General features: G+C 23.5%; 72 protein-coding genes, 6 tRNA genes, 2 rRNA genes and 1 other RNA gene (2 of these 81 only partly in view). 21 read left to right on the plus strand and 60 right to left on the minus strand.

Annotated elements, in window-relative coordinates:
- On the plus strand, positions 1-1277 hold the 3' portion of the coding sequence (locus tag RJT25_RS01575; protein ID WP_343126468.1) for an ABC transporter transmembrane domain-containing protein. Its footprint begins 475 nt before the window's first position; only the last 1277 of its 1752 coding nucleotides appear in the window; its start codon lies beyond the left edge, outside the window; it ends in the stop codon at positions 1275-1277.
- Positions 1278-1310: 33 nt separating this feature from the next.
- On the opposite strand, the gene ffs is transcribed toward RJT25_RS01575, so the two are convergent.
- Positions 1311-1407, minus strand: an RNA gene (gene ffs / locus RJT25_RS01580) — signal recognition particle sRNA small type.
- Positions 1408-1541: 134 nt separating this feature from the next.
- Here ffs and dnaX point away from each other — a divergent pair.
- The 3 genes from dnaX to htpG all read left to right on the plus strand — a co-directional run bounded on the left by dnaX (position 1542) and on the right by htpG (position 5004).
- Positions 1542-2636, plus strand: a complete 1095-nt coding sequence (gene dnaX, locus RJT25_RS01585) for a DNA polymerase III subunit gamma/tau (RefSeq protein ID WP_343126469.1) — start codon at positions 1542-1544, stop codon at positions 2634-2636.
- A gap of 61 nt (positions 2637-2697) precedes the next feature.
- On the plus strand, positions 2698-2991 hold the full coding sequence (locus tag RJT25_RS01590; protein ID WP_343126470.1) for a YbaB/EbfC family nucleoid-associated protein: 294 nt from the start codon (positions 2698-2700) through the stop codon (positions 2989-2991).
- A 132-nt stretch (positions 2992-3123) separates the two neighbouring features.
- Positions 3124-5004: a molecular chaperone HtpG gene (gene htpG / locus RJT25_RS01595; protein WP_343126471.1), complete on the plus strand. Its 1881-nt coding sequence runs from the start codon at positions 3124-3126 to the stop codon at positions 5002-5004.
- A gap of 213 nt (positions 5005-5217) precedes the next feature.
- Here the strand turns inward: htpG and RJT25_RS01600 are convergent.
- Positions 5218-5291: transfer RNA gene (locus tag RJT25_RS01600), tRNA-Arg, on the minus strand.
- Positions 5292-5422: 131 nt separating this feature from the next.
- On the opposite strand from RJT25_RS01600, the gene folD reads away from it, so the two are divergent.
- Positions 5423-6280: a bifunctional methylenetetrahydrofolate dehydrogenase/methenyltetrahydrofolate cyclohydrolase FolD gene (folD, locus tag RJT25_RS01605; protein WP_343126472.1), complete on the plus strand. Its 858-nt coding sequence runs from the start codon at positions 5423-5425 to the stop codon at positions 6278-6280.
- On the opposite strand, the gene cysS is transcribed toward folD, so the two are convergent.
- Positions 6277-7689, minus strand: coding sequence for a cysteine--tRNA ligase (gene cysS, locus RJT25_RS01610; RefSeq protein ID WP_343128835.1), 1413 nt, complete (start codon positions 7687-7689; stop codon positions 6277-6279). The two genes, folD and cysS, sit on opposite strands and share 4 nt — an antisense overlap.
- 179 nt (positions 7690-7868) lie before the next feature.
- Here cysS and ybeD point away from each other — a divergent pair, with 179 nt between their 5' ends.
- Positions 7869-8132 carry a DUF493 family protein YbeD gene (gene ybeD, locus RJT25_RS01615; protein ID WP_343126474.1) on the plus strand — a complete coding sequence of 88 codons (264 nt, stop codon included), beginning with the start codon at positions 7869-7871 and terminating at the stop codon, positions 8130-8132.
- 95 nt (positions 8133-8227) lie between these two features.
- Here ybeD and cspE read toward each other — a convergent pair whose 3' ends face one another.
- The 5 genes from cspE to aroE form a co-directional block, all read right to left on the minus strand.
- Positions 8228-8437: a transcription antiterminator/RNA stability regulator CspE gene (gene cspE / locus RJT25_RS01620; RefSeq protein ID WP_009874442.1), complete on the minus strand. Its 210-nt coding sequence runs from the start codon at positions 8435-8437 to the stop codon at positions 8228-8230.
- A gap of 190 nt (positions 8438-8627) precedes the next feature.
- Positions 8628-8743 (minus strand): 5S ribosomal RNA (gene rrf, locus RJT25_RS01625).
- 82 nt (positions 8744-8825) lie between these two features.
- A 23S ribosomal RNA gene (locus tag RJT25_RS01630) occupies positions 8826-11749 on the minus strand.
- A gap of 137 nt (positions 11750-11886) precedes the next feature.
- Positions 11887-11958 (minus strand) — tRNA-Glu (locus RJT25_RS01635).
- A gap of 94 nt (positions 11959-12052) precedes the next feature.
- Positions 12053-12889, minus strand: a complete 837-nt coding sequence (gene aroE / locus RJT25_RS01640) for a shikimate dehydrogenase (protein WP_343126475.1) — start codon at positions 12887-12889, stop codon at positions 12053-12055.
- A gap of 224 nt (positions 12890-13113) precedes the next feature.
- On the opposite strand from aroE, the gene def reads away from it, so the two are divergent.
- Complete coding sequence (def, locus tag RJT25_RS01645) at positions 13114-13563, plus strand: peptide deformylase (RefSeq protein ID WP_343126476.1); 450 nt, start codon at positions 13114-13116, stop codon at positions 13561-13563.
- Between the two features lie 47 nt (positions 13564-13610).
- Positions 13611-14552 carry a methionyl-tRNA formyltransferase gene (gene fmt, locus RJT25_RS01650; RefSeq protein ID WP_343126477.1) on the plus strand — a complete coding sequence of 314 codons (942 nt, stop codon included), beginning with the start codon at positions 13611-13613 and terminating at the stop codon, positions 14550-14552.
- Positions 14553-14656: 104 nt separating this feature from the next.
- Here the strand turns inward: fmt and rplQ are convergent, their stop codons facing one another.
- From rplQ to aroK, 40 genes are all read right to left on the minus strand, one after another.
- Complete coding sequence (gene rplQ / locus RJT25_RS01655) at positions 14657-15034, minus strand: 50S ribosomal protein L17 (RefSeq protein WP_343126478.1); 378 nt, start codon at positions 15032-15034, stop codon at positions 14657-14659.
- A 56-nt stretch (positions 15035-15090) separates the two neighbouring features.
- On the minus strand, positions 15091-16080 hold the full coding sequence (locus tag RJT25_RS01660; RefSeq protein WP_343126479.1) for a DNA-directed RNA polymerase subunit alpha: 990 nt from the start codon (positions 16078-16080) through the stop codon (positions 15091-15093).
- A gap of 28 nt (positions 16081-16108) precedes the next feature.
- Positions 16109-16729, minus strand: coding sequence for a 30S ribosomal protein S4 (gene rpsD / locus RJT25_RS01665; protein WP_343126480.1), 621 nt, complete (start codon positions 16727-16729; stop codon positions 16109-16111).
- Between the two features lie 31 nt (positions 16730-16760).
- Positions 16761-17153: a 30S ribosomal protein S11 gene (gene rpsK / locus RJT25_RS01670; RefSeq protein WP_343126481.1), complete on the minus strand. Its 393-nt coding sequence runs from the start codon at positions 17151-17153 to the stop codon at positions 16761-16763.
- 26 nt (positions 17154-17179) lie between these two features.
- On the minus strand, positions 17180-17536 hold the full coding sequence (gene rpsM / locus RJT25_RS01675) for a 30S ribosomal protein S13 (protein ID WP_343126482.1): 357 nt from the start codon (positions 17534-17536) through the stop codon (positions 17180-17182).
- A gap of 84 nt (positions 17537-17620) precedes the next feature.
- Positions 17621-17737 (minus strand): 50S ribosomal protein L36, encoded by a 117-nt coding sequence (rpmJ, locus tag RJT25_RS01680; RefSeq protein WP_343126483.1) that lies wholly within the window; start codon positions 17735-17737, stop codon positions 17621-17623.
- Positions 17738-17777: 40 nt separating this feature from the next.
- On the minus strand, positions 17778-19094 hold the full coding sequence (gene secY, locus RJT25_RS01685) for a preprotein translocase subunit SecY (protein ID WP_343126484.1): 1317 nt from the start codon (positions 19092-19094) through the stop codon (positions 17778-17780).
- Between the two features lie 8 nt (positions 19095-19102).
- A complete protein-coding gene (rplO, locus tag RJT25_RS01690; protein WP_343126485.1) occupies positions 19103-19549 on the minus strand; it encodes a 50S ribosomal protein L15 in 447 nt (148 codons plus the stop codon).
- A 2-nt stretch (positions 19550-19551) separates the two neighbouring features.
- Complete coding sequence (rpmD, locus tag RJT25_RS01695) at positions 19552-19734, minus strand: 50S ribosomal protein L30 (protein ID WP_343126486.1); 183 nt, start codon at positions 19732-19734, stop codon at positions 19552-19554.
- A gap of 9 nt (positions 19735-19743) precedes the next feature.
- Positions 19744-20238 carry a 30S ribosomal protein S5 gene (rpsE, locus tag RJT25_RS01700; RefSeq protein ID WP_343126487.1) on the minus strand — a complete coding sequence of 165 codons (495 nt, stop codon included), beginning with the start codon at positions 20236-20238 and terminating at the stop codon, positions 19744-19746.
- A gap of 15 nt (positions 20239-20253) precedes the next feature.
- Positions 20254-20607, minus strand: a complete 354-nt coding sequence (gene rplR, locus RJT25_RS01705; RefSeq protein ID WP_343126722.1) for a 50S ribosomal protein L18 — start codon at positions 20605-20607, stop codon at positions 20254-20256.
- Positions 20608-20620: 13 nt separating this feature from the next.
- Positions 20621-21160 carry a 50S ribosomal protein L6 gene (gene rplF / locus RJT25_RS01710; protein ID WP_343126488.1) on the minus strand — a complete coding sequence of 180 codons (540 nt, stop codon included), beginning with the start codon at positions 21158-21160 and terminating at the stop codon, positions 20621-20623.
- Between the two features lie 24 nt (positions 21161-21184).
- Positions 21185-21577 carry a 30S ribosomal protein S8 gene (gene rpsH / locus RJT25_RS01715; protein WP_343126489.1) on the minus strand — a complete coding sequence of 131 codons (393 nt, stop codon included), beginning with the start codon at positions 21575-21577 and terminating at the stop codon, positions 21185-21187.
- A 60-nt stretch (positions 21578-21637) separates the two neighbouring features.
- Positions 21638-21943: a 30S ribosomal protein S14 gene (rpsN, locus tag RJT25_RS01720; RefSeq protein ID WP_343126490.1), complete on the minus strand. Its 306-nt coding sequence runs from the start codon at positions 21941-21943 to the stop codon at positions 21638-21640.
- 20 nt (positions 21944-21963) lie between these two features.
- Positions 21964-22503, minus strand: coding sequence for a 50S ribosomal protein L5 (gene rplE, locus RJT25_RS01725; RefSeq protein ID WP_343126491.1), 540 nt, complete (start codon positions 22501-22503; stop codon positions 21964-21966).
- Positions 22504-22516: 13 nt separating this feature from the next.
- Complete coding sequence (rplX, locus tag RJT25_RS01730; protein WP_343126492.1) at positions 22517-22834, minus strand: 50S ribosomal protein L24; 318 nt, start codon at positions 22832-22834, stop codon at positions 22517-22519.
- 14 nt (positions 22835-22848) lie between these two features.
- Positions 22849-23220, minus strand: a complete 372-nt coding sequence (gene rplN, locus RJT25_RS01735) for a 50S ribosomal protein L14 (RefSeq protein ID WP_343126493.1) — start codon at positions 23218-23220, stop codon at positions 22849-22851.
- 128 nt (positions 23221-23348) lie between these two features.
- A complete protein-coding gene (rpsQ, locus tag RJT25_RS01740) occupies positions 23349-23612 on the minus strand; it encodes a 30S ribosomal protein S17 (protein ID WP_343126494.1) in 264 nt (87 codons plus the stop codon).
- Complete coding sequence (rpmC, locus tag RJT25_RS01745; protein ID WP_343126495.1) at positions 23609-23806, minus strand: 50S ribosomal protein L29; 198 nt, start codon at positions 23804-23806, stop codon at positions 23609-23611. The genes rpsQ and rpmC overlap by 4 nt, the downstream gene beginning before the upstream one ends.
- A gap of 2 nt (positions 23807-23808) precedes the next feature.
- Entirely contained in the window at positions 23809-24219 is a 411-nt protein-coding gene (rplP, locus tag RJT25_RS01750; protein WP_343126496.1) for a 50S ribosomal protein L16, read from the minus strand.
- Positions 24220-24237: 18 nt separating this feature from the next.
- A complete protein-coding gene (gene rpsC, locus RJT25_RS01755) occupies positions 24238-24939 on the minus strand; it encodes a 30S ribosomal protein S3 (protein WP_343126497.1) in 702 nt (233 codons plus the stop codon).
- 15 nt (positions 24940-24954) lie between these two features.
- Positions 24955-25290, minus strand: coding sequence for a 50S ribosomal protein L22 (gene rplV / locus RJT25_RS01760; protein WP_343126498.1), 336 nt, complete (start codon positions 25288-25290; stop codon positions 24955-24957).
- A 16-nt stretch (positions 25291-25306) separates the two neighbouring features.
- Positions 25307-25591, minus strand: a complete 285-nt coding sequence (gene rpsS, locus RJT25_RS01765; RefSeq protein WP_343126499.1) for a 30S ribosomal protein S19 — start codon at positions 25589-25591, stop codon at positions 25307-25309.
- 11 nt (positions 25592-25602) lie between these two features.
- The gene (gene rplB, locus RJT25_RS01770) at positions 25603-26427 is read right to left on the minus strand and encodes a 50S ribosomal protein L2 (protein WP_343126500.1); all 825 of its coding nucleotides are present in this window, start codon (positions 26425-26427) and stop codon (positions 25603-25605) included.
- A gap of 24 nt (positions 26428-26451) precedes the next feature.
- Positions 26452-26751, minus strand: a complete 300-nt coding sequence (rplW, locus tag RJT25_RS01775; protein WP_343126501.1) for a 50S ribosomal protein L23 — start codon at positions 26749-26751, stop codon at positions 26452-26454.
- Positions 26748-27353 carry a 50S ribosomal protein L4 gene (gene rplD, locus RJT25_RS01780; RefSeq protein WP_343126502.1) on the minus strand — a complete coding sequence of 202 codons (606 nt, stop codon included), beginning with the start codon at positions 27351-27353 and terminating at the stop codon, positions 26748-26750. The genes rplW and rplD overlap by 4 nt, the downstream gene beginning before the upstream one ends.
- Before the next feature lie 22 nt (positions 27354-27375).
- The gene (gene rplC, locus RJT25_RS01785; RefSeq protein WP_343126723.1) at positions 27376-28005 is read right to left on the minus strand and encodes a 50S ribosomal protein L3; all 630 of its coding nucleotides are present in this window, start codon (positions 28003-28005) and stop codon (positions 27376-27378) included.
- Between the two features lie 32 nt (positions 28006-28037).
- Positions 28038-28349 (minus strand): 30S ribosomal protein S10, encoded by a 312-nt coding sequence (gene rpsJ, locus RJT25_RS01790; RefSeq protein ID WP_343126503.1) that lies wholly within the window; start codon positions 28347-28349, stop codon positions 28038-28040.
- Between the two features lie 170 nt (positions 28350-28519).
- Entirely contained in the window at positions 28520-29704 is a 1185-nt protein-coding gene (gene tuf, locus RJT25_RS01795; protein ID WP_343126504.1) for an elongation factor Tu, read from the minus strand.
- Between the two features lie 66 nt (positions 29705-29770).
- On the minus strand, positions 29771-31882 hold the full coding sequence (gene fusA, locus RJT25_RS01800; protein ID WP_343126505.1) for an elongation factor G: 2112 nt from the start codon (positions 31880-31882) through the stop codon (positions 29771-29773).
- 86 nt (positions 31883-31968) lie between these two features.
- On the minus strand, positions 31969-32439 hold the full coding sequence (rpsG, locus tag RJT25_RS01805; protein ID WP_343126506.1) for a 30S ribosomal protein S7: 471 nt from the start codon (positions 32437-32439) through the stop codon (positions 31969-31971).
- 17 nt (positions 32440-32456) lie between these two features.
- Entirely contained in the window at positions 32457-32831 is a 375-nt protein-coding gene (gene rpsL / locus RJT25_RS01810) for a 30S ribosomal protein S12 (protein ID WP_343126507.1), read from the minus strand.
- Between the two features lie 94 nt (positions 32832-32925).
- Positions 32926-33213 (minus strand): sulfurtransferase complex subunit TusB, encoded by a 288-nt coding sequence (tusB, locus tag RJT25_RS01815; protein ID WP_343126508.1) that lies wholly within the window; start codon positions 33211-33213, stop codon positions 32926-32928.
- Positions 33214-33218: 5 nt separating this feature from the next.
- Positions 33219-33581: a sulfurtransferase complex subunit TusC gene (gene tusC, locus RJT25_RS01820; protein WP_343126509.1), complete on the minus strand. Its 363-nt coding sequence runs from the start codon at positions 33579-33581 to the stop codon at positions 33219-33221.
- A gap of 24 nt (positions 33582-33605) precedes the next feature.
- Positions 33606-33992 (minus strand): sulfurtransferase complex subunit TusD, encoded by a 387-nt coding sequence (tusD, locus tag RJT25_RS01825; RefSeq protein ID WP_343126510.1) that lies wholly within the window; start codon positions 33990-33992, stop codon positions 33606-33608.
- Positions 33993-34045: 53 nt separating this feature from the next.
- The gene (locus RJT25_RS01830) at positions 34046-34804 is read right to left on the minus strand and encodes an FKBP-type peptidyl-prolyl cis-trans isomerase (RefSeq protein ID WP_343126511.1); all 759 of its coding nucleotides are present in this window, start codon (positions 34802-34804) and stop codon (positions 34046-34048) included.
- A 166-nt stretch (positions 34805-34970) separates the two neighbouring features.
- Positions 34971-35978, minus strand: a complete 1008-nt coding sequence (gene trpS, locus RJT25_RS01835) for a tryptophan--tRNA ligase (RefSeq protein WP_343126512.1) — start codon at positions 35976-35978, stop codon at positions 34971-34973.
- Positions 35979-36014: 36 nt separating this feature from the next.
- The gene (gene rpe, locus RJT25_RS01840) at positions 36015-36683 is read right to left on the minus strand and encodes a ribulose-phosphate 3-epimerase (RefSeq protein WP_343126513.1); all 669 of its coding nucleotides are present in this window, start codon (positions 36681-36683) and stop codon (positions 36015-36017) included.
- Positions 36684-36712: 29 nt separating this feature from the next.
- Positions 36713-37831 (minus strand): 3-dehydroquinate synthase, encoded by a 1119-nt coding sequence (aroB, locus tag RJT25_RS01845; protein WP_343126514.1) that lies wholly within the window; start codon positions 37829-37831, stop codon positions 36713-36715.
- Between the two features lie 34 nt (positions 37832-37865).
- A complete protein-coding gene (aroK, locus tag RJT25_RS01850) occupies positions 37866-38402 on the minus strand; it encodes a shikimate kinase AroK (protein WP_343126515.1) in 537 nt (178 codons plus the stop codon).
- A 302-nt stretch (positions 38403-38704) separates the two neighbouring features.
- On the opposite strand from aroK, the gene RJT25_RS01855 reads away from it, so the two are divergent.
- Positions 38705-38791 (plus strand) — tRNA-Ser (locus RJT25_RS01855).
- A gap of 40 nt (positions 38792-38831) precedes the next feature.
- Here RJT25_RS01855 and RJT25_RS01860 read toward each other — a convergent pair.
- Entirely contained in the window at positions 38832-39413 is a 582-nt protein-coding gene (locus RJT25_RS01860; protein WP_343126516.1) for a NifU family protein, read from the minus strand.
- 121 nt (positions 39414-39534) lie between these two features.
- Here RJT25_RS01860 and RJT25_RS01865 point away from each other — a divergent pair, with 121 nt between their 5' ends.
- Positions 39535-40317, plus strand: coding sequence for an alpha/beta fold hydrolase (locus RJT25_RS01865; protein ID WP_343126517.1), 783 nt, complete (start codon positions 39535-39537; stop codon positions 40315-40317).
- Between the two features lie 21 nt (positions 40318-40338).
- Here RJT25_RS01865 and ssb read toward each other — a convergent pair whose 3' ends face one another.
- Positions 40339-40875: a single-stranded DNA-binding protein gene (gene ssb, locus RJT25_RS01870; RefSeq protein ID WP_343126518.1), complete on the minus strand. Its 537-nt coding sequence runs from the start codon at positions 40873-40875 to the stop codon at positions 40339-40341.
- Between the two features lie 182 nt (positions 40876-41057).
- On the opposite strand from ssb, the gene dusA reads away from it, so the two are divergent.
- The 4 genes from dusA to RJT25_RS01890 all read left to right on the plus strand — a co-directional run bounded on the left by dusA (position 41058) and on the right by RJT25_RS01890 (position 45322).
- Positions 41058-42056, plus strand: a complete 999-nt coding sequence (gene dusA / locus RJT25_RS01875) for a tRNA dihydrouridine(20/20a) synthase DusA (RefSeq protein ID WP_343128836.1) — start codon at positions 41058-41060, stop codon at positions 42054-42056.
- 158 nt (positions 42057-42214) lie between these two features.
- Entirely contained in the window at positions 42215-43597 is a 1383-nt protein-coding gene (gene dnaB, locus RJT25_RS01880; protein ID WP_343126520.1) for a replicative DNA helicase, read from the plus strand.
- An 81-nt stretch (positions 43598-43678) separates the two neighbouring features.
- Entirely contained in the window at positions 43679-44110 is a 432-nt protein-coding gene (gene ruvX / locus RJT25_RS01885) for a Holliday junction resolvase RuvX (RefSeq protein ID WP_343126521.1), read from the plus strand.
- A gap of 90 nt (positions 44111-44200) precedes the next feature.
- The gene (locus tag RJT25_RS01890; RefSeq protein WP_343126522.1) at positions 44201-45322 is read left to right on the plus strand and encodes a YggW family oxidoreductase; all 1122 of its coding nucleotides are present in this window, start codon (positions 44201-44203) and stop codon (positions 45320-45322) included.
- 23 nt (positions 45323-45345) lie between these two features.
- On the opposite strand, the gene trmB is transcribed toward RJT25_RS01890, so the two are convergent.
- Complete coding sequence (trmB, locus tag RJT25_RS01895) at positions 45346-46062, minus strand: tRNA (guanosine(46)-N7)-methyltransferase TrmB (RefSeq protein WP_343126523.1); 717 nt, start codon at positions 46060-46062, stop codon at positions 45346-45348.
- Between the two features lie 89 nt (positions 46063-46151).
- Between trmB and mutY the strand changes: the two genes are divergently transcribed.
- Together mutY and RJT25_RS01905 are read left to right on the plus strand one after the other, a co-directional pair.
- A complete protein-coding gene (mutY, locus tag RJT25_RS01900) occupies positions 46152-47189 on the plus strand; it encodes an A/G-specific adenine glycosylase (protein WP_343126524.1) in 1038 nt (345 codons plus the stop codon).
- Positions 47179-47427, plus strand: a complete 249-nt coding sequence (locus RJT25_RS01905) for an oxidative damage protection protein (protein ID WP_343126525.1) — start codon at positions 47179-47181, stop codon at positions 47425-47427. Before mutY ends, RJT25_RS01905 begins: the two co-directional genes overlap by 11 nt.
- Positions 47428-47489: 62 nt before the next feature.
- Here the strand turns inward: RJT25_RS01905 and sbcB are convergent, their stop codons facing one another.
- Positions 47490-48911 carry an exodeoxyribonuclease I gene (gene sbcB / locus RJT25_RS01910; protein WP_343126526.1) on the minus strand — a complete coding sequence of 474 codons (1422 nt, stop codon included), beginning with the start codon at positions 48909-48911 and terminating at the stop codon, positions 47490-47492.
- A 40-nt stretch (positions 48912-48951) separates the two neighbouring features.
- Positions 48952-49024 (minus strand) — tRNA-Asn (locus tag RJT25_RS01915).
- A gap of 137 nt (positions 49025-49161) precedes the next feature.
- On the opposite strand from RJT25_RS01915, the gene RJT25_RS01920 reads away from it, so the two are divergent.
- Positions 49162-49234 (plus strand) — tRNA-Ile (locus tag RJT25_RS01920).
- 51 nt (positions 49235-49285) lie between these two features.
- Here RJT25_RS01920 and rplI read toward each other — a convergent pair.
- From rplI to miaA, 4 genes are all read right to left on the minus strand, one after another.
- Entirely contained in the window at positions 49286-49738 is a 453-nt protein-coding gene (gene rplI / locus RJT25_RS01925; protein WP_343126527.1) for a 50S ribosomal protein L9, read from the minus strand.
- A gap of 41 nt (positions 49739-49779) precedes the next feature.
- Positions 49780-50007 (minus strand): 30S ribosomal protein S18, encoded by a 228-nt coding sequence (gene rpsR, locus RJT25_RS01930; protein ID WP_343126528.1) that lies wholly within the window; start codon positions 50005-50007, stop codon positions 49780-49782.
- A 102-nt stretch (positions 50008-50109) separates the two neighbouring features.
- The gene (gene rpsF / locus RJT25_RS01935; RefSeq protein WP_343126529.1) at positions 50110-50457 is read right to left on the minus strand and encodes a 30S ribosomal protein S6; all 348 of its coding nucleotides are present in this window, start codon (positions 50455-50457) and stop codon (positions 50110-50112) included.
- Positions 50458-50708: 251 nt separating this feature from the next.
- The gene (gene miaA, locus RJT25_RS01940; RefSeq protein WP_343126530.1) at positions 50709-51659 is read right to left on the minus strand and encodes a tRNA (adenosine(37)-N6)-dimethylallyltransferase MiaA; all 951 of its coding nucleotides are present in this window, start codon (positions 51657-51659) and stop codon (positions 50709-50711) included.
- Between the two features lie 217 nt (positions 51660-51876).
- On the opposite strand from miaA, the gene RJT25_RS01945 reads away from it, so the two are divergent.
- Positions 51877-51949: transfer RNA gene (locus tag RJT25_RS01945), tRNA-Gly, on the plus strand.
- A gap of 233 nt (positions 51950-52182) precedes the next feature.
- Here the strand turns inward: RJT25_RS01945 and rpmE are convergent.
- The gene (gene rpmE, locus RJT25_RS01950) at positions 52183-52386 is read right to left on the minus strand and encodes a 50S ribosomal protein L31 (RefSeq protein ID WP_343126531.1); all 204 of its coding nucleotides are present in this window, start codon (positions 52384-52386) and stop codon (positions 52183-52185) included.
- Between the two features lie 186 nt (positions 52387-52572).
- On the opposite strand from rpmE, the gene hslV reads away from it, so the two are divergent.
- Together hslV and hslU are read left to right on the plus strand one after the other, a co-directional pair.
- On the plus strand, positions 52573-53100 hold the full coding sequence (gene hslV / locus RJT25_RS01955) for an ATP-dependent protease subunit HslV (RefSeq protein ID WP_343126532.1): 528 nt from the start codon (positions 52573-52575) through the stop codon (positions 53098-53100).
- A gap of 19 nt (positions 53101-53119) precedes the next feature.
- Positions 53120-54454, plus strand: a complete 1335-nt coding sequence (gene hslU, locus RJT25_RS01960) for an ATP-dependent protease ATPase subunit HslU (protein ID WP_343126533.1) — start codon at positions 53120-53122, stop codon at positions 54452-54454.
- 146 nt (positions 54455-54600) lie between these two features.
- Here hslU and zapB read toward each other — a convergent pair whose 3' ends face one another.
- Complete coding sequence (zapB, locus tag RJT25_RS01965) at positions 54601-54858, minus strand: cell division protein ZapB (RefSeq protein ID WP_343126534.1); 258 nt, start codon at positions 54856-54858, stop codon at positions 54601-54603.
- Between the two features lie 174 nt (positions 54859-55032).
- On the opposite strand from zapB, the gene RJT25_RS01970 reads away from it, so the two are divergent.
- Complete coding sequence (locus RJT25_RS01970; protein ID WP_343126535.1) at positions 55033-55776, plus strand: FAD-binding oxidoreductase; 744 nt, start codon at positions 55033-55035, stop codon at positions 55774-55776.
- 117 nt (positions 55777-55893) lie between these two features.
- Here the strand turns inward: RJT25_RS01970 and RJT25_RS01975 are convergent, their stop codons facing one another.
- Positions 55894-56395 carry the 3' end of a hypothetical protein gene (locus RJT25_RS01975; protein WP_343128837.1) on the minus strand. It continues 830 nt past the right edge of the window, so the window shows 502 of its 1332 coding nt (coding positions 831-1332); its start codon lies off the right edge, out of view; its stop codon occupies positions 55894-55896.

A 56395-nucleotide genomic window follows, 5' to 3' on the forward strand; every position in this document is an offset into this window, starting at 1 on the left:
CTATGTTTTCTTTAGATTGGAAAATGGCATTAATTAGTTGTTTAATTATTCCTATTGTAATTAGTATAATGTTTTTTCATCAATATTATAGTAAACCTATTATACAAAAAATTAAAAATTCTATTACACAATTAAATATTACAATTAACGAATTATTAAATGGAATTTCTATTATACAACAATTTCAACAAGAAAAAAAATTTATTAAAAGAATAAAAAAAATTAGCGAAAAAAATTATTTAGAAAAAATGAAAATTTTACGACTTGATGGATTATTATTACGACCTTTATTAAGTTTTATTGCTTCTATTATTTTAGCAAGTATTATTATATTTTTTAAATTTTCTAATTATAATTTATGCAAAATAAGTTTACTATATACTTTTATGAATTATTTAGGTCGCTTAAATGAACCTTTAATTTCTATGGCTAATCAACAATCTTTATTACAACAATCTATTGTTTCTTCAGAAAGGATATTTAACTTAATAAATTCTCAAAAACAAAAATACGGAATAGATAATACAAATTGGGAAAATGGTGATATAAAATTTAATAAAATAAATTTTTCATATAAAAAAAACTCAAAAAAAGTATTAAAAAATATTACTTTTACAATTAAAAAAAATAGTTGCATCGCATTAGTAGGAAAAACAGGTAGCGGAAAAAGTACATTAGCAAAACTTTTAATGGGATATTATCCTGAACATACAGGTACAATAACAATAAATAAAAAAAATATTTATACATTTTCAAAAAAAAAAATACGAAAACATATTTCTATGGTACAACAAGAACCAACTATTTTACATGATACTGTACAAAAAAACATTTCTTTAGATAGAAAAATTACCACTAAAAGAATTTTAAAAATTATTAAAAAAGTACAATTACATAATTTTCTTAAAAAATTACCTAAAAATCTTGAAACCATCTTAGATCCACAAGGAAAAAACTTGTCACAAGGTCAAAAACAATTAATCGGAATTAGTCGAGTTTTAGTAAAAAAACCAAAAATTTTAATTTTTGATGAAGCTACAGCAAATATTGATGCTGAATCAGAACAAAACATTCAAAATACATTAAATAAAATTAAAAAAAATACTACTACTATTATTATTGCTCATCGTTTATCTACTGTTATAAATTCAGACAAAATCATTGTCTTAGAGAAAGGAAAAATTGTTGAACAAGGAAAACATTTAGAATTATTACAAAAAAAAGGATTTTATTGGAAAATTTATAATTTTCAAATTAAAAAAAAAATATTTCTATAAGAAATCAAAAATAAAAAATAAAAAATTTAAAAATCCTGTTAGATTCTTAAACACCTATTTTATTTAATTTGGCTGCTTTTTTCCAAACCTGACCAGTTATTTAAAGTCAAATAGTATTTTAATACTAACAGGATTTTTAAAAAATTTATATAATTTAAAAATCATAAAAATAAAAATCTTTTTTATTAAACACTAAATTATAATAAAAGTCTAGTAAAATATTTAAAAATAAAAAAATATTATTAAAATAAAATAGGAATTAATATGCAATACAATATTTTAACAAATAAATGGAGACCTCAAATTTTTGATGAAGTTATTGGACAAAAATATATTCTTAAAATCTTAAAAAATTCTATTGATACTGGAAAAATTCATCATGCATGGTTATTTACAGGAATCCGAGGAATTGGAAAAACTACTTTAGCTAGAATTTTAGCAAAAAGTTTAAGTTGTATAAAAAAAATTACTTCAACACCTTGTAGAATATGTAATCATTGTATTTCAATAGAACAAGGAAAATTTTTAGATTTTATAGAATTAGATGCTGCATCACGAACAAGGATAGAAGATATTAAAATTATTTTAGATTCTATACATTACAAACCTATTAAAGGTAGATTTAAAATTTATTTAATAGATGAAATCCATATGTTATCTAAACATAGTTTTAATGCCCTCCTTAAAACTTTAGAAGAACCTCCGCAACATGTAAAATTTATTTTAGCTACTACAGAAATAGAGAAATTACCATATACAATACGTTCTCGTTGTTTACAATTGCATTTACAACCAATTACAGAAAAAAATATTTATAATCTTATTAAAAAAATTTTGAAAAAAGAAAAAATTAATGTAGAATCCGAAGCTATAGAGTTATTATCTCAAAATTCTTCTGGAAGTATTAGAGATGCTATAAACATGACAGAATTAATTTTATCATCTTCACAAAAATCTAAAATTACTTATACTTATGTGACAAAATTATTAGGAATTTGTGATTCAAAAAATATAATAAAAATTATTCAATATATTTTAAAAAAAGATTTAAAAAACATTTTTAAATTATTAGATTTAATAGAAAATTTAGGATTTTCATTAGAAAATTTATTAATAAAAATAATTCAATTTTTTCATTATATTTCTTTATTACAAACTACCTCTTTAAATATTTATAAAAAATTTAAAAAATCTTTTCAAAATATTGAAAAAATACATATTCTTTCAAAAAAAATATCTTTTAAAAAAATTCAAAAATATTATAAAATTTTGATTTTAGGAAGAAAAAATTTAAAATATGCTCCTAATATACGAATTGGTATAGAAATAATTTTTTTACAAATATATTATGAAATATAATTAAAATTTTATAGATTTTTTAGATATAATAAATAAGTTCTCTAAAATAGGAAATAAAAAAATGTTTACAAAAGATAATTTTGAAAAATTATTACATCAAGCTCAAAACATGCAAAAAAATATAGAAAACATACATACAGAATCAAAAAATATTCAAGTAAAAGGAGAATCAGGAGCAGGATTAATAAAAATTTATTTAAATGGTCTATACCAATGTCAAAAAATTAAAATTGATAAGACTTTATTCACTATTTCTAATAAAAAAATAACAGAAGATTTAATTATAGCAGCCTTTAATCATGCTGTTCAAAAAATTTTAGACACTCAAAAAAATAAAATTATAAAAACATGTTAAAATAAGATATAATATTAAAATTTTAAAAAATATAATTATCTTATATTATAAAAATATTAAAAAATTTATTTTTTTAATATAAAATTTATTTTTTTTTAAAAAAAAAGAATATTTAAAATAGGAAAATATAATATGGATAAAAATACAAAAAAAAAAACTCATATTTTTCAATCTGAAGTCAAACAATTATTACATTTAATGATACATTCTTTATATTCTAATAAAGAAATATTTTTAAGAGAAGTTATATCTAATGCATCAGATGCAATAGAAAAATTAAGATTTTCTAAATTATCTTCTCCAGAAAATTTTTCAAATTTAATTTCTCCTGGAAAAATTCAAATATCATTAAATAAATCAGAAAAAACAATAACTATTTCAGACAATGGAATAGGAATGACTAAAAAAGAAATTATTAATAATTTAGGAATTATTGCTCAATCTGGAACTAAAAATTTTTTAAAAAATCTTAAAAAAAATAATACACAAAAAAATGATTTTATTGGAAAATTTGGAGTAGGATTTTATTCTATTTTTATTGTTGCTGAAAAAGTTGCTGTATATACACGTCACGCTAACATTCATAACAATTTAGGAATTTTATGGGAATCTGAAGGTAAAGGAACATATACAATTCAAGAAATTCCTTTAAAAGAGATTGGAACTCAAATTATTTTATATTTAAAAGATACAGAAAAAGAATTTTTAGAAGAATGGAAAATTAAACAAATTGTTAAAAAATATTCAGATCACATTTCAATTCCAGTAGAAATTTCAAAATATGACGAAAAAACAAAAACAATATCTTGGGAAAAAATAAATAAAGCGCAATCTTTATGGACTTTACCAAAAACAAATATTACAAAAAAAGAATATCAAGAATTTTATTCTTATCTAACTCAAGATACTGAAAAACCATTAATCTGGACACATAATATTATCGAAGGATCCCAATCATATATTAATTTAATGTATATTCCTAAAAAAACTACATGGGATATGTGGAATCGTGAAAATAAACATGGTTTAAAACTATATGTTAAAAATGTATATATTATGGATGATGCAACTCAATTTTTGCCTAATTATTTAAGATTTGTAAAAGGAATTATAGATTCTCAAGATTTACCATTAAATGTATCCCGTGAAATTTTACAAAATAATGAATTAACAAAAAATTTAAAAAAAACTTTAACTAAAAGAATTTTAACATTATTAACAAAATTACAAGATCAAGACCAAAAAAAATATCAAGAATTTTGGAATAACTTTGGAATAATTTTAAAAGAAGGAATAGCTGAAGATACAGAAAATAAAGATATAATTTCAAATCTATTAAGATTTAATTCCTTAAAAATTTCCCAAAAAATACAAACAGTATCTTTAAATGATTACTTAAAAAATTTTAAAGAAAATCAAGAAAAAATTTATTTTTTAACTGCAGATAGTTTTGATTCAGCTTTAAATAGTCCACATTTAGAAATTTTTAAAGAAAATAATATTGATGTACTATTATTATCTGATCGAGTAGATGAATGGATGATGAATTATTTATTAGAATTTAAAAATAAAAAATTCCAATCAATTAGTAAAACTGATATTACATTAGAAAAATTTTTAAAATCAAAACCTATTTTACCAGAAAAAATAAATCAAAAATATTCTCTTTTTATACAAAAAATTAAAGAAATTTTAGATAATAAAGTAAAAGACGTCCGGATTACAAATCGATTAACTAATACCCCTGTAATTGTATTAACAGATTCGAATGATATGAGTACTCAAATGTCTAAATTGTTTGTAGCAGCAGGACAACAAGTACCTACAATCAAATATATTTTAGAAATTAATATGGAACATAAGTTAATTAAAAAAATTTTAAAAATTCAAGAAAAAGAAAAATTATCAATTTGGATTGAAATGTTATTTGAGCAAGCTATTCTAGCTGAAAAAGGAAATTTAGAAAATCCAAATAATTTTATCAAAAAAATAAATAAATTATTAACAATATAAGATTTAAATTTTATTAAAAAAATTTATATAAATTTTATATAAACTGTTAAAATTTTAAAAATTTATTATAATAAATATTTTTAGAGTTCCGTAAAATAATTCAGGAACTCTTTTTTTAAATTTTTTTAAAAAAATATTAATAAGAAAATTTAAAATATTTATCATTTTAACTTCATAATATAAAATTTAATTTAATATTTTTTATAAAAAATATGCGCTCTAAAGGGCTTGAACCTATAACCTACAGCTTAGAAGGCTGTTGCTCTATCCAATTGAGCTAAGAGCGCAAAAAAATAAATTATTTATCATTATAACTAAAAAAAAAAAAAGTGCAATAATTTATTAATTTTTATCTTATATATATACTTTTTTCAAAAAATTTAAAAAAATTCAATTAATTTTAAATCAAAAAAACCTTATGACTACAAAAATCTTAAATGGTTCTAAAATTGCTTTAAAAATATTAAAAAAGCTTAAAAATAAAGTAAAATTAAAAACTCAACATGGAAAAAGGTCTCCCGGATTAGCTATTATTTTAATTGGCAATTTACCTGAATCTTTACTATATATTAAAAATAAAAAAATAGCCGGAAAGTTTGCGGGATTTCTCATAAAATGTTTTTTCTTTGAGATCAATGTCACCGAATTTATAATTTTAAAAAAAATAAAAGATCTTAATAAAGATAAAAATATTGATGGAATTTTAATACAATTACCTATCCCTCAACATTTAAACTATATAAAAATTTTTAGTAGCATAAATCCTACAAAAGACATTGAAGGATTTCATCCTTATAATATAGGAAAATTTTATCAAAAATCACCTATTTTTCGACCATGTACTTCAAAAGGAATTATTACATTATTAAATTACTATAAAATAAATATATATAATTTACATGCTTTAATTATCGGAGATTCTAATACAGTAGGAAAACCTATGTTATTAGAACTATTAATGCAAAATTGCACGACAAGTATTGTACACAAAAATACCAAAAATCTAAAAAATCTTACTAAATATGCAGATCTGATTATTATAGCAATTGGAAAACCAAATTTTTTATACGGCACTTGGATCAAAAAAAATTCTATTATTATAGATGTTGGAATTAATTATATAAATAAAAATACTATTATAGGAGATGTACATTATAATTCAGCATCTTTAAAAACCTCATATATTACCCCAGTACCTGGAGGAGTTGGTCCAATGACTGTAGTATCTTTATTACAAAATACTTTTAAAGCTTATCAAAAATTTCAAAAAAATTAAAAAAAATATTCCGAATCAAATTTTGAATCATTTATAAAAATTTTTAATTTATATAATTTTTCTCGTATATCATCAGCTAAATCCCATTGTTTATTTTTTCTATATTTATTTCTTAATTTTAATAAATTTTTAATATAATATTTTGAATCTAGACAATTTTGAAAAATATTTAAAGATTTTTTAAAAGAAAATTTTAAAAAAATACCTAAAAAATTTCCTAAGTACAGTAAAGTAAATACTAAATATTTTTCTAAAAAAAAATTTTTTCCATAAAGAGATTTAATATATTTAGATAATTTATATAAAATAGAACATGCTTTAGGAGTATTAAAATCATTTTCTAAAGCCTTCATGAATAAATTTATAAATTTTTTTTGTTCTATAAAAATAATTTTAAAAGAAACTTTTGAAAAATTATATAAATTTAAAACAGAATAAATACGATTCATAATATTTTTTGAAGAAATTAAATTTTTTTCTAAAAAATTTAAAGGTCGACGATAATGTGTGGATAATAAATAATATTTTAAAACATCTACTGTATAATATTTTCTTAAATAACGAATTGTAACAATATTTTTTAAAGATTTTGACATTTTTGAATTATTAAAAATTATCATTCCTACATGTACCCAAAAATATGCACAAGAATTTTTTTGAAAACTAATTGATTGCGCTCTTTCATTTTCATGATGCGGAAACAATAAATCTATACCACCTCCATGAATATCTGCTCCGTCAGGAAAAAATTTATAATTAATGGCAGAACATTCAATATGCCACCCAGGTCGCCCTAATCCCCATGGAGAATTCCAAAAAATTTCTTTTTCATTTTTCTTTTTTTTTTGCAATTTCCATAATACAAAATCAACATTTTTTTTTTGAAAAAAAACAGGTATTTTTTGTAAAAAATTTTTATTAAATAAATTAGAAAAACATTGAGAAAATTTTCCATAATCTTTAAATTTAGAAATTTTAAATAAAACATCTCCATTTTCAGAAATATATGCAATTTTTTTATTTAATAGTTTTTGAATCATAAAAATAATTTCAAAAATATATTCTGTAATTAACGGTTCTTTTGTCGGTAATAATAAATTTAAAGAATTTAAATCTTTTTTCATCTCTTTAATCATACGTGTAGAATATTTTTTTATAGACTGTTTAAATTTTTTGGCGCATTGAATGATCTTATCATCAATATCAGTAATATTTCTTACATAAAAAACTTTATAATCTAAAAATTTAAAATAACGTACAACTATATCAAAAAATATAAAAGTTCGAGCATGTCCCACATGACACAAATCATATACTGTCACACCACATACATAAAGATTCATGCATTTATTTTTTTTTACTTGAAATTTTTCTTTTTTTTTTGTAGCAGAATTAAAAATTTTTAACATAAAAATCTCTCAAAAATTTTTTATTTTTTAATATCAAAATCCTATTTTAAAAAATAATTAAAAAACTAAAAATTTAAAAATTTTTAAATATTAATACTTGACTTGAAAACCTAAAAGTATAATATAAAAATAATAAGGATTTATTTTTAAAAATAAAAAATAGCTTGGAATAATTCAGAATGCAAATTACATTAGAAAAAATGTTAAAATTTCCATGTACTTTTACATATAAAGTGATAGGATTGTCACAACCAGAATTAACAAATAATATTATTAAAGTAATACAAATTCATATACCTGGAGATTATATACCTCAAATTAAATCTAGTAATAAAGGTACATATCTTTCAATTTCAGTAACAATTTGTGCTAAAAATTTTCAACAAATAGAAAATTTATATAATGAATTAAGTAAAATACATTTAGTTAGAATGGTATTATAAAAATTTTGCGATGCGGTATCATATAAAATCCGCACCGCAAAAGCTTGGCTCATGAAAAGCATTAATATTTTTTTTAAAAAAAATTAAAAATAATATTATAAGCTAATAACATTTGCGGCTGATGGCCCTTTAGCGCCTTCGGTAATTTCGAATTCAACGCTTTGACCCTCTGCCAAAGTTTTAAATCCGTTGCTTTGGATAGCTGAAAAATGAACAAATACATCTTTGCTACCATCTTCAGGAGTAATGAAACCGAAACCTTTAGATTCATTAAACCACTTAACATTACCTTTAATCTTGGACATCTATATATTACCTTCGAGTGAAAAATATAAACTATATAGCTTATACCTGCAGTTAATTCAAAAATTAAAAACAATTTAATTCCGTATAGACTATAAAAGTATTACAATTTAATTAAAAAAATCTAAAAATAATTAAAAATATAAAAAAATATTTTAATATTTTTATAATATTATGTAATAAAAATCAAAAACCTGGTAATTACCTACTCTCACACAGGGAAACCCTGTACTACCATCGGCGTTATAACGTTTCACTTCTGAGTTCGGAATGGATTCAGGTGGTACCATTACACTATATTTACCAGGTTTTTTATAACTTTTAAATATTATTATTAAATAATTAAAAATTATTATAATTTTTTTCTTAGAAAAACACCTCTGGTGTTGTAAGGTTAAGTCTCTCGGGTCATTAGTACTAGTTAGCTGAACATATTACTATGCTTACACATCTAGCCTATCAACGTTGTAGTCTTCAACGTCCCTTCAGTAAAACAAAAATGTTTTCAGGGAAGACTAATCTTAAGGCAAGTTTCGTGTTTAGATGCTTTCAGCACTTATCTTTTCCGCATATAGCTACCGGGCAATGCCATTGGCATGACAACCCGAACACCAGAGATGCGTCCACTTCGGTCCTCTCGTACTAGAAGTAGCCCCTTTCAATCTTCCAACGCCCACGGCAGATAGGGACCGAACTGTCTCACGACGTTCTAAACCCAGCTCGCGTACCACTTTAAATGGCGAACAGCCATACCCTTGGGACCTGCTTCAGCCCCAGGATGTGATGAGCCGACATCGAGGTGCCAAACACCGCCGTCGATATGAACTCTTGGGCGGTATAAGCCTGTTATCCCCGGAGTACCTTTTATTTGTTGAGCGATGGCCTTTCCATACAGAAACCACCGGATCACTAAGACCTGCTTTCGCATCTGTTCGCGTTATCACGCTCACAGTTAAACTGGCTTTTGCCTTTACACTAACCTTACGATGTCCAACCGTAATTAGCCAATCTTTGTGCTCCTCCGTTACTCTTTGGGAGGAGACCGCCCCAGTCAAACTACCCACCAGACAATGTCTCTACACCGGATAACGGTGCAAGATTAGAACACTCAGATTTAAAGAGTGGTATTTCAAGATTGACTCCATCAAAACTAGCGTTTTAACTTCTTAGTCTCCCACCTATCCTACACAATAAAAATAAATATTCAATGTCAAGCTATAGTAAAGGTTCACGGGGTCTTTCCGTCTTGCCGCGGGTACACTGCATCTTCACAGCAAATTCAATTTCACTGAGTCCTGGATGGAGACAGCCTAGCCATCATTACGCCATTCGTGCAGGTCGGAACTTACCCGACAAGGAATTTCGCTACCTTAGGACCGTTATAGTTACGGCCGCCGTTTACCGGGGCTTCAATCAAAAGCTTCAAGTTTCCTTTAACTTCTTCACTTAACCTTCCGGCACCGGGCAGGCGTCACACCGTATACGTCCACTTTCGTGTTTGCACAGTGCTGTGTTTTTAATAAACAGTTGCAGCTAGCCTTTATCTGAGACTAACCAAAGCTCAAAAAGAAAATTTTCTCACCTTTAAGTTAGTGTGCCTTCTCCCGAAGTTACGGCACCATTTTGCCTAGTTCCTTCATCCAGGTTCTCTCAAGCGCCTTAGTATACTCTACTTAACTACCTGTGTCGGTTTCGGGTACGATTTTATTATTACCTGAAGCTTAGAGGATTTTCTTGGAAGCGTGGTATTAGTTACTTCATTATTTACATAACTCGTATTCGTACCTTAGAATAAAAAATTTCGGATTTTCCTAAAATTTCTTCCTACATACTTAAACCGAGACAACCATCGCTCGGATAACCTAACCTTCTCCGTCCCCCCATCGCAGTAAAATAAAGTACTAGAATTTTAACTAGTTGTCCATCGATTACGCCTTTCGGCCTCACCTTAGGGATCGACTAACCCTGCCTCGATTAACGTTGGACAGGAACCCTTAGTTTTTCGGCGAGCAGGTTTTTCACCTGCTTTATCGTTACTCATGTCAGCATTCGCACTTCTGATACCTCCAACATATCTCACAATATATCTTCTACAGCTTACAGAACGCTCCCCTACCCAACATAAAAAAAATGTTGCCGTAGCTTCGGTGCATAGTTTGAGCCCCGTTAAATCTTCCGCGCAGGTAGACTAGACCAGTGAGCTATTACGCTTTCTTTAAATGATGGCTGCTTCTAAGCCAACATCCTGGCTGTTTTAGACTTCCCACCTCGTTTTCCACTTAACTATGACTTTGGGACCTTAGCTGACGATCTGGGTTGTTTCCCTTTCCACAACGAACGTTAGCACCCGCTGTGTGTCTCCCGTGATAACATTCTTCGGTATTCGGAGTTTGCATCGGTTTGGTAGACCGGGATGGCCCCCTAGCCGGAACAGTGCTCTACCCCCGAAGATGAATTCACGAGGCGCTACCTAAATAGCTTTCGGGGAGAACCAGCTATCTCCCGGTTTGATTGGTCTTTCACCCCTAGCCACAAGTCATCCGCTAATTTTTCAACATTAGTCGGTTCGGTCCTCCAATTGGTTTTACCCAATTTTCAACCTGCCCATGGCTAGATCACCGGGTTTCGGGTCTGTATCCTAAAACTTTAAAAAAACGCCTTATTCAGACTCGGTTTCCCTACGGCTCCCTCAAAAAGTTAACCTCGCTATAGAATACAAGTCGCTGACCCATTATACAAAAGGTACGCAGTCACTTTTAAAATAAAACTAAAAAGCTCCTACTGCTTGTACGTATTTGGTTTCAGGATCTATTTCACTCCCCTAACCGGGGTTCTTTTCACCTTTCCCTTACGGTACTAGTTCACTATCGGTCAGTCAGGAGTATTTAGCCTTAGAGGATGGTCCCCCTGTCTTCAGACAAAATTTCTCGTGTTCCGTCCTACTTTTTGAATTAAAATTTATAAAAAATTTAGTATACAGGACTATCACCTTTTTTGTAGACTTTTCCAAATCATTTTACTATTTTTTAAAAATTTTTTTAATTCGAGGCTGTTCCCAGTTCGCTCGCCACTACTAAGGGAATCTCAATTGATTTCTTTTCCTCAAGGTACTTAGATGTTTCAGTTCCCTTGGTTTGCTTTAATAATCTATGAATTCAATTATTAATGATGTTCAAAAACATCGGGTTTCCCCATTCGGAAATCACCGGATAATAACGTTTCTTATCAACTTACCGATGCTTATCGCAGATTAGTACGTCCTTCATCGCCTCTGACTGCCAAGGCATCCACCAAATACGCTTATTCACTTAACCTTACAACCCACAGGTGTTTTTCTAAATTTTTAATTATTCTCGATTTTTAAAGAACACTACATAATTTGTATAAATTTAAACTTTTAAAATATTAACATATTATTTTAAAGAAGTACATAAAAATCTTTTTTAATTTTTGTCTCCTAGGGGATTTGAACCCCTATTATCGCCGTGAAAGGGCGATGTCCTAACCATTAGACGAAGGAGACAAAATATATTTACTATTAATTAAATATGTTACAGAATGAATAAAAAGAGTCAAGTCTTTTTTTATTATTTTTTAAAAAAAATATTTAACACATTTTATTTTCTTAAATTATCTAAAAAATTAATCGTTTTTAAAATATTTGGAATTTTTCCAAACCAATGTAAACAAGAAAATGCAGCCTGAGATACTAACATACCAATTCCATCAGATATTCTTTGAGCGCCTAATGATTTACAACGTAATAAAAATTTAGTTAAAATTTTTTTTTTACAATAAAACATATCATAACAACATATTTTTTTATGTATTATATCGCAAGGAAAATCTGGAGATAAATGAAATATACCACTAGATGTAGCATTAATTATTATATCAAAAAAAATATTTTTATCATATTGAAAAAGAAAAACATTTCTAAATTGAGAAAAATATTGTACTAATAACTTTGCATTTTTTATTGTTCTATTTAAAATATATATAATACAATTTTCTTGTAATAATGCAAAAATAACTGATTTTGCAGCACCACCAGCACCTAATAACAAAACATAATTTTTTTTTTTAAAAAATTTTAAACGTTTTAAATCATATACTAAACCTATTCCATCTGTATTATTTCCTAATATTAGAGTAGAAGATATTTTAAGTAATGTATTAACTGTACTAGAATTTTTTGAATAATATAAGAATTTTTTTGAAAAATTATAAGCTTTTTTTTTAAATGGAACAGTAACATTTGCACCAATATTTTCTTTTCTTTTAAAAAAATTTGAAATATTACTAAAAAAATTTTTTTCAGTACATAAAAATGTTTTATACATATATAAAATTTTTATTTGTAAAGAAAAATGTTTATGAATAATCGGAGATAAAGAATGTTGTACAGGATTCCCAAATAACCCAATCACAAAAACAGGAGAAATATTAGACATAAAAATAATTATTAAACTCCTTTTAAAAAAAATGTTAAAAAATTAATATTTATAAAACGTTACTAACCAATATAGAATACTTATATATTTTTAAAAAATTATATGCTAAAATATTTTTTATTATTATATAAATTATTTATTTTTTTAAAATTTTTTTTATAAAATAAAAAATATTATTTTTAAAAAAATTTATTCTAAATATTTCATATTAAATCAATATTAAAATGACTATTCAAAAAATTTTAAAATTTCCAAATCTAAAACTAAGAACTATAGCAACACCTGTTAAAAAAGTTGATAAAAATATTAAAAAAATAATTCATGATATGTTAGATACTATGTATGCTTATCAAGGATTAGGATTAGCGGCTCCTCAAATTAATGTTCATAAACAAATTATTGTCATTAGTCCTATTTTTCCACATAAAAAAAATTTAATATTAATTAATCCAAAAATTTTAAAAAAAAAAAAAATCACAAAAAAATTTGAAGAAGGATGTTTATCTATTCCAAATAAAACTGCATTTTTAAAAAGATATAATAATTTAAAATTAAAAGCTATTAATTATTATGGAAAAAAGATAATTTTAAATACTCAAGAATTATTGTCTATTTGTATTCAACATGAAATGGATCACCTAATAGGTAAATTATTTATAGATTATTTAAAATAATTTTATAATAATATAAATCATAATTTTAACAATATTACTAAAAATCTATGAGAAAAAAAAAAATAAAAATTATTTTTGCGGGATCTACACAATTTTCTTTCATGCATCTTAAAAACATTTCTTTTACAAAACATAAAATAAAAGCAATTTTAACTAAAAAAATCAAAAAATTTAAAAAAAATAATGATATTCAAAAATTTTCTAAAAAATATAATATTCCTTATTTTACATTTCATACTTTAGAAAATTCCAAAACTTATAAAATTATACATAAATTTAAAGCAGATCTATTAATTGTAGTCGCATATGGATTATTAATTCCAGAAAAAATTTTAAAATTATTTCCTTTAGGAGCTATAAATTTTCATGCATCTATACTACCACAATTAAGGGGAGCAGCTCCAATTCAGTGGGCTATTTTATTAGGAAAAAAAGAAACTGGTGTTAGCGCTTTCTTTCTGAATAAAAATCTTGATTCAGGCAAAATTATTTGTTCTTTAAAATGCCCTATAGAAAAAAAAGAAACATATAGTACGTTATCTGCAAAATTAGTTATTTTATCTTTAAATATTCTTCATCAAATTTTATCTATTTTTGCACAAAAAATCACTCCATATTCTAATTATCAAAATAAAAAATTAATTACTTATGCTCCAAAAATTTTTAAAAAACAAACACAACTTTATTGGACTCATTCTGCAAAAAAATTAGATAGACAAATTCGTGCATTTTACCCTTCTCCCAACAGTTTTTTTTTTATAAAAAAAATTCGAATTAAAGTACTTAAAACAAAAACCCAAAATATAAAAAAAAATAAAAATTTACAAATAGGTGAAATTATAAAAGCCAATAAAAAAGGAATTTATATCAATACAAAAAAAAACATATTAATATTAAAAAAAATTCAAATTCAAAATAAAAAACCTTTATATATTTCCGACATTTTAAATTCTAAAAAAAAATGGTTCTTACCAGGAACAATTTTATAAAAAATTTATTTAAAAATTTTTTAAATAACGGCATAAAAATGCCGTTTTTTACAAAAAAAAATTCTTTCAAAATTTCAAAATATTTTAAGTTTTAAAAAAATTCTTTAAGTTATTTTTTTTTTTTGAAAACGATCTATTAATTCTATATATGCTAAAATTGTATTATCTCCTTTTTTATAACCACATTTCAGAATTCGTAAATATCCACCTTTTCTTTCCTTAAAATGAGGACCTAATGTTGTAAATAATTTATTAACTATTTCAGAATTACAAATACGAGAAAATATTAAACGACGATTAGAAACTGTATCTATTTTAGATAATGTAATTAGAGGCTCAACAAAACGTCGTAATTCTTTCGCTTTTGGTAATGTAGTTTTCAAAAATTCATATTTTAATAATGAACATGACATATTTCGAAACATAGAATTTAAATGAGAACGAGTTCGATTTAACAAACGTCCACTTTTTCTATGACGCATAATAATATTATCCTTCTTTTATTCTGACATACAATATATAAATATCTTTTTTCACATTAAATCTCTAACAAATCTACAGGAGGCCAATTCTCTAATTTCATTCCTAAAGATAATCCACGAGATGCTAATACATCTTTAATTTCTGTTAATGATTTTTTACCTAAATTAGGTGTCTTTAATAATTCTACTTCTGTTTTCTGCACTAAATCTCCAATATAATGTATTTTTTCTGTTTTCAAACAATTAGCCGAACGTACTGTCAATTCTAAATCATCTACAGGACGTAATAGTACCGGTTCAAATTCTAATTTTTCTTCTAAAACAACTGGTTCTCTTACCCCCCTTAAATCTACAAAAGATTCTAATTGTTCTGAAAGAATAGTAGCAGCACTACGAATAGCCTCTTCAGGATCAATTGTACCATTAGTTTCCATTTCTATAATTAATTTATCTAAATCTGTACGTTGTTCTACTCTAGCAGATTCTACACTATATGAAATTCTTTCAATAGGACTATATGATGCATCCACAAATAATCTTCCTATAATATTACTATCCATATTCATTTTTTTTCTAGAAAAAGCAGTACTATACCCTCTCCCTCGAGATACAGTAATTCTCATAAAAATTGTAGTTTTAGGACAAGTTAAATGACATAAAATATGTAATGGATTAAAAATTTTAATAGAAGGATCTTCTGTAATATCTGAAGCATACACAGGACCTACACCTTGTTTTTTAACTGTTAATACAACTGTATCTCGATCAAAAATTTTTATAGATAATCCTTTTAAATTTAATAAAACTTCAAATATATCTTCTTGAATACCTTCTTTAACCATATATTCATGTAAAATTCCTTCAATTTCAACTTCTGTAACAGCACAACCCGACATAGAAGACAATAAAATTCTTCGCAATGCAGTTCCTAAAGTATATCCAAAACCACGTTCTAAAGGTTCTAAAGTAACTTTTACATGTGTAGGACTTAACTTCTCAATATCTACTAAACGAGGTTTTAAAAAATCTTTTACAAAATTAGACATCCTCTTCCTCTAAATAAACTCTAAATTTTTATTTTGAATATAACTCAATAATTAAATGTTCATTAATTTCTGCTGATAACTCACTACGTTCAGGTAATTTCTGAAAAACCCCTTCCATATTTTTATGATCAACACTTAACCAATGAATGGGTTCACGTACACGAAATAATTCTAAAGCTGCTAAAATACGAACTTGTTTCTTCGAACTTTTTCGAATCGAAATTTTATCTTCAGGAAAAACATGATAAGAAGGAATATTTACTATAATATTATTTACTAAAATTAATTTATGACTAATAATTTGACGAGCTTCAGATCGAGTCACGCTAAACCCCATACGATATATAATATTATCTAATCGTGATTCTAATAAACACAACAAATTATATCCGGTATTTCCCTTTAAATTTAGAGCTTTTTTAAAATAATTTCTAAATTGTTTTTCTAAAATACCATACAAACGACGTACTTTTTGTTTTTCACGTAACTGAATTCCATATTCTGATAAACGAGATTTTCTAGCTCCATGCTGTCCTGGAGCTTTATCTAATTTACATTTAGATTCAATCGACCTTACTCCTGATTTCAAAAATAAATCAGTACCCTCACGACGACTTAACTTTAATTTTGGACCTAAATATTTAGACATTTATTATATTCTTCCTGTGAAATTATAAGAGTTATACTCTTCTTTTTTTTGGTGGACGACATCCATTATGAGGTATAGGTGTAATATCTGTAATATTAGTAATTTTGAAACCAGCCATATTTAATGCTCGAATTGTAGATTCTCTACCTGGACCTGGTCCTTTAACCATTACTTCTAATGTTTTAATTCCATAAGATTTAACAAGTTCTGAGCAACGTTCTGCTGCAACTTGCGCCGCAAATGGAGTAGATTTTCTTGAACCCCGAAAACCAGAACCCCCCGCAGTAGCCCAACCTAATGTATTACCTATTCGATCTGTAATAGTAATAATAGTATTATTAAATGAAGCATGAATATATGCTATACCTTCCAAAATTTGTTTTTTAATTCGTTTTTTTAAACGCCCTTTAATAATCTTTGACATATAAAATATTTTCCTATTTAAAATTTTTATTTTTTAATTAATTTTCTAGGACCTTTACAAGTACGTGCGTTTGTTTTAGTTCTTTGACCTCTAACGGGTAAATGTTTACGATGACGTAAACCACGATAACATCCTAAATCCATTAATCTTTTTATACTAATAGAATTTTTACGTCTTAATTCACCTTCTACAACATAATGCAAAATAATTTTTCGTAAATTTTCAAGTTCTTGAATATCTAAAGTACTAACTTTTTTACAAAATTTAATACCAGCTAAAATACAAATTTTTTTTGAAAGTGTTTTTCCTATACCATAAATTGACATTAAAGAAATTAATATATGTTTATGATCCGGAATATTCACTCCAGAAATACGAGCCATTAATTTTTTCCTTTAAAAATAATTACTATAAAAATTTTATAATTAATTTTTACGAATATAAATTTTCCTAAAAAAATAAATATATTATCCTTGACGTTGTTTATGTTTAGGATTATTTAAACAAATTACTCTAATAACTCTCTTCCTACGCACAATTTTACAATCACGACAAAATTTTTTCACAGAAGTACGTACTTTCATATATCCTCTTATAAAAAATAATAAATTAATCCTCTAAAAATTAATTTTTTAAATATAAATTTGATTTTTTTAATAAAGATTTATATTGCATTGAAAGTAATAAAGTTTGAATCTGAGAAATCAAATCAATAATAACTGATACTACAATTAACAAAGAAGTTCCTCCAAAATAAAAAGGAACGTGAAAAAAATATCGAATTAAATCTGGTAATATACAAATACTAACAATATAAAAAGATCCTAAACACGTTAAACGAAAAACTATTCTATTAATGTATTTAGCGGTATTAGGTCCAGGACGAATCCCAGGTAAAAATGCACCAGATTTTTTTAAATTATTTGAAACTTCTACAACATTAAATGTAAAACCTGTATAAAAAAAACAAAAAAAAACTGTAAAAATTACATATAAAATTAAATATATTATATGATGAGGTCTTAAAAAAGAAACTAAAAAAAAAATCCATTTTTTACAATGAAAAAAATGCCCTAAATAAGTCATAAAAATCGTTGGAAATAAAATTAAACTAGAAGCAAAAATAGAAGGCATCACTCCAGACATATTTACTTTTAATGGTAAATAACTATTTCGTGAAATCCCTATATTACAATTACTCTGTTTTTTTGAATAAAAAACTAAAATTTTTCTCTGACTTCTTTCAATATAAATCACTAGAAAAATTACTAAAAAAATTAATATAATAATTAATAACAATGTCCAAAATTGTATTTTTTTATCTTGAAATCTCTCTAAAGTTTTAAAAATAGAACTAGGCAACTTTGAAATTATTCCAATAAAAATAATAACAGAAATACCATTTCCTAAACCATTTGCAGTAATTAATTCACCTAACCACATTAAAAACATAGTTCCAGTAACCAAACTAATACTAGAAAGCAAATAAAAAAAAAGACTTTTTTCTAATAAAATATTTTCCATACCCGGAATAAATGGCAATCCCATTAATAAACTAAAAGCTTGAATTAAAGATAAACACAATGTTATATATTTTGTATATTTTTCGATATTATTTTGACCATATATTAAATCCTTTTTCATTCTTTTAAAAAAAGGAATAAAAAAAGTTAAAAATTGCATAATGATAGACGAAGAAATATAAGGCATTACACCTAACGCAAAAATAGAAGAACGACTTAAAGAACCTCCCGAAAACATATTTAACATATCTAAAAATGTTCCATTCGTTTTTTTTGCTAAAAAATTTTGTAAAACATATGCATTAATTCCGGGAATAGGAATAAAAGAACCAATACGAAATATTAAAATTGAAATTATAACAAACCAAATTTTTTTTTTTAAACTTTGTAAACTTGTAATATTTATTTTTTTATTCATATTTTTGCTCATACTATATTAGAATTTTTAATTTTTCCTCCACATGCTTCAAATAATTCTTTAGCTCCTTTTGTAATTTTGAGATCTTCAATAATAATTTTCTTTTTAAAAAAATATGACTTAATAATTTTTACAAATTTTATATTTTGTTTTATAATTTTTTTTTTTTTTAAAAAAGAAATATTAATTAAAGAATTTTCCTCTACATTTAATAATTGTGATAATTTTACTTCTATAGTACTTTTCTTTTTTTTAGATACGAATCCAAATTTAGGAATACGACGATATAAAGGTGTTTGTCCACCTTCAAACCCTCTTCTAATTTTGCCTCCTGATCTAGATTTTTGACCTTTATGACCTCTCCCACTAGTTTTTCCTAATCCAGATCCAATACCGCGTCCAACTCTTTTTTTATTTTTTTTTTTAATAGACAAAATAAAAGAATTTAAATTCATTTTTAAGAATCTCCTATAATTTTAATCATATAATTTACTTTTTTTAACATTCCTTGAATTGCTTCTGTATTTTCTCTAACTACTACATCACCAATTTTTCGTAAACCTAAACCTAACATTGTTGCTTTATGTACCGGTAAACGTCCAATTTGACTTTTAACTTGCATAATTTTTATATATTTCATTAGATAATTTTATCCTAATATTTCACTTAAATTTTTTCCACGCTTTTTAGCAACCATCTCTGGAGAACGCAGTTTTTTTAAACCATCTATAGTAGCCCGTACTACATTAATTGGATTTGTAGATCCAAAAGTTTTAGCTAATACATCATGAATTCCTACTACTTCTAAAACAGATCTCATAGCACCTCCAGCAATAATACCTGTTCCATCAGAAGCAGGTTTCATAAAAATTAAAGATCCTGTATGATTTCCATATACTTGATGATATAAAGTATGTTTAAATAAATAAATTAAAATCATATTCCTACGAGCTTTTTCCATAGACTTTTGAATAGCAGCTGGAACTTCTCTAGCTTTACCATATCCAAAGCCAATACGACCTTCTCCATTTCCTACTACTGTTAAAGCTGTAAAAGAAAAAATACGTCCCCCTTTTACTGTTTTCGAAACACGGTTCACAGTAATTAATTTTTCTTTTAAATCTCCAAATAATTTTTTTTCCATATATCCTCTATAATATTAAAAAATTAAACCAGTATTTCGAGCTGAATCAGCTAACATTTTAATACGACCATGATATCTAAATCCAGAACGATCAAAAGAAACTTTTTTAATTCCTTTTTTTAAAGCTCTAGTAGCAATTAAAATTCCTATAAACCGAGCAGCTAATTTATTTCCAGAATATAATAATTCTTTTTGAAAATCTTTTTCTACAGTAGATGCGCTTACATGTACAAATGCCGTAGTACTACAAATAATTTGAGCATAAATATGCCTTAAACTACGAAAAACTACAAAACGTAATAAAGAAAATTTTTGCAAATTTTTTCTTAATTTTCTATACCTACGTATTCTTTTAATTTTTTTATTCAAAAATCCTTTCATATTATTTTTTTTTAGCCTCTTTTAACCGTATTTTTTCATCAAAATAACGAATTCCTTTTCCTTTATAAGGTTCAGGTATACGAAAAGAACGTATGTTAGCAGCTACTTGTCCAACTAATTGCTTATTACAACTTTTTAATTCTAATTCGTTTTGAGATACAACCAAAACAGATACATTTAATGGTAATTTATACACTATAGGATGAGAAAAACCTAATAACATTTTTAAAGAATGAGCTCCTTCTAAAGAAATACGATAACCCACACCTAAAAATTGTAATTTTTTTACAAATCTTTTAGTAACACCATAAATCATAGATTTCACTAAAGATTTACATGTACCTGCTTGCATCCATTGTTTTTTGTTGTTAAGATTTCGACTCCTAAAAATTAAAAAACCCTGATTTATTTTTAAAATAATATTCTTATGTAATTTTTGCATTAATGTTCCATATTTTCCGGTAACAATAACTTGATTTATATCTAACGAAATTTTTATATCTTCTGGAATTTTTATAGGTACTTTTGCTAAACGAGACATATTTTCCTCTATATTATTAAAAAATTATTCTATAGCACACAGAAGTTCTCCACCTATACCTAAAATACGAGCTTTTCTATCAGTCATAACTCCCTGAGAAGTAGTAAGAATAACAACCCCTAATCCTTCTAATGAATAAGGAATTGATTTTCTTTTATTATATTTACGTAAACTTGGTTTACTTAATCTATAAATTTTTTCTATAACCGGTTTTCCTTGAAAATACTTAAAATATATCTGAATTTCTTTTTTAATCATAGAAGTAATTAAAAAATTCTCTATATATCCTTCTTCTTGCATAATCTTCAAAATATTTTTTTTTAATTTTGAATAAGGTATTTTAATAAAAATTTTATTAGATTTTTGTCCATTTCGTATACTAGTTAACATATTAGAAATAGGATCATGTATACTCATTATATATCTCACTTTAAAATTATATATTTACAAAATTTTCAATTTTTAAATACTAAAAAATTACCAACTAGCTTTTGTTAATCCCGGAATTTCACCACGCATTGCTGCTTCACGTAATTTTATACGACTTAAACCAAATTTTCTTAAAAAAGCATGAGGCCTTCCTGTCTGCCGACAACGATTTCTTTGACGCGTAGGACTTGAATCCCTAGGAAATTTTTGTAATTTTAACATAGCTTCCCATTTTTCTTTTTCTGTACTAGTCTGATTTAAAATAATTTTTTTTAATTTTAAACGTAATAAAAAAAATTTTTTAGATAATTTAATACGTTTTTTTTCACGTTCTCGCATTGATTTTTTAGCCATATTATCCTTCTTATTTCATTTTACTTACGAAATGGAAAATTAAATTGATTTAATAATTCATAACTCTCTTGATTAGTATGAGAATTAATCACAATCGTAATATTTAACCCTCTTAAACTATCAATTTTATCATACTCAATTTCTGGAAAAATAATTTGCTCTTTAATTCCTAAACTATAATTCCCGAATCCATCAAAAGATTTTTGCGACAAACCTCTAAAATCTCGAATACGTGGTATAACAACAGTAATTAATTTATCCAAAAAATCCCATTTTCTTAATCCCCGTAAAGTAACTTTACATCCAATAGGATACCCTTTACGAATTTTAAAACTTGCAATAGATTTTTTAGCACGTGTTATATAAGGTTTTTGACCGGAAATTTTCATCAAATCTTGACATGCAAAATCTAAATTTTTTTTATTAATAACTGATTTTCCAACTCCCATATTTAACACTATTTTTTCAATCTTAGGAACTGCCATAATACTTGTATATTTTAATTTTTTAACTAAATTCGGAACTACCGAATCATAATATAATTTTAACAATCTAGACATAATTTTTCTTTTTTTATTCCACCAAAGTTTTTGTTAATTTAAAAAATCTTTGTCGTTTTTTTTTAAAAAATTTAAAAAAAACTTTATCAGCTTTTTTAATCTCTTTGTTAAATAAAGCTATATTCGATATATGAATAGGGGCTTCTTTTTTTAAAATTCCTCCTAATTGATTACGTTCAGGAACTGATTTTTGATGTTTAAAAACTAAATTAACACCTTCTATAAACACCATTTTATTACTATAATCAATTTTCTTAATAAAACCTGTTTCTCCTTTACACCGACCTGATATTATAATCACAAAATCTTTATTATGTATTTTAGCTGCCATAAACATTCCTTTTTTTATAAAACTTCTGGTGCTAATGAAATAATTTTCATAAATTTTTCTATACGTAACTCACGTGTAACAGGTCCAAAAATTCTAGTACCAATAGGTTGTTCAGTAGTGTTATTTAATAAAATACACGAATTCCTATCAAAACGAATAACTGATCCATCTATTCTAGAAATTGAATTTTTAGTACGTACTATCACTGCTTTTAATACTTCCCCTTTCTTAACTTTACCCCTCGGTATAGCTTCTTTTACTGCAATTTTTATTATATCTCCTACACTCGCATATCTACGACGAGATCCACCTAAAACTTTTATACAAATAGCTAAACGAGCCCCAGAATTATCAGCAACATATAAAACAGTTTGAACTTGAATCATATATATTTTTTCCTTATAAAAATAATAATATCAAATACAATATCAAAATAATATAATATTTTACTAATTGTATAGAAGACATGAAAAAAATTTTTAAAAAACTTCATGTCTTCTGTATTTTTTAATACTTAAACAATATTATTAGAAGATTTTTTAACAATTTGTAATAATTTCCAAGATTTTAACTTAGAAAGTGGACGACATTCAAAAATTTTTACTAAATCTCCAATCATACAAATATTTTCTTCATCATGTACATAAAATTTAGTACGTTTTTGAACAATTTTTTTATATACAGAATGTTTAATCCTACGATTGACAATAACTACCACAGTTTTCTGCATTTTATTACTAATCACCACACCTTCTAAAACATTTTTTTTAGAACTCACGAATTTTTTACCTTATAAACAAGAAAAGTTTTTAAACGAGCAATATTTCTACGAACCTTACGTAATAAATGAGTTTGTTTTAATTTTCCAGAAGAAATTCTCATTCTCAAATTAAATTTTTCTCTTAAAAAATCTAAAAGCAATACTTTTATTTCTTCTATAGATTTTAATTTTAACTGTTGAAATTTTAACATATTTAGATTACCATTTTTGTCACAAATATTGTTTTAATAGGTAATTTTGATGCAGCTAATTTTAAAGCAACTCGAGACTCTTCTTCTGTAATTCCTTTAATTTCATATAAAATTTTTCCTGGTTGTATTAAAGACACCCAATATTCTACATTTCCTTTACCTTTTCCCATTCTCACTTCTAAAGGTTTTTGTGTAATAGGTTTATCTGGAAAAATACGTATCCAAATTTTTCCTAATCGTTTAACATAACGCGTCATAGTCCGCCTAGCTGATTCAATTTGACGAGACGTTAAACGACCTCTTTCAATAGCTTTTAAACCAAAATCTCCAAAATGAATTTTATCATTTATAACTAAACCACGATTACGTCCTTTATGCATTTTACGAAATTTTGTACGTTTAGGTTGTAACATATTCAAAACTCCATACATTTATTTACGAGATCGACGTAAATTTTTTTTAACATTTCCTACATTTTTTTCTTGATTTAAAAATAATGGCATTCCATCTAATATTTCTCCTTTAAAAATCCAAACTTTAACTCCTATAACCCCGTACGTAGTATGAGCTTCAGACGTATTATATTCAATATTAGCACGTAAAGTATGTAGTGGAACTCTGCCTTCTCGATACCATTCACGTCGAGCAATTTCAGCTCCTCCTAAACGACCACTCACTTCTACTTTAATTCCTTGAGCTCCCTGCCGCATAGCATTTTGAACTGCTCTTTTCATCGCTCGACGAAACATAATTCGTCTCTCTAACTGAGAAGTAATATTATCAGCGACTAATTTTGCATCTAATTCTGGTTTTTTAATTTCAGAAATGTTAATTAATACCGGAACAGTAGTCATTTTTGCAATAAATTTTCTTAATTTATCTACATCTTCTCCTTTTTTTCCAATAACAATTCCAGGACGTGCAGTATAAATAGTAATACGAATACTTTTAGCTGGTCTTTCTATTACAATTCTAGAAATAGAAGCCTTAGATAATTTCTTCATCAAAAAATTACGTACTTGAAAATCACTTTCCAAATAATTAGAAAATTCTCTTTTACTAGCAAACCAAACAGAATTCCAAGATTTTATAATTCCTAAACGCATACCATTAGGATGTACTTTTTGACCCATAAAAACCTCTTTAAATTACTTTACACAAGATAAGATCATAGTAATCTGACTTGTACGTTTTAAAATTCTATCTGCACGTCCTTTAGCTCTAGGTAACATACGTTTCATTGTAGGGCCTGCATCTACAAAAATTTTAGAAATAAAAAGAGTAGCCAATTTTAAAGAATAATTATGTTCTGCATTAGAAATAGCTGATTTTAATAATTTTCTTAATATATAAGATGACTTTTTATTAATACTTTCTAAAATTTTTAATGCTTCTAACGCATTTTTACCGCGTATAATATTTACAATTAATCTCATTTTTTGAGGTGAAGAACGAATTTTTTTATATTTTGCAAAAATAGACATATCTATCCTCTTAAATTTATTTTGCAACTTTTTTAGTTTTTCGATCTGCCGAATGACTCCTAAAAGTCCTAGTCATAGAAAATTCACCTAATTTATGACCAACCATCTCTTCAGTAATAAAAACAGGAATATGAAATTTTCCATTGTGCACTAAAATAGTAATTCCTATCATATTTGGAAAAATAGTAGAACGACGAGACCAAGTTTTTATCGGTTTTTTTTCTTTATTTTCTAAAAAAAATTTCACTTTTTTTAATAAATGATGATCTATAAATGGACCTTTTTTTAAAGAACGAGGCATAATTATATCTCCTAATTATTACGACAATGTCGAATAATAAATTTTTCAGTACGTTTATTTTTTCTAGTTTTTTTACCTTTTGTTTGAAATCCCCATGGACTAACAGGATGTTTTCCAAAATTTTTACCTTCTCCACCACCATGCGGATGATCAACAGGATTCATAGCTGTTCCACGTACAGTAGGACGAATCCCTCGCCATCTAGAAGCCCCTGCTTTTCCATAAGATTTTAACATATGTTCAATATTTCCTACTTCACCTAAAGTAGCTCGACATAATATATGAATTTTTCTTATTTCTCCAGATTTTAAACGCATCGTAGCATATTTACTATCACGAGATACTAATTGAACGGAACTCCCTGCGGAACGAGCAATCTGACCTCCTTTACCTGCTTTTAATTCTACATTATGAACTATAGAACCAACTGGAATATTTTTTAACGGTAAAGAATTACCAATTTTAATAGGAACAGAAGAACCAGATGAAATTACATCTCCTATTTTTAAATTTTTTGGAGCTAAAATATACTTATAAATTCCATTTTTATACAATATTAAAGCAATATGAGAAGACCGATTCGGATCATATTCAATTCTTTGTACAATTGCATCAATATTATCTATTATCCTTTTAAAATCTATTTTTCTATAATATCTCTTATGACCTGAACCAATATGTCTTGTTGTAATTCGTCCATTATTATTTCTTCCACCTGTTTTTTTTTTAGAAGAAATTAAAGAGGACATAGGACGACCTTTATATAAATTAGGTGTTGTGACTTTAATCATATGCCGACGACCAGGTGATGTAGGTTTACAATGTACAATAGTCAAAAAAAACTCCTTATTAAAATATAATTAATTTAAACCCATAAAATCTAAATTTTGACCTGTTTTTAACATAACATACGCTTTTTTCCAATTACTTCTTTTATATATAACATTTTTTTGTTTTTTTTTCTTTCCTTTCATAATCATTGTATTAACTTTTTTTACAGTCACTCGAAATAAATATTGTATTGCAGTTTTAATTTCAAATTTAGTAGCATTTTTTAAAACTTTTAATACAACTATATTATGTTTTTTCATATTATATGAAGATTTTTCAGAAATATGAGGCATAATTAATACCTTTAATAATCGTTCTTCATTAATCATATTAAAAAGTCCTCAAGATATTTAAAAGCATTTTTTACCATTAGTACTTTAGGATATGAAATTAAACTAACTGGATCTAAATTCTTTACAGTAATAATTTTAACTTTAAATAAATTTTTAGAAGCGCGTACTAAATATTGATCAACATCTAAAGTTATAATTAAGACATTTTTTAACTGTAAATCTATTAATTTCTTTAATAAAATTTTAGTTTTCGGTTCTTCAATATAAAATTTTTCAAATAAAATTAATCTATTCTGTCTAATTAATTCAGAAATAATATTCTGTAAAGCACCACGATACATTTTCTTATTAATTTTTTGTATAAAATTTCTAGGTTTAGAAGCAAAAGTTACACCACCCGATCTCCATAAAGGACTACGTAAAGATCCTGCTCGCGCTCTTCCTGTTCCTTTTTGACGCCATGGTTTCCGACCAGAACCAGAAACTTCCGATCTATTTTTTTGAGCTTTACTACCTTGCCGTCTTCTAGCTAAATAAGCTACAATAATTTGATGTACTAAAGAAGTATTAAAAACTTTAAAAAATTTTTTATTTTTTATTAATATTTTTTCTTGCGTATCTTGTAAAACAATATCCATATATATTTACCTCATAAAAAAATTATACTTTTATTGAAGGACGAATTTTTAAATATCCATTAACTGCCCCTGGTACACTACCTTTTACAAAAATTAAATTATTTTTAATATCAATTTTTATTAATTTTAAACTTTGTATAGTAACTTGCATATTTCCTAAATGACCAGACATTTTTTTTCCTTTAAAAACTCTGCCTGGCGTCTGATTTTGCCCAATAGATCCAGGAACTCTGTGAGATAAAGAATTTCCATGTGTAGCATCTTGCATACTAAAATTCCAACGTTTTACGGTTCCACTAAAACCTTTACCTTTTGAAATACCCGTAATATCTACCAACTTTAAATTTGAAAAATATTTTACAGATAATTCCTGTCCTATATAAAAATTTTTAATATCCTCACATCGAAATTCCCACAACCCACAACCTACTCTTAATCCTAATTTCAAAAAATAACCAGCTTCTGGTTTTTTAATACGTTGAACTTTTTTCACACCAGTTGTGACTTGAATCGCAGTATATAAATTTTTTTTCATACTTTTAATATTAGTAATCACATTTTTTTTTATTTTAATAACAGTAATAGGTATTGAACTACCATTTTCAATAAAAATTCTAGTCATACCAATCTTTCTTCCTATTAAACCCATCATATTTATATCTTCTCTTTTCAAAAATTTTATTTTTACCCTAAACTAATTTGAACATCTACACCTGCAGCAAGATCTAAACGCATTAAAGCGTCTACGGTTTTCTCAGTTGGTGTAACTATATCTATCAAACGTTTATGAGTTCTAATTTCATATTGATCACGAGCATCTTTATTTACATGTGGAGAAACTAAAATAGTATACCTTTCTTTTCGTGTAGGCAATGGAATAGGACCACGAACTTGCGCTCCTGTTCTTTTAGCAGTTTCAACTATCTCAACTGTAGATTGATCAATTAAACGATGATCAAATGCTTTTAATTTAATACGTATTCTTTGATTTTGCATAAATACTTCACCTTTACACTTACTTTTAATCAAAATTTTAAAAATTTTATTAAAAAATATAATTTTAAATTTTTAAATATAAAATTTTTAAAATCAAGAAAAGAGTAAAAAATACTCTTGTCTTGATGATCCTTATTACTTGAATATCTTTTTATTCTATAAAAAAATAATTAAATTATTACTTTAGTTACAATACCCGCACCAACAGTACGACCCCCTTCACGAATTGCAAATCTTAAACCTTCCGCCATAGCAATAGGATGTATTAATTTAACTGACATTTTAATATTATCTCCTGGCATTACCATTTCTACTTTTTCAGGTAATGTAATAGATCCTGTTACATCTGTAGTTCTAAAATAAAATTGAGGACGATATCCTTTAAAAAAAGGAGTATGTCTACCTCCTTCTTCTTTCGATAAAATGTATACCTCTGATTCAAATTTACTATGCGGTTTAATAGTACCAGGTTTAGCTAATACTTGACCACGTTCTATCTCTTCTCTTTTAGTACCTCTTAATAAAATTCCTACATTTTCTCCTGCACGTCCTTCATCTAATAATTTACGAAACATTTCTACACCAGTACAAATTGTTTTTACAGTATTACGGACTCCTACAATTTCAACTTCTTCACCCACATGAATAATTCCACGCTCTACTCTACCAGTTACTACAGTACCGCGACCTGAAATCGAAAAAACGTCTTCAATTGGTAATAAAAAAGGATCTTCAATTGCTCGTTTAGGAATTGGAATATAAGTATCTAATAAATGAGATAACTCTAAAATTTTATTTTCCCATACTTTATCACCTTCTAAAGCTTTTAAAGCTGACCCTCGAACTATAGGAATATCATCACCAGGAAAATCATATTGAGTTAAAAGATCACGTACTTCCATTTCAACTAATTCTAATAATTCTTCATCATCTACCATATCGCATTTATTAAGAAAAACAATAATATGAGGAACACCTACTTGCCTTCCTAATAAAATATGTTCACGAGTTTGAGGCATAGGACCATCTGTAGCTGCAACTACTAAAATAGCTCCATCCATTTGAGCAGCTCCTGTAATCATATTTTTAATATAATCAGCATGACCAGGGCAATCGACATGAGCATAATGACGTAATTCAGTATCATATTCAACATGAGACGTATTAATTGTAATACCACGAGCTTTTTCTTCTGGAGCATTATCAATTTGATCAAATGCACAAGCTAAACCACCAAATTTTTTTGACAAAACAGTTGTAATAGCTGCTGTTAAAGTCGTTTTTCCATGATCAACATGACCAATTGTTCCTACATTAATATGAGGTTTAATACGCTCAAACTTTTTTTTAGACACTATTTTTTCCTTTTATAATAAATGTATATAAAAATTTAAACAAAAATTTTAAAAAATTTAAAAAAATTATTTTTTTCTCAATTCTATAATTTTTTCAGATAAAATTTTTGGAATTTCCGAATATTTTAAAAATTCCATAGAATATGATGCTCTTCCTTGTGTTTGAGATCTTAAATCTGTCGCATAACCAAACATTTCAGATAAAGGAATAATCGCTTGTATTTTTTTATCACCTATGATATCATTTGACATTCCTTCTATTATTCCTCGGCGACGATTAATATCTCCAATAACATCTCCCATATAATTTTGAGGAGTTTCAATTTCTACTTTCATGATCGGTTCTAATAAAATAGGAGTAGCTTTTTTAAAAGCGTTTTTAAAAGCATATGAAGCTGCTAACTTAAATGCTAATTCTGATGAATCTACATCATGAAAAGACCCATAATATAAACGTATTACAACATCAACTACAGGATAACCTGCTAAAGGTCCAGATTTTAATTGTTCTTGAATCCCTTTATTAATTGCTGGAATATACTCACTAGGAATAGACCCACCTTTAATATCATTAATAAAAGTATAACTAGATTCTTCTTTTGATCTAGGAAATAAATCTAATACAACATGACCATATTGCCCTCGACCACCTGATTGTTTAATATGTTTACCTTCAATCCCTAAAATTTTAGTTTTAATAGTTTCTCTATATGCCACCTGAGGTGTTCCAATATTTGCTTCCACACCAAATTCACGTTTCATACGATCTATAATAATTTCTAAATGTAACTCTCCCATTCCAGAAATAATAGTTTGATTAGATTCTCTATCTGTATATACACGAAAAGAGGGATCTTCCTTAGCTAATCGATTTAAAGACAATCCCATTTTTTCTTGATCAATTTTAGTTTTAGGTTCAACAGCTATAGAAATCACAGGTTCAGGAAAATCCATTTTTTCTAAAATAATAGAATTTTCTAAATCACATAATGTATCACCAGTACTAACATTTTTTAAACCAATAGCTGCAGCAATATCTCCTGCTCTTACTTCTTTAATTTCTTCACGTTTATTTGCATGCATTTGAACAATTCGTCCAAATCTTTCTTTATGTAATTTACCTGAATTTAAAACAGTATCTCCCGAATGAACAATTCCTGAGTATACACGGAAAAAAGTTAAATTCCCAACAAAAGGATCGCTAGCAATTTTAAACGCTAAAGCAGAAAAAGGTTGTTCATCAGAAGAATTTCTTAAAATTAAATCTTTTTTATTATCTTTTGAATATCCTTGAATCGAAGGTACATCTTGTGGAGATGGTAAAAAATCTATAATAGCATCTAATAACGTCTGCACACCTTTATTTTTAAACGCAGACCCACAAGTAATTAAAGTTATTTTATTTTTTAAAACTCCAGATCTTAAACTTTTTTTAATTTCTTCTTCTGAAAGAATTTGATTATTTAAATATTTCGACATTAAATTTTCATCAAATTCTACTGCTGCTTCAATTAAATTTATATGCCATTTCTGCGCTTTTTTTTCTAAAAATTTTGGAATATCAGAATATTGAAAAGTCATTCCATGATCAGTTTCACACCATCTAATTGCTTTCATTTTAATTAAATCTATTACTCCAACAAATTTTTCTTCAGTACCTATTGGCAGTTGTATAGGGATAGCTAAAGTATGTAAACAAAGTTTAATTTGTTTAACTACAGAAAAAAAATTAGCACCCATACGATCCATTTTATTAATAAAAGCAATACGAGGAACATTATATTTATTAGCCTGTCTCCAAACAGTTTCTGATTGAGGTTGTACACCTCCAACAGCGCAATAAATCATAACTACACCATCTAAAATACGCATAGAACGTTCTACTTCTATAGTAAAATCAACGTGACCAGGAGTATCAATAATATTAATTTTATGTGCTGAAAATTGTTTATACATTCCAGACCAAAACGTTGTAGTAGCTGCAGAAGTAATAGTAATACCGCGCTCTTGTTCTTGAACCATCCAATCCATTGTAGCAGTACCATCATGAACTTCTCCAATTTTATGGTTTACTCCTGTATATAATAAAATCCTTTCGGTAGTAGTAGTTTTACCGGCATCAATATGAGCACTAATTCCAATATTCCGATATTGAGTAATAAGCGTTTTACGAACCATAAATCTCCTATAAAAACACAATATAAAATATATTTATTATATATTTTATACAAATTTTTCCAGTATACAGATAATTTTAATATAATTTACCATCGATAATGCGCAAAAGCTTTATTTGCTTCAGCCATTTTATGTACTTCTTCTTTTTTTTTTACAGCAGCTCCTTTATTTTCAATCGCATCTAATAATTCATAAGTTAATTTTAAAAACATAGATTTATCATGTCGTTTCCTTGCAGCCAAGATAATCCATCGCATTGCTAAAGTATTCCTACGAATTGGACGTACTTCAACTGGAACTTGATAAGTAGATCCTCCAACACGACGAGATTTAACTTCTACTAATGGTTTAACATTTTCTAATGCTAAATCAAAACTTTCTAATTCTTTTTTATGTATTTTTTTAGAAACATTTTTTAATGCAGTATATACAATATATTCAGCTATAGACTTTTTACCATCCATCATTAAAATATTAATAAATTTTGCCAACAACTCTGATTTAAATTTAGGATCAGATAAAATTTTTCTATTTCCAATAATACGACGACGAGGCATCTAATACTCCTATAATTTTATATTTTTGGTTTTTTAACACCATATTTTGAACGACTTTTTTTACGATCTTTTACACCGGCGCAATCTAAAGCACCTCGAACAATATGATATCTAACTCCAGGCAAATCTTTAACACGACCTCCTCGTATTAAAATCACAGAATGTTCTTGTAAATTATGTCCTTCCCCTCCAATATATGCAGTTACTTCTAATCCATTCGTTAATCTTACCCGACAAACTTTCCGTAAAGCTGAATTTGGTTTTTTAGGAGTCGTAGTATATACACGAATACACACTCCTCTTTTTTGAGGAGATTGTGATAATGCTGGAACATTACTTTTACTATTTTTTTGTTTTCGAAATTTTCTAACTAATTGATTAATAGTAGACATTTTTACTCCATATAAAATATTTAAAATATAATTTTAAATTAAAAAATTCTTTAAATATATATTTTTTAAAAAAATATTTAAAAAAAAATAATTTTTACCACGTCATATTAATTTTATGTTTTTCAGTTAATGTAACAAATTCTAAAAAATTTATAATTTTAATATCAAAAAATACAAATTTTAATAATCCTCTAGTTTTTAAATCTTCTTGTAAAAAATAAACTTTTTTAAAAAATTTTTCTATTTTTTCTCTTAATATATTATCTTTAAGCCCTAAAATAACTCCATCTTGTATACAGAGTAACTCATCAGAAACCCGTGAAAAAATTTTTAAAGAATTTATAGAAATTTGAAATGGAGAACTTAATAAAATATGTAACATTTTTTTTACCATTTAAATATAATATCAAATTGATGAATTTTTTCTTTTATTTCGTTTTCTTTTAAAAAACTTCCTTTAATAATAAAATTTTTATCATTATAAATACCGCGTTCTTGAGAAGATTGCAAACAAAAAAAAAAATTACAAATATTAAATGTAGGTAAAATCTTAAATAAAAAAACATAATTATTTAAAAAAAAAATTTCAGGTTTTTGAGATTTTAATAATTGTAAAATTCCATCTTCAATAAAAAAAATTCCAATATTTTTAATACCTATCGCCAAAGACAAAATTATATTTATACCTTCACAACTAATATATTTCCCATATGGAGAATTAGAGAAAACAAATGCTATTGATTTTTTCATAATAAATATTATTGTATATTATAATTAAAATTGTAAAAAACGATCACATTTCTGAATTTCAAAAGATAACACGCTTAAACCTACCAATTTAAAAAATTTTGAAAAATTTCCTTCTAAAAAACCTAATTTTAATGCTATTTTTTTGGGTAAAATTCCTCGTTGATAAGCAGAATTTACACATACATACAAATTTACCTGATAAATTAAAAATAAATTTGACCATTTTTTTAAAAAATTTAATTCATCTTTCGATGGAAAAATCATACTATTGGAATGATATACTCCAGAAGAATAAAAAAAAATACTCCTTAACGTATGTTTCTTCAAGATTACAGAATGGGCAAATAATAATGCAGAATTTGCATTTTGAGTACCATATGGAGGGCCAGAAACAGTTAAAATATATTTCATATTAAATTCTTTTTTTCTGCATAAAAATGTTATATTTTTTTTTTAAAAAAAAACTATAAAACATCTAATACTTCAATTTCAAAAATTAAAGTTGCAGATGCAGGAATACCAGGAATTCTAATCATTTTATTAGATAAATTTGATGGTATTACTAAAATAATTTTTCCACCTTTTTTTAATAATTGAATACTTTCTTTCCAAACAGGAATAATTTGATTTAAAGTTAACTGAAGAGGGCCACCATTTTTATAAGAATTATCAAATTCTGTACCATCTACTAAAAAACCTTTATAATGTACTACTAATTTTGAATCTGAATTAATATTAGAGCCTGTTCCAACTTTTTTGATCTGATATAAAATTCCTGATGTACTTATTTTTACATTTTTGTTCTTTAAGAATTGCTGTAAATATTTTTTATCTAATTTTAAAAGTTTTTTTTCCAAAATTTCTTCTAAATTTTTATTTTCAACTTCAACTTTTTCTGAAAAAATTTGTAAAAAATCTTTAATTTCTTCTTGAGAAAATTTAACGGTATGTAATAACGCATCCCATAAACCCATATATACTATAAAAGGTTTAGTAATAATTTTTTTGTATAAAGATTGATGTAAAAAATTTACAATCATTTGCCCAAAAGATACTCCTACAGAATACAACATTTTATCTTCAGATGTATGTACTTCTGGTAACATATTATATTCAGGAATATCTTTTTTTATAATATTTTTTTGTATTTCTGAAGCATAAACAAAATTTTGAAAACTTAAAGATATTAAAAAAATACCTAAAATTACTTTTAAATAATACATATATTACAATCCTTCTAAAAAAATCATTTAAAATATTAAAATTTAAAATTTTTATAAAAATTTATTTTAAAATTTATAAAAATTAAAAAATTAAATTATATATATTCTTAAAATATTTGATTTCTTTTAAAAATAAAATATAAAAAAAATTAACATTATAAAAATTTTATATATTAATTTTTTTCCGAATTTTTTTAAAAAATTTTTGAGAATTTAAATTCGCAATATAAGATCCTTTCTCTAAAATTTTATATAATTTCGATTCATTTTTTCTATAAAAAAAATATAATTTTTGTATACGAATTAAAAATTTTTTTAAAATCTCAGAAACAGATTCTTTAAATTGTTGATACGTATAATTTTTAAATTTTTTTTCTAAAACAGAAATACTATTCTTACTTAACAAAGATGCAATGATTAATAAATTAGAAATTCCAGGTTTTATAGAAGGATTATAAAATATTTGAGGAGGAGTATCTGAATCTGTTACAGAATTTTTAATTTTTAATAAAGCAACTTCTATTGAATCACTTAAAAAAATTACATTATTCACGTTTTTATTTGTTTTAGACATTTTTAATAAAGGATTTTGTAAACCCATAATTTTTTTCCCTAAATTAGGAATAAAAATTTTTGGAATCACAAAAATTTTTCCATAAATTTTATTAAAACGTTTTGCAATTTTTTGTGTAAACTCTAAATGTTGTTTTTGATCTTCCCCTACTAATACCAAATTCGTTTGATACAATAAAATATCAGATGCCATTAATACAGGATAATTCAATAATCCTAAATTTACATTTTTAGGTTGTAATAATAATTTACTTTTAAATTGAGTCATTCGAGATAACTCTCCAAAAGAACTCATACATCCTAATATCCAATACAATTGAGTATGAAGTACTACATCAGACTGTACAAAAATAATACTTTTTTCAGGATTAATACCGCAAGCCAAATACCAAGATAAAGTATCTAAAATAGAATTTTTTAAAAAATTAATTTTTTTTGTTAAACAATTAGTTAATACATGTAAATCAGCAATACAAAAGTAACATTTTGAAAAATTTTGAAAATTTCTCCAATACTGCATAGTACCTAAATAATTTCCTAAAGTTAACATTCCAGACGGTTGAATACCAGTAAAAATTACATTTTTAAAAGAATTTTGCATAAAAAACCCTTAAGATTCTTCAGAATAAAAAAATTCTTAATACAATAAAAATTTTTTAAAATTTTCTAAAGTTTTTTTATAATTTTTAGTTTTAAAAATAGAAGTACCTAATACAATTACATCTACTCCTAATAAAACTAATTTTTGAATATTTTTTAACGTAATTCCACCATCTACTTCTAAAATAATATTTTTTTTTTTTCTATCTAAAATTTCTTTTATATAAAAAATTTTCTCAAAAATAAAAGGTAAAAATTTTTGACCACCTAATCCTGGAGTTACGGACATAATTAAAAGAATATCAATTTGATCTAAAAAATTTTCTACAACACTAAAAGAAGTACTAGGATTTAATGCAATTCCAATTTTACAACCGTAATATTTAATTACTTGAATTAATTTTTCTAAATAAAAAGTAGTTTCTGGATGTATAATGATTGTTGTTGCACCAGCATCTGAAAACTGTTTAATTAATAATTCTGTAATAGGATTAACCATTAAATGAACTTCTATTGGATGTGTAATATTATTTTTACGTAAAGATTCTAATACTAACGGCCCAAAAGTTATATTAGGTACATAATGATTATCCATAACATCAAAATGAATAATATCACCCCCAAATTTTAAAACTTCTTTAACTTCTTCTCCTAATTTAAAAAAATTTGCAGCAAGAATTGATGGAGCTAATAATATTTTTTTCATAAATTAATATATTGAAATCCTTATATCAATTATTTATTTAAATTACTAAAAAATTTTTCTTTTTTTATATTTTTAAAAATTTTTAAAATAATATTTGTATCAGATAATTCATAAATTTTTACATTGCCAATATCATAAGGTAAAATTAAAAAAATTTTTCCATTAACTGTCTTTTTATCACGAAACATTAATCTAATATATTCTTCGCCACACATTTCTAATGGACCTAAAATAGGTAATTTAATTTTCTGAAAAAGATCAATTATTCGCGAAAAATTTTTTAAAGATAAATATTTTAAATAATATGAAAGATAAGAAGCTAAAACAATACCCGCAGAAACAGCATATCCATGTAACCATGTACTATAACCTGTATATGTTTCAATAGCATGAGCAAAACTATGACCTAAATTTAAAAGAGCACGTGAAGAACATTCTTTTTCATCCATTTCTATAATTTTTTTTTTAAATTTACAACATTGTAAAATACAATAAGATAATTCTTTTTTTTCTAAATTTAATACTTTAAAAATATTATTTTCTAACCAAATAAAAAAATTTTTATCAAAAATAATTGCATATTTAATAACTTCCGAAATTCCAGATAATAACTCTTTTTTCGATAAAAATTTTAAAAAATTAATATTAATTAAAACTAACTTCGGTTGCCAAAAAGAACCAATCATATTTTTTCCTAAAATATGATTTACGCCAGTTTTTCCTCCAATAGATGCATCTACTTGAGCTAATAATGTAGTCGGAATTTGAATAAAACTTATACCTCTTTGATAAATAGAAGCTACAAAACCTGTAATATCTCCAATAACACCCCCACCAAAAGCAATTAAATTAGTATTCCTATCACATTGATTTTCTAATAAAAAAGATAAAATCTTATCTACAGTTTTTAAATTTTTATATAATTCACCATCTTTTAAAACAATAATTTTATATTTTATCTTCAAATTTAAAAACATAGATAAAAAATTATTTAATAATATTTTTCTTACAGTAAAATTAGTTACAATAATATTTTGTGATCCAAAAAAAAATAAATTTTTAATTTTTTTTTTTGTAAATTTCGGAACACCCATATATATTGAATAACTACTATGAGATAAATTAATTTGAATATTTTTTTTACACATAATAAATACCCATATAAATTTTCAAAACATTAAATTATTTTTTAAAATTTTTTAATAATTTGACAATTTGATAAACAACAATTTTTGGAGTTTTAAAATTAGTATCAATAATAAAATCTGAAATAGATTGATATAAAGGGTCGCGTATATTTGCTAAATTTTCCAAAATTTTTTTTTTATTTTTTTGTTTTTCTAAAAAATTTAAAAGAGGTCTTTTTTTATCTAATGGGATTCGAATTAACTGTTTTTCTACTGTAATTTTTAAATAAATTACAATACCGTATTTTACTAAATATTTTCTTGAAAATTTAGATAATACACAACCTCCTCCAGTTGCTAAAACAATATTTTTTTTTTGAGTAAGATGTTGAATCATCTTTTCTTCACGAATACGAAAACCACTTTCCCCCTCTAAATCAAAAATCCAAGAAATGTCTACTCCAGTACACTTCTCAATTTCAAGGTCTGAATCATAAAAATTCATATTCAAGAATTTTGCTAATTGACGCCCAATAGTGCTTTTTCCTGCACCCATAGGACCTACTAAAAAAATATTCTGTTTTTCGATCATAAAAAATTATCGCCAAAAAAATTAAAATAAAAAAATCTTTTTACAACACAATTTTATTATTTAAAAATTATAATTTCTAAATTTTATAAAAAAATTAAAAATAAAATTTATAACAAAATAATTTATTTTATTAAAAAAAAAGTAATTATCTATTTTAAAAATATAGTTTATAAAAAATAAATATAAAAATTTTAAAAAAATTAAAATTATAAAAATTTTTTAAAAAAACTTGACCTATTTAAAATTTCTATTATTATAGCTACTAACTATAAAAAACTCAAATAAAAATATTTTTTAAAAATGGTGAGATGTCTGAGTGGTTGAAAGAGCATGCTTGGAAAGTATGTATACATTTTTATGTATCAAGGGTTCGAATCCCTTTCTCACCTAAATTTTTAAATATTGATATTTTTTATTATAAAAAATTTATTAAAAATATGATGTAGATGTAAATTTATGTAACGTAATATCTTTAATTCCAATAATTTCTGGAAATTCTTTTAATAAAATTTTTTCAATATTTTCTTTTAGAGTAATATTACTCATTGAGCAACCATTACAACCTCCAATAAATTTTAATAAAACCCAATTTTTAGTATCAATTTTAATAAAAATTACACTTCCATTATGCTTTAACAACATAGGATTAATTACAGTAAAAAAAAAATGTTTAATCCTATCTTTTAAAGAAGAATTATTTTTTAATATAGGAAATTTTTTTACAAATGGTGCTTTTAAAGTAATTTGAGTTTCTAAATCATTAGAAATTAAATTTACTTCAGCATTTTTTAAATATGGCAAAAAAATTTTTTTTACATATACAAAAGTACTTAATAATACAATTTTATAATCTATTTCTAAATTTACTTCTTCAATATCACAAAAAGACAAACTACAATTAGCTGCTTCTGTACCTGGAAATTCTACCGAAATTCGAATATACGTATTTAAAGGTTGATTTTTTAATAATTTAATAAAATGTAATTTTACTTCTTCAGAAAATTTAATCATATTAAAATTTTAATTTCCTATAAAAATATTGAATATATAAAAAAATATTTTTTTATCTATAAATTTTATAAAAAATCATATATAATGATATTTTTAATTTAATAATATTTTTTAATAATTTATGAAAAAAATTTTTTACTCAATTCAAGGTAAGGGAAAAATTCCAATTATTTTATTACATGGTTGGGGATTAGATTCAAATATATGGAAAAATTTTTTATTTTTATTTTCTTCACAATATACTATATATATAATAGATTTTCCAGGATATGGTAAAAATTTTTTCTTAAAAAATATGTCTTTTAAAGAAATTTCAAAATTTTTATTAAAAATCATTCCAAAAAAAGTCATATGGATAGGATGGTCATTAGGAGGGTTATTAGCTACATACATGAGTTATTACTTTCCAAAACGAACTTATGGAACAATTCTGATAACCTCTTCTCCGTATTTTTTAAAAACAAAAAAGTGGCCTGGAATTTCTAAAAAAATTCTTAAAAATTTAAAAAAAAAAATGATTTTTTCTTATGAAAATTTTTTAAAAGAATTTTATTTTTCACAAATGTATATTTATGAAAAAAAAAAAAACAAAAATCAATATATAAATTTAAAAAAATTTTTAAAACATCAACCATCTTCCTACACAATTAATTATGGATATCAATGGTTAATTAAAATTGATAATAGAAAAAAAATTCTAAATTTAAAAACTCCAATTTTTAGGATTTATGGTGAATTAGATTTATTAGTCCCATATAAAATTGAAAATTATCTTCAAAAATATATTATAAATGGTCAATCATATATTATTCCACATTCAGCTCATATCCCATTTATTTCTCATCCAATAAATTTTACAAAAATTATAAAAAATATATTTAAAAAAATTTTTTTTCAAAAATAAAAGCATAAAAAATAAATTTTATTAAAATGGAATTTCATCCTCAAAATCTATTTTAGAAGTTGTATCAATTAAATTTTTTTGTTTTTTATATTCTTCTTTTACAGGATTCGAAGCATATTGTTTTTCAATTTTATTAATACCTTTTTCTAAAGTATCTGAAGAATATTTTAATACTTTTTCTTTATCTTTAACATAATTTTGATTAGAATTTCTATTACCTAACATCTGCATTGTTCCCGTAATATTAACAATAATTTCAGTAATATATCTATCAATACCATTTTGATCTTGCCATTTTCGAGTTTGTAACGTACCTTCAATATAAATTTGAGAACCTTTATGTAAATATTGAGCTGCTATTTCAGCTAATTTTCCAAAAACTACAATACGATGCCATTCAGTCTTTTCTTTTAATTCTCCAGTATTCTTATCTTTCCAATTTTCTGACGTAGCAATTGTCATATTTAATACAGCTCCACCATTAGGCATATAACGAATTTCAGGATCTTGCCCTAAATTTCCAATTAATATTACTTTGTTAATTCCTCTACTAGCCATATAATATAACTCACTTAATAAAAATTCATATTTAAAATTATTATAAATAATATCATAAAAAAAAATCAAGAGATATAAAATTTTTATTCTTTTAAAAATTACTTTTTAAAAATAAAAATTTTCTCAAAATATAAAAAATTTTAATATTATAAAAAATAAATTATTTCTTAAAAGGAAAAAAAATGCCAGCAAAAAATAAATATCCTTATAAATTTTCTGTTGCCCCTATGTTAAATTATACAGATTTTTATTGTCATTTTTTTTATCGACAATTAACACAAAAAACTTTATTATATACTGAAATGTATACTACAAAACAAATTATCCATCAATTCATTAATACTAATATAAAAATATATCCACCTACATCACTACAATTAGCTGGAAATAATATAAAAGAATTTATAATTTGCGCAAAATGGGCTGAAAAAATTGGATTTAATGAAATTAATATTAATTTAGGATGTCCATCAAAAAGCGCTCAAAAAGGAAATTTTGGAATATGTTTAATGAATCAACCCGAAATTGTATTTAAAATTATTCAAGAACTTTATTATACTATTTCTCTTCCAATTAGTGTAAAAATAAGATTAGGAATTACTAAAAAAAATAATTTTTATTTTTTAAAAAATTTTATTCAAGAAATATCAAAAAAAAAATACTGTAAAAGATTTGTTATACATGCTAGAAATGCTGATTTAACATTAACTAAAACATATCAAAATAGAAATATACCGCCTTTAAATTACTCATATGTATATAAAATTAAAAAATATTTTCCAAAATTAATAATAATTTTAAATGGAGGATTACAAAATATTAATAATGATATTAAACATTTAAAAAAATTAGATGGTATTATGATGGGACGTAAAATTTATAAAAATCCATTAATTTTAACTAAAATTGATAAAATTATTTTTAATCAAAAAAAAAAATATAATATTTTAAAAATTTTAAGAAAAACAATCCAATATGCAGAAAAAAAAATGAAAAAAGGTATACATCCTTTTAAAATAATAAAACATTTTTTAAATACTTTTTCAGGTATTTCTAATTCTAAAAAATGGAAAAAATATCTTTTAACAGAACTAAAAAATACTAAAAATCTTACTAGAACACTTAATGATTCTTTTAAACTATTTTCATTAACAGATTTAAATTCATTTAAAAAATTTTAATTCTAAATATTTTTGTATATTTTTTAAAAATCTATATAAAAAATAAAATTCTTTTTTTTAAAAAAATATAATAAACAAAATCATCTGTTCATGAAATTTTTTATCACATATAAAAATTTATTTTTTTATATTTTTATTAGGAAAAACTTACTAAAATTATGATAGATAAAATAAATAATTTACCACTATTAAATATTACACCATATTCTTTAGAAGCAGAACAATCAGTTTTAGGGGGTCTCATGTTAGATAATAAAAAATGGGATTTAATTATTGAACATATTGAAAAAAAAGATTTTTTTAGTAAAAAACATCAATTAATTTTTTATGAAATGAAAAATTTAATAGAAAATGGAAATCCAATTGATTTAATTACTCTGTCAGAATCTTTAAGTACCAAAGGAGAATTAAATAAAATTGGAAGATTTACTTATTTAGCTGAAATCTCTAAAAACACACCTAGTGTCGCGAATATTGTCACATATGCGGAAATTATTAAAGAAAGATCTATTATGAGAGAAATTATTTCAGTTGCGCATAATATAGCTGATTTTGGATATCATGCTCAAGGCCGCCATAGTTCAGAATTATTAGATTATGCAGAATCTAGTATTTTTCAAATCTCTGAAAAACAAATAAAAAAAAATCAAGGACCTCAAAATATTGAAAAAGTATTAGAAATCACAATCACTGCTATTGAAAAATTATTTCAAACACCAAATGATGGTATTACAGGAATTAATACTGGATATCATGATTTAAATAAAAAAACTTCAGGATTACAAAAATCAGATTTAATTATTTTAGCTGCTAGACCTTCAATGGGAAAAACAGCATTTGCAATGAATTTATGTGAAAATGCTGCTATGATTTATGATACACCAATTTTAATTTTTAGTTTAGAAATGCCAAGTGAACAAATTATGATTCGTATGTTAGCATCATTATCTCGAGTAGATCAATCTAAAATTCGTTCAGGACAACTTACTCATCAAGAATGGAGTAGAATCTCAAGTACAATTAATATTTTATTAAAAAAAAAAAATATTTATATTGATGACTCTTCTGACTTAACGCCTAATATCTTAAGATCACGTGCCAGAAGAATTCATCGTGAAAATCATGGTTTAACTTTAATTATGATTGATTATTTACAACTAATAAAAATTCCACATTTATCTAATAATCGTACACTAGAAATTGCTGAAATTTCCCGAACTTTAAAATCTTTGGCAAAAGAACTTAATGTTCCAATTATAGCTTTATCACAACTTAATAGATCTTTAGAACAAAGAACCGATAAAAAACCAGTAAATTCAGATTTAAGAGAATCAGGATCTTTAGAACAAGATGCAGATCTTATTATGTTTATTTATCGTGATGAAATTTATAATCAAAATAGTGATTTAAAAGGTATTGCAGAAATTATTATTGGAAAACAAAGAAATGGACCAACAGGAACTATTAAATTAACATTTAATGGGCAATGGTCTAGATTCGATAATTATGCAAATCCTCAATATCATAAAAAAAATTTATAATATTTTTAAGAAATATTATTTTTTTTAAAAAAAAGTATTTTATTATATATTAAACAATTTTTTATAAAATTACTAAAAATTATGATTATTTTAGGCTTCGATTATGGTGTAAAAAATATTGGTTTAGCTATTGCAGAAACAACATTATTTTATGCATATCCTATTCAAAGTATTAAAACTCCAAAAAAAAATACACAATGGAAAATAATTCAAAAAATATTATTAAAATGGCTTCCACAATATTTAATTGTAGGATATCCTTTAAATAATCAAGGAAAAAAATTTAATATAACTAAAAAAATTGAAAAATTTAAAAAAAAATTAGAAAAAAAATATAATCTTCCAGTAAAATTTCATAATGAATATTTAACTACAAAAATAGCTAAATCTATTTTATTTCAAAAAGGAGGTTACAAAAAATTACAAAAAAATTGTATTCATTCTGCATCTGCAGTTTTAATTTTAGAAGGTTGGTTAGATATCTATAAAAAAAAAAATCATATTAAAATTTAATTTTTTAAAAATTTTTTAAAAAAATTTCTAAAATACTATATATTTATTATTTTTAAAAAATATTCCTATAAAAAGAAAATAAATATAATTATGATCAATAATACAAAAAAATTTAAAAGACCAAATATTAGTTTATACATCAATATTCCGAAAGAATATTCTAACTTTATAAATAAAAAAAATTTTTTTTTAAAGAAAAATAAATATTTAACAGCAATTATTAAAGATTTTAAAAAAAATTTTTTTTTATTATTCTGTAGACCTATTTTTTCACTTTTTATTAGTTTAAAAACTACTTTTTTAATACCTTTTCAAGAAATAAAATATTTAATTAAAAATTTTAAAAATTTTTTTTCTAAAAAAAATATTGAAATTACTATAGAAATTTTTCCTCAAAAAATAAACTATCAAAATCTTATAAAATACTTTAAAATAGGTATAAATCGGATTTCTTTAAATATAAAAACTTTTAATAAAAAAATTTTAAAAAAATTTAAATGGTCTAATTTTTCTAAAAAATCTTTAAATATACTTTTTAAAAAAAAAATTATAAAAAATTTTAATATTGATCTCCAATATGGTATACCTACACAAACTTTAAAAAATGTTATAAAAGATTTAAAAAAAACTTTAAAATATAATCCTACACATATAACTTGGACTTTATATTCTAATTCTTTTTCTAAAAATAAAAATTTAAATTTTAAAATTCCTACTCCCTCAGAAATCTCAAAAATGTCTCTAATAGGACATAAAATATTAACAAAATATGGATATAAAAAATATGAAATTTCTTCTTATGCAAAACCAAAATATCAATGCCAACATAATTTAAATTATTGGACTTTTCAAGATTATTTAGGGTTAGGTTGTAAATCTCATAGTAAAATTACAATTTATAAATTTAAAATTTTACGTTTAATAAAACATGAAAAAATTTTAAACTATATTCAAAAATTATATTTATTAAAATTTTATTATATAAAAAAAAATGATATTGTATTTGAATTCTTTTTAAATATTTCTTTTTTATTTAAAAAAATATCTTATTTACATTTTAAAAATATTACACATCATTCAATACTATCAATTAAAAAAAAATTAAAAAAATCTCAAAAAAAAGGATTTTTGATTTTTACAAAAAAAAATATTATAATCACATCATTTGGATATAAAAATTTATTTTATTTTTTAGATTTTTTTTTAAATTAAAAATATAAAAAATTATATAAAGACTATTTTCTTAATTGATAAATATGCTCAAAAATTGTAAAACCTAATTTTTTTCCTCTTTGTTCGAACTTAGTCTCTTTAGTTAACTGAAAACATAAAAATTTTATTGGTTTTATAGGAACAAATTTGAATTCTTTATGATCAAACATTATATTAGTAATATGTTGTGAATATTTTTTACAATCTGTTTTAATATGTAAAAATCCAAAAAAAATTATTTTTTTTGACAATATTTGTAAAAATTTTCTTTGTATTAAACGTCTTTTCTGGTGTTTTTTTTTAGGCCAAGGGTCAGGAAAAAAAATTTGTAAAATATAAATTGAAGAATCAGGAATCATATAATAAAAAACATCAATTGCATCATAAAAAATAATTCGTATATTTGACAAATTATATTTCTTAAATTCACGTAAAATCGATAAAATACTAGGAGAATAAACTTCAATTCCTATAAAATTTAAATTTAAATTTTGAGAAACAATTTCTAAAAAATCTATACCATTTCCAAATCCTAAATTTAAAATTATAGGAGATTTTTTTAAAAAAAAATTTTGTAAAAATATTTTTTTTTTTTGAAAATCTATTTTCAGATTTTTCCATAAAAATTTATATTTCTTAAAAAAATTATTTTTTATGACACGACGACGACATACAAAACTTTTAACCGTTTGTAATGTATTTTTTTTATTTAAAAAAAAATTATCATTATTTTTAGACATAATTAAACTCATATTTTGTTATTTTTTTAAAAAATTTTTTTAAAATTTTTCTTAAACATTATAATATTATTAAGTTTTTCTAGGAAATTATGAATTTTTCACAAAGAATATTAAATTGGTACCATTTTCATGGTAGAAAAAATTTACCATGGAAAAAAAAAAAAAATGTTTATCACATTTGGTTATCAGAAATCATGTTACAACAAACTACTGTAAAAACAGTTATTCCTTTTTTTAAAAAATTCATAAAAAAATTTCAAACATTACAAAAATTATCGCAAGCCTCATTAAACGAAATTTTATATTTATGGAGTGGATTAGGATATTATCGACGTGCTCATTTTGTTTATCAAACTATTAATATTATTTTTAAGAAATATAATGGTTGTTTTCCAAAAGATATTCTACTACTACAAAAATTACCCGGTATTGGAAAATCTACTGCAAGTGCAATTTTATCTTTTACTTATAATTTTTGTTATGCAATTTTAGATAGTAATATCAAAAGAATTCTAATAAGAATTTATAATATTCAAAAAACATCTACTATTTTTTTATTAGAAAAAAAATTATGGAATTTAATTAATAATTTAATTTCTATCCATCATCCAGATAAATTTAATCAAGCCATGATGGATCTAGGTGCTTTAATTTGTACCTCTCATAATCCAAAATGTGATCTATGTCCATGTCAAAATATATGTATTTTTTTTAAAAATAAAAAAAAATATATATTAAAATTCCCTAAAAAAAAACTAAAAAAAAAAAAAGTTAAAATATTACTTTTAATTTTACAATATAAATTTTATATTTTTCTTATACAACAAAATAAAAAAAAATTTTGGCCAAATTTGTTTTGTTTTCCAATGTTTTTTTTCAAAAAAGAAAATTTTTATAAAAAATTTTATAAAAAAATATTTAAAAAAAAAAAAAATCTACCTATATTACATATTTTTAGTCATATGCAACTTTTATTATTTCCTTTTTATTTAAAAATTTCAAATAAAAAAAATATTCAAAAACATAAATCAAAACAAAAAATATGGTTAAATCTAAAAAATCCTCAAAAAATTGGTATTCCAACTCCTATACAAAAAATTTTAAATAGGATAACATATGAAAAATAATAAAATACGCACTATTTTTTGTCACTTTTTTAAAAAAAAAAAAGAAGGTTTAAGTTTCCAAAATTATCCAGGAACTTTAGGTCAAAAAATTTATAATGAAATTTCTAAAGATGCTTGGAAGAAATGGTTATTATACCAAACAAAAATTATTAATGAAAAAAAATTAAATATGTGTTCTGAAAAAGATCGTAAATATTTAAAAAAAAATATGAAAATTTTTTTTTGGAAAAAATCTTAAAATTCTTTCAAAACATTAAAAAAATTATAATATTTAAAAAAATCATAATAATCTGAATTTATTTATAAATTTTGAATTTTTAAAATTTTTTTCTGAATATATAATAAAAAATTTTTTATTAAAAAAATTTTTTTAGATTTATTTACAAATAATCTACTTAAAAGATTAATTTTATGTATATATTCAGAAAAATTCATATTATTTATAACATTTAAACAATATTTTTTCCATTTTTTTTTTTCTAAATCGTTTAATGTAATAAAAAAATTACGAGCACGCATTCTAAAAAATAATTCTGATAACCTACTATCAAAAAATTTTGTTTGAAATGTAATTTCTGGAATATTATAACTACAAATTAAAAAAAAATTATATAAAATTTTTTTGTCATAAAAAGTTAAAAAATTTTTATATAATTGTAAGTCAACATTTTTATTAATACAAATTTGAGACTTAATTTGTAAAATTTTTCTTAAAAAAAATATTATATTATAAAATTTTTTTAATATAAAAAAATTTTTTTGACAAAAAATATAATTAATTTTTAATCGTATACAATTTTTTGTATTAATCATATTATATGATAAAAAAATTGGATTTTTATTTATATAAACACTTAAAATACCAATTTTAAACAATTTTTTTAAAATATTACAATTTTTAGAAAAATTTTTTATAGAAAATAATGCATCTTTTGGGGAATTTTTTAAATCGTACACTAAAATAATATTTTTATTAGTAGGATGAAACATTAAAAAAGAAACAACACCTATATTAAAATTCAAAGCGCCAAATATACTAGATATATAAAAAAAAGGTTTATTTTGATTTTTTGTAACAAAATTTAAAATTTTTTCTTTATTAAATAACTCTAATAATAAAAAAAATAATTTTTCATTATATGATTTTAAAATTTTTAAAATTTCTATTGTTGCAAATATGTCTGATAAAGCATCATGTTTTTTAAAATGTACTATAGAATTTTTTTCCGTGATATGTGACAATTTAAAACTTACTGCTCCTGAATGTTTATAAAACCACTTTAAACAAAAAGGCTCTAAAACATAAAAAACTCTTAAAATAGATAAAACATCTCCTGTAAAATTACCATTCTTCCATTCCCATTCATATGGATCTAAAAAATTTCTATAAAAAATATTTCGTGTAATTAAATTATCAAAATTAATATTATTATATCCTAAAATACATACATTTTTTTGTGTAAAAATTTTATAAATATTACGAGCTAAATAATATTCATTCATTCCATAAATATTGGAATATTGAGGTAAAATTTTATTAATGAAAATAGAATCTAAATTTGGAAAATAATCTAACGGAAGAGACCCTAAAATAGAAATCGGTTTAGATAAAATATTAAAATTCTCATCCGTTTGTATACATGCAAATTGAGAAATTTTATCTAAAGAAACATTTAATCCATATGTTTCATAATCATAAAAAATAAATTTTTTAAATTTCATATATTATAGACTTTAAAATTTTATTTTATAAAAAATTTTACTCCCCCGACTGGACTCGAACCAGTGACATACGGATTAACAGTCCGTTGTTCTACCAACTGAACTACAGAGGAAAAATTTTATTATTTAATATTATATAATAATTTATTCTTACAAGCAACATATTTTTTTAAAAAAAAATCTTCTAAAAATTTGTTTTATAAAATCCTTGCATAATTAAAAAAATTAAATTATAATTTTTTTATTCAGAGGCCCCTTAGCTCAGAGGTTAGAGCAAGCGACTCATAATCGTTAGGTCGCTGGTTCAATTCCAGCAGGGGCCAATATATTTTTTTAAAAAAATTTTTTTTAAAATTAATAAAACTAAAAAATTATTATTTTTTAGAAAGAATAGAAATTTGAATGTCTAAAGAAATATTTTTATAAGGTTCATATGTTACAATATGATTACCAAGATAACGTAATAAACCATTCTTTAATTTAATTTCATGTTTTTTAACTAATACACCTAATTTAGTAATTTTTTTAGAAATTACTTTAGAATTAACCGAACCAAAAATTTTTTTTTGTGAATTAGATTTTGCAAATATAATTATTGTTCCTAATTTTTTTAAATTTTTAATTTTTAATTTAAATTCTTTAATTTTTAATAATTCTTGCGTTTGATATAATTTTTTTTTTATTTCAAATTTTTTTAAATTTTCTACTGTAGCTAACATTACTAATGATTTCGGTAATAAATAATTTCTAGCATATCCATTTTTTACAATTTTAACTTCTCCCGAAGTTCCTAAATTCTTAATTTTATGTAATAAAATCACTTTCATAAATTCATTACCTTTAAAAAACTGTAAAAATTAAAAAATTTTTATCGATGTTGATCTGTATACGGAATTAATGCCAAATAACGAGCTCTCTTAATAGCTCTTGATAATTGTCGTTGAAATTTAGATTTGGTACCTGTAATGCGACTTGGAACAATTTTTCCACTTTCCGTAATATAATTTTTTAAAATATTTAAATCTTTATAATCTATTTCTAAAATCCCTTCAGCTGTAAAACGACAAAATTTTCGTCGTCTAAAATATCTTATCATAAAAAAAAACTCCTTTTACATAAAGTTTTTCAAAAAACTTAAAATTTTCATATAAATAAAATATTATTAAAATATTTTAAAAAATTTTTTAATAAAATTCATTTAAATTTTTAAATGTTTTTTAAGATCCAACTTATTCTTTAAAATATGCGAAATTTCTGTCACACATTTTTTCATTACTAAAATAAAACTTCTTAAAATATTTTCATTAAATTTAAAATTATCAGATAATTCTTGAATTAATTCACTTTTTAATTCAATATTAAATAATAAATAATGCGCTTTTTGAAATTTTTTAATTGAGTAAGCTAAAGAACGACGACCCCAATCTTCAAAACGATGAATTTTTCCTTTTTTTTTTAAAATAAATTTTTTATAAAAATCTATAAGAGATATAATTTGATCACTCTTATCAGGATTAATAATTAATACTATTTCATAATGCCTCATAAACAATTCTCTTTTTTAAAAATATTATTTATTAAATACTATTTATTAATTTTTAACATTATTTTTTTAAAAATATATATCTTAAAAGATCTTTTTATATTTTAAAAAAATAATTTAATTTTTAATAGTATAATTTTTTATAATATAAAATAAAACAAAAAAACATACAAACAAAAATAAAATTTAATATTAAAATTTTTAAAAATTTATACTTTTATCTTATTTTAAAAATATCTAATTCATAATTTTTTTTAAATTTTCAAAATTTTAAAATATTTTAAAAAAAATTTTTTTAAAAAATTTTCTGTTATTTTAACACATTCTACTTCTATATGAATTAATCCTCGCCAATTCTTTAACCAAGTTAATTGATGTTTAACTAACCTACGAGTGGAACATAAAATATTATTATACATAGTTTGATATGTAATTTTTTTCTGTAAATATAAAAACATATCTTTATAACCAATACTATTTAAAGATGGTAATGAAAGGTCTATATTTTTTAAAAAAAATAAATCTTTCACCTCTTTTTCTAAACCTTTTTCTAACATTTTTTCAAAACGTATAGTAATTTTTTTAAATAATTCTAATTTATTTTTTGGAAATAGTCCTAATTGAACTACTGTATAAGGAAATATATTTTTTTTAGCAATTAAAAAATCACTAAATTTTTTTCCAGTAACATAACAAACTTCTAAAACACGTAATATTCTTTGAACATCATGACAGTGAATTTTTTTACTCATAATAGGATCAAAATTTTTTAAACGTTGATACAATAATTCTCTTTTACTATGACATAAAATTTCAAAAATATACTTTTGTATAACAAAATTAGAAGACGGTAAAATTGATAATCCTTCCAATAAAATTTTAAAATATAACATTGTACCCCCAACTAATAAAGGTACTTTATGTTCTAAAATAATATTTTTTATTTCTCGATGAACATCCCTATAAAATTTTGCAACTGAATATCGTTCAAACGGCTGACAAATATCAATTAAACGATGCGGAAATTTTTTTAATAATTCAACAGAAGGCTTATCAGTACCAATATTTAAACCTTTATAAACTAATTTAGAATCTACACTAATAATTTCTAATTGTGTAAATTTTTTTTTTAATGCAATTGCTAAAGAACTTTTTCCAATTGCTGTGGGTCCCATCAAAAAAAAAATTAATGATTTTTTTTTCATTATATTATTAACATAATCCATTTTTTAATACAAAATATTTTTCAAAAAAATATCATTTTAAAAAGATAATTTTAAAATAGCTTTCATAATATATTAAATATAAAAAAATTTTTTCATAAAAATTATATAAAAAAATAATTACTGACTCGTTTTAAAAAAACTAAAAATAATCCTTGCAAAATATAAAAAATTTAATATAATATTAAATATTAATATTGCGAGAATAGCTCAGTTGGTAGAGCACAACCTTGCCAAGGTTGCGGTCACGAGTTCAAATCTCGTTTCTCGCTATTTTTTATATGTTAATCCTTAAATAAAAATACCCTTAAAAATTTTTTTAAATTTTTTAATATTTTAATTAAAAAAAATATTTATAAAAAATTTAATATTCTAAATTTATATATTTATTACATATCATCTATATATATATTTTTGTACATAATTCTATAAAATTTTCTTTATAGAATCATGTTAAAAAATAAAATATTAAAAATATAAAAAAGATATTTTTTAAAATTAAAAATTAAAATAAATTAAAACGTTTTTGAAACTTTTGAACTCTTCCACCTGTATTCATTGTTCTTTGTTTACCTGTATAAAAAGGATGACATTGAGAACAAATGTCTAAATTAATATTTTCTATTTTTGTAGAAAAAATATAAATTTTAAAACCACATGAACATGTCATTAAAATTTTTTGATAAAGAGGATGAATATTTTTTTTCATAATAAACTCAATATATAAAAAATTATTATATAATTTTTTTTTAAAAAAAAATCTATTTTTTTATTATAAATTAAAATTTTAAAAATACAATATTCTTCCTAAAAAAAAAATCTTCTATAAAAATTTAATAATAATATATTTATATAAAAAATTTTCTATTTTCTTCAAATTTTTTAGAGAAAAAATATGACAACAATTTTAAGTGTACGTACAAAAAATCAAATAGTTTTAGGGGGAGATGGACAAGCAACATTAGGACATACTATTATGAAACACAATGTTAAAAAAGTCCGTTCATTATATAAAAAAAAAGTATTAGCTGGATTTGCAGGAAGTACTGCCGATTCTTTTACTCTATTTGAATTATTTGAAAAAAAATTAGAAAAATACCAAGGTCAGTTACAAAGAGCTGCAGTAGAATTAGCTAAAGATTGGAGAACCGACAGACTATTACGTAAATTAAAAGCTTTATTAGCAGTAGCAGATAAAAAACATTCTTTAATAATTACAGGAATTGGAGATGTCATTCAACCTGAAAATAATATTATTGCAATTGGATCGGGAGGTAATTATGCTCAAGCTTCAGCATATGCTCTTCTTAAAAACACTAATTTATCTGCTTATGAAATTGTAAAAAAATCATTAAAAATTGCTTCTAGGATTTGTATTTATACTAATACACATTTTACTATTAAAGAATTGACTATCGAATAATACTTGAAAGGAAAAATTCATGTCGGAACTAATTCCTAAAAAAATTGTTCAAGAACTTAATAAATTTATAATTGGTCAAAAAAATGCAAAAAAAGCAGTTTCTATCGCGCTTCGTAATCGTTGGCGTCGTATGCAATTAAATTCTGAATTAAGATCGGAAATTACTCCAAAAAATATTTTAATGATCGGCCCCACAGGAGTAGGAAAAACAGAAATTGCTAGAAGATTAGCTAAACTAGTAAATGCTCCTTTTATTAAAGTAGAAGCAACAAAATTTACAGAAGTAGGATATGTAGGAAAAGAAGTAGATTCTATTATTAGAGACTTAATGGAACTAGCTATTAAAATGATTCGCTTAAAAAAAATAAAAAAAAATAAAAAATATGCTTTAAAATTAGCTGAAGAAAAAATTTTAAAAATTTTAATTCCTATTCCTAAAAATAATTTAGATTCTAAAATTCCTCAAAAAATTCCTACAAAAACAATAGAAATTTTTAGAAAAAAATTACAATCAGGAGAATTAGATCATAAAGAAATTGAAATTCAAGTTTCCAATCCACCTATAGGTATTGAAATAATGTCGCCCCCTGGAATGGAAGAACTTACAAATCAACTTCAATCTTTATTCCAAAATTTGAATGGTCCTAAAAAAAAAATCAAAAAAGTAAAAATTAAAGATGCAATGTTATTGTTATCTGAAGAAGAAGCAGCTAAATTAATAAATTTTGAAGAATTAAAAAAAAAAGCTATTTATTCTGTAGAACAAAATAGTATTGTTTTTATTGATGAAATAGATAAAATATGTCGACAAAATCAAAGTACTTCAGGTGCGGAAATTTCACGTGAAGGCGTGCAGCGTGATTTATTACCTTTAATCGAAGGTTGTACAGTTTCTACAAAATACGGAAGTGTAAAAACTGATCATATCCTTTTTATTGCCTCTGGTTCTTTTCAAATTTCTAGTCCTTCAGATTTAATTCCTGAACTACAAGGAAGATTACCTATTAGAGTAGAATTAAATCCATTAAATATTCAAGATTTTAAAAAAATTTTAACAGAAACTAAAAATTCTATTACATTACAATATCAAGAATTAATGAAAACTGAAAATATTGAAATAATTTTTACAAAAAATGGTATTCAAAAAATTGCTGAAGCTTCCTGGAAACTGAATGAAACTATTGAAAATATAGGCGCAAGACGTTTATATACTATATTAGAAAAATTAATGGAAGAAATATCTTATAATTGTGAAGAAAACAAAGGAAAAAAAATTTTTATTGATAAAAAATATGTAAAACAACAATTAAATAAATTATTAATTAATCCTGATTTAAGTCGATTTATTTTATAAAAAATTTTTTATTATTTTTAAAATACAAAATTGCCGATCTTAGACCTTAGTCTATGAAAGGCAATAATTTAAAAATTTTTATTCATTTAAAATATAATTTATTCCCTAAATAATTATTTTAAATTATTTTTATAAAATAAAAATTTTTATTTTAAAAAATTAGCATTTTTAGAATCTATTTCAATTAATAACAATTTTAATTTATTTTTCCAGTCTTTTTGCTCTTTTTTTAAGATTTTATTTTTTTCTTCAACGGTTTTTTTTAAAATCTCAATTTTTAAAATTTCCTTTTTTAAATTTTCTTTCTCTAATTTTAAATTTTGTATAGAATCTTTTAAAGACATAATAGTATCAATAGCAATTTGTACTTTTTTTTCTAATTTCATAAAAATTTCTAAAAACATTAGATCACCTTTAAAAATATATAAAATTTATTAATTTGTTTCAAAAATTTTTTATAATAAAAAATAATAATTTTTCAAAAAATATTTATAAAAAAAATCTAAAATATTTATTTTAAAATCATCTTTTAAATATCAAATAATAATATCATTTTTAAAAAATAGGATAAATTAATAATGTGGATTGAAAGTACAAAACTAAAATTAAAAAAATGGAGTCACAAATTATTCACAATTACTTTACAAGCTGCTATTGATGAATTTCAAGCAGGACAATTTACAAAATTGTCATATTTTACACCAAAAAAAAAAAGAATACAAAAAGCTTATTCTTTTGTAAATGCACCAAAAAATAAAAATTTAGAATTTTATATTCTCTTAATTCCTAATGGAACATTTACTCCTTATTTATATAATTTTTTTCCAAAAAAAATTTTTGTATATAAAAAACCTTCAGGATATTTTACACTTCAAGAAATTCCAATTTGTAAAAATTTATGGATGTTTGCTACAGGAACAGCTATTGGTCCTTATTTATCTATATTACAAGAAAATTCATTAAAAATAAAAAAATTTGAAAAAATTATTTTAATATATTCTGTAAAATTTTTAAAAGATGTAAATTATTTATTTATATTAAAAAGATTACAAAAAATTTATAGAAATCGTTTAATTTTTAAAATTATTTTGAGTCAAGAAAAAAATCAAAAATATTTATTCGGAAGAATACCAAAATTAATTAAAAATTTTAAAATAGAAAATTTAATTAAAATACCTTTAGATCCAAAAAATTCACATGTAATGTTATGTGGCAATCCCAATATGATTATTGATACTCAAAATATCTTAATAAAATACCGAAATATGACAAAAAATTTACGTAAAAAACCGGGTCATATTACAACAGAAAAATATTGGTAATTTTTTTAAATATTTATTAAAAATAAAAATATTAAAATCTTGAAATATTAAAATTTTAAAAAATTGATTCTTATAAAAAATATAGGAATCAATTTTCAAAAAAAAATACAAAAAATATTAAGAAACAAAATACGAATATTTAATAAAAGGATTAGCATATTTAGTTAATATCATATCAGTACGTAATCCATATTTTTGTACTTCTTTTTCCGATGAATCAGGATTTTCTGAGGGATATAAATCTACTAATCTCGTAATTGTTACGTGTAATTTCCCATGTTTCATTTCATTAATTTCATAAGTAGTTAACATATCAAAAATATTTTGTGTATCTAAATTAGGATAACGTAATTCTAAATTTCTTAATGGTTCTTGTAACAAACCTGAATGTGCATATATAGAAAGTAATTGCTGTGTATTAAAATTTGGAATTTCTTTTTTAATTAAATCCATAACTTCTTGAGGATTTTCATTAGTAACTAATTTTCCATTTATAATATAATTAGTATCATCAATAGAATTTAAAAATCTTTCATCTAAAGAATTTGTAGTAGATAAATCTTCATATGCTTTATGCATTAAATCAGATAATATAGCAGTATTTAAAGAATGATTAGAA

It is taken from the genome of Buchnera aphidicola (Nippolachnus piri) (genome assembly GCF_039383305.1).
Classification (GTDB): domain Bacteria; phylum Pseudomonadota; class Gammaproteobacteria; order Enterobacterales; family Enterobacteriaceae; genus Buchnera_F; species Buchnera_F aphidicola_AZ.

Excerpts from the sequence above, each read along its gene's own strand:
- rplE (WP_343126491.1), bottom strand. The coding sequence starts at position 22,503 with ATGTCTAGATTGTTAAAATTATATTATGATTCGGTAGTTCCGAATTTA.
- rplX (WP_343126492.1), bottom strand. The coding sequence starts at position 22,834 with ATGGCAGCTAAAATACATAATAAAGATTTTGTGATTATAATATCAGGT.
- ybeD (WP_343126474.1), top strand. The coding sequence starts at position 7,869 with ATGCAAATTACATTAGAAAAAATGTTAAAATTTCCATGTACTTTTACA.
- aroK (WP_343126515.1), bottom strand. The coding sequence starts at position 38,402 with ATGATCGAAAAACAGAATATTTTTTTAGTAGGTCCTATGGGTGCAGGA.
- dusA (WP_343128836.1), top strand. The coding sequence starts at position 41,058 with ATGCCAGCAAAAAATAAATATCCTTATAAATTTTCTGTTGCCCCTATG.
- rpsH (WP_343126489.1), bottom strand. The coding sequence starts at position 21,577 with ATGAGTATACATGATCCTATTTCTAATATGTTAACTAGTATACGAAAT.
- cysS (WP_343128835.1), bottom strand. The coding sequence starts at position 7,689 with ATGTTAAAAATTTTTAATTCTGCTACAAAAAAAAAAGAAAAATTTCAA.
- dnaX (WP_343126469.1), top strand. The coding sequence starts at position 1,542 with ATGCAATACAATATTTTAACAAATAAATGGAGACCTCAAATTTTTGAT.
- rpmE (WP_343126531.1), bottom strand. The coding sequence starts at position 52,386 with ATGAAAAAAAATATTCATCCTCTTTATCAAAAAATTTTAATGACATGT.
- RJT25_RS01890 (WP_343126522.1), top strand. The coding sequence starts at position 44,201 with ATGATCAATAATACAAAAAAATTTAAAAGACCAAATATTAGTTTATAC.
- rplD (WP_343126502.1), bottom strand. The coding sequence starts at position 27,353 with ATGGATATTGTTTTACAAGATACGCAAGAAAAAATATTAATAAAAAAT.
- def (WP_343126476.1), top strand. The coding sequence starts at position 13,114 with ATGACTATTCAAAAAATTTTAAAATTTCCAAATCTAAAACTAAGAACT.
- RJT25_RS01830 (WP_343126511.1), bottom strand. The coding sequence starts at position 34,804 with ATGTATTATTTAAAAGTAATTTTAGGTATTTTTTTAATATCTTTAAGT.
- RJT25_RS01865 (WP_343126517.1), top strand. The coding sequence starts at position 39,535 with ATGAAAAAAATTTTTTACTCAATTCAAGGTAAGGGAAAAATTCCAATT.
- RJT25_RS01905 (WP_343126525.1), top strand. The coding sequence starts at position 47,179 with ATGAAAAATAATAAAATACGCACTATTTTTTGTCACTTTTTTAAAAAA.
- rplI (WP_343126527.1), bottom strand. The coding sequence starts at position 49,738 with ATGAAAGTGATTTTATTACATAAAATTAAGAATTTAGGAACTTCGGGA.
- rpsN (WP_343126490.1), bottom strand. The coding sequence starts at position 21,943 with ATGGCTAAAAAATCAATGCGAGAACGTGAAAAAAAACGTATTAAATTA.
- rpmC (WP_343126495.1), bottom strand. The coding sequence starts at position 23,806 with ATGTTAAAATTTCAACAGTTAAAATTAAAATCTATAGAAGAAATAAAA.
- fmt (WP_343126477.1), top strand. The coding sequence starts at position 13,611 with ATGAGAAAAAAAAAAATAAAAATTATTTTTGCGGGATCTACACAATTT.
- rpsC (WP_343126497.1), bottom strand. The coding sequence starts at position 24,939 with ATGGGTCAAAAAGTACATCCTAATGGTATGCGTTTAGGAATTATAAAA.
- mutY (WP_343126524.1), top strand. The coding sequence starts at position 46,152 with ATGAATTTTTCACAAAGAATATTAAATTGGTACCATTTTCATGGTAGA.
- RJT25_RS01590 (WP_343126470.1), top strand. The coding sequence starts at position 2,698 with ATGTTTACAAAAGATAATTTTGAAAAATTATTACATCAAGCTCAAAAC.
- rpsF (WP_343126529.1), bottom strand. The coding sequence starts at position 50,457 with ATGAGGCATTATGAAATAGTATTAATTATTAATCCTGATAAGAGTGAT.
- trpS (WP_343126512.1), bottom strand. The coding sequence starts at position 35,978 with ATGCAAAATTCTTTTAAAAATGTAATTTTTACTGGTATTCAACCGTCT.
- aroB (WP_343126514.1), bottom strand. The coding sequence starts at position 37,831 with ATGTGTAAAAAAAATATTCAAATTAATTTATCTCATAGTAGTTATTCA.
- secY (WP_343126484.1), bottom strand. The coding sequence starts at position 19,094 with ATGAATAAAAAAATAAATATTACAAGTTTACAAAGTTTAAAAAAAAAA.
- rpsD (WP_343126480.1), bottom strand. The coding sequence starts at position 16,729 with ATGTCTAAATATTTAGGTCCAAAATTAAAGTTAAGTCGTCGTGAGGGT.
- rpsL (WP_343126507.1), bottom strand. The coding sequence starts at position 32,831 with ATGTCTACTATTAATCAATTAGTTAGAAAATTTCGAAAACAAAAAAAT.
- folD (WP_343126472.1), top strand. The coding sequence starts at position 5,423 with ATGACTACAAAAATCTTAAATGGTTCTAAAATTGCTTTAAAAATATTA.
- rpsS (WP_343126499.1), bottom strand. The coding sequence starts at position 25,591 with ATGCCTCGTTCTTTAAAAAAAGGTCCATTTATAGATCATCATTTATTA.
- htpG (WP_343126471.1), top strand. The coding sequence starts at position 3,124 with ATGGATAAAAATACAAAAAAAAAAACTCATATTTTTCAATCTGAAGTC.
- dnaB (WP_343126520.1), top strand. The coding sequence starts at position 42,215 with ATGATAGATAAAATAAATAATTTACCACTATTAAATATTACACCATAT.
- hslV (WP_343126532.1), top strand. The coding sequence starts at position 52,573 with ATGACAACAATTTTAAGTGTACGTACAAAAAATCAAATAGTTTTAGGG.
- trmB (WP_343126523.1), bottom strand. The coding sequence starts at position 46,062 with ATGTCTAAAAATAATGATAATTTTTTTTTAAATAAAAAAAATACATTA.
- rpsM (WP_343126482.1), bottom strand. The coding sequence starts at position 17,536 with ATGGCTCGTATTTCTGGAGTGAATATTCCGGATCATAAACATATATTA.
- rpsG (WP_343126506.1), bottom strand. The coding sequence starts at position 32,439 with ATGCCTCGTCGTCGTATTATTGGAAATAGAAAAATTTTATCTGATCCT.
- rpsJ (WP_343126503.1), bottom strand. The coding sequence starts at position 28,349 with ATGCAAAATCAAAGAATACGTATTAAATTAAAAGCATTTGATCATCGT.
- cspE (WP_009874442.1), bottom strand. The coding sequence starts at position 8,437 with ATGTCCAAGATTAAAGGTAATGTTAAGTGGTTTAATGAATCTAAAGGT.
- rpmD (WP_343126486.1), bottom strand. The coding sequence starts at position 19,734 with ATGAAATATATAAAAATTATGCAAGTTAAAAGTCAAATTGGACGTTTA.
- rpsK (WP_343126481.1), bottom strand. The coding sequence starts at position 17,153 with ATGTCAAAGATTATTAAAGGGCGTTTAAAAAAACGAATTAAAAAACAA.
- tusB (WP_343126508.1), bottom strand. The coding sequence starts at position 33,213 with ATGTTACATATTTTATTAAGTTCTCCATTTCAAATTTCTATAAATTCT.
- fusA (WP_343126505.1), bottom strand. The coding sequence starts at position 31,882 with ATGGTTCGTAAAACGCTTATTACTCAATATCGGAATATTGGAATTAGT.
- sbcB (WP_343126526.1), bottom strand. The coding sequence starts at position 48,911 with ATGAAATTTAAAAAATTTATTTTTTATGATTATGAAACATATGGATTA.
- rpsR (WP_343126528.1), bottom strand. The coding sequence starts at position 50,007 with ATGATAAGATATTTTAGACGACGAAAATTTTGTCGTTTTACAGCTGAA.
- rplC (WP_343126723.1), bottom strand. The coding sequence starts at position 28,005 with ATGATGGGTTTAATAGGAAGAAAGATTGGTATGACTAGAATTTTTATT.
- ruvX (WP_343126521.1), top strand. The coding sequence starts at position 43,679 with ATGATTATTTTAGGCTTCGATTATGGTGTAAAAAATATTGGTTTAGCT.
- rplW (WP_343126501.1), bottom strand. The coding sequence starts at position 26,751 with ATGATTAATGAAGAACGATTATTAAAGGTATTAATTATGCCTCATATT.
- zapB (WP_343126534.1), bottom strand. The coding sequence starts at position 54,858 with ATGTTTTTAGAAATTTTTATGAAATTAGAAAAAAAAGTACAAATTGCT.
- tusC (WP_343126509.1), bottom strand. The coding sequence starts at position 33,581 with ATGAAAAAATCAATAGCATTTGTTTTCTCTAATTCTCCATATGGGAAA.
- rpe (WP_343126513.1), bottom strand. The coding sequence starts at position 36,683 with ATGAAAAAAATATTATTAGCTCCATCAATTCTTGCTGCAAATTTTTTT.
- rpsE (WP_343126487.1), bottom strand. The coding sequence starts at position 20,238 with ATGGAAAAAAAATTATTTGGAGATTTAAAAGAAAAATTAATTACTGTG.
- hslU (WP_343126533.1), top strand. The coding sequence starts at position 53,120 with ATGTCGGAACTAATTCCTAAAAAAATTGTTCAAGAACTTAATAAATTT.
- aroE (WP_343126475.1), bottom strand. The coding sequence starts at position 12,889 with ATGTCTAATATTTCTCCTGTTTTTGTGATTGGGTTATTTGGGAATCCT.
- rplO (WP_343126485.1), bottom strand. The coding sequence starts at position 19,549 with ATGAATTTAAATTCTTTTATTTTGTCTATTAAAAAAAAAAATAAAAAA.
- rplQ (WP_343126478.1), bottom strand. The coding sequence starts at position 15,034 with ATGCGTCATAGAAAAAGTGGACGTTTGTTAAATCGAACTCGTTCTCAT.
- RJT25_RS01660 (WP_343126479.1), bottom strand. The coding sequence starts at position 16,080 with ATGTCTAATTTTGTAAAAGATTTTTTAAAACCTCGTTTAGTAGATATT.
- rplN (WP_343126493.1), bottom strand. The coding sequence starts at position 23,220 with ATGATTCAAGTTCAAACTGTTTTATATGTTGCTGATAATTCTGGGGCT.
- RJT25_RS01860 (WP_343126516.1), bottom strand. The coding sequence starts at position 39,413 with ATGATTAAATTTTCTGAAGAAGTAAAATTACATTTTATTAAATTATTA.
- rplP (WP_343126496.1), bottom strand. The coding sequence starts at position 24,219 with ATGTTACAACCTAAACGTACAAAATTTCGTAAAATGCATAAAGGACGT.
- tusD (WP_343126510.1), bottom strand. The coding sequence starts at position 33,992 with ATGAAATATATTTTAACTGTTTCTGGCCCTCCATATGGTACTCAAAAT.
- RJT25_RS01970 (WP_343126535.1), top strand. The coding sequence starts at position 55,033 with ATGTGGATTGAAAGTACAAAACTAAAATTAAAAAAATGGAGTCACAAA.
- ssb (WP_343126518.1), bottom strand. The coding sequence starts at position 40,875 with ATGGCTAGTAGAGGAATTAACAAAGTAATATTAATTGGAAATTTAGGG.
- miaA (WP_343126530.1), bottom strand. The coding sequence starts at position 51,659 with ATGAAAAAAAAATCATTAATTTTTTTTTTGATGGGACCCACAGCAATT.
- rpmJ (WP_343126483.1), bottom strand. The coding sequence starts at position 17,737 with ATGAAAGTACGTACTTCTGTGAAAAAATTTTGTCGTGATTGTAAAATT.
- rplV (WP_343126498.1), bottom strand. The coding sequence starts at position 25,290 with ATGTCTATTTTTGCAAAATATAAAAAAATTCGTTCTTCACCTCAAAAA.
- rplF (WP_343126488.1), bottom strand. The coding sequence starts at position 21,160 with ATGTCTCGTTTAGCAAAAGTACCTATAAAAATTCCAGAAGATATAAAA.